The sequence below is a fragment of the Paenibacillus gorillae genome (assembly GCF_000513275.1).
GTDB lineage: Bacteria > Bacillota > Bacilli > Paenibacillales > Paenibacillaceae > Pristimantibacillus > Pristimantibacillus gorillae.
In genome coordinates this window covers 1-57,671 of the sequence record NZ_CBVJ010000118.1, presented here as the reverse complement: position 1 = coordinate 57,671, position 57,671 = coordinate 1, and the positions used below count along the sequence as shown (strand labels likewise).

Genomic DNA, 57,671 nt, shown 5'->3' with positions numbered 1-57,671 from the left:
TTTGGACTTTCTTTCACGATGTCAGGCAAAATATGTGTTAAAAAATAATCGACGCAGTGCAGCTTGATTTTCTTAATCTTTATAAGCGCCTCGCGGTACATGACGACAAATTCCTTCTCCGTGTTGCCTCTTTGCAATTCTGTAAGCGCCTCATATACTTGATCCAGTTTATCGGCTACTTCAAGAATTAACCCTTCGACAGAATCGTCTTTGCCCTCGCGAAGCTGTCTGCGGAAGATGGCCTTGAATTCCTCCGGAATGTTCTCTTCTATGAACATCGCAATCATGCCTTCCTCTACTTGCTGGAGCATGCCGCGTAATTCCATAGAATAATGTTTAACGGGCGTTTTAATATCGCCTATGAATATTTCGCCATAATCATGGCTGCTGGTAATCTCGTAGAGTTTTTTCCAGTCGATGACGACGCCATTGCTTTCCTCGATATCTGCCAATGTTTTGGCATATTGGACAACCTTCCAGGAGTGGGCGGATACGCTATGCTCTTCGAATTTGAATTTTCCCGGGCAGCGGATAATACGTTCAAGATCGTTCAAGGATTGAAAGTACGTGTGAATTCCCATAATATGCAATTCCTTTCTTCGTTGTTGTATGTGCTGCTGTACAGTTCGAGTATAGCTTTGATTTGTTAAGGGATGATAAAGTTGTTTATCTGTTGAAAATAATCTGTACGAATGGTAATATAGGGAAAATTAGTGCGCTAGGAGTGAATGGTGTAATGATTCTCGTTGTTCTTAATCAGTTGATCTAATAACTGAATATAAGGGGTCCAATGAAAGGCGGATGAAGCATTCATGATGCTTAATTTGCTATGTAGTATTGCCTCTTATGATAAAGAACAACAGTTTAATCATACACCGCGATCTCCGCTGCCATAATAAAGAAGCAGGCTGGCGTGAACAGGATAACGATGCCTTGTTCATGCTAAGGAGATAGGAGGCTGCAGATGAGCTATGTTCATCTGCAGCCTTTTTTGCGTTCTCTAGATTCATTATAAAATCAAACTTCAGGGGGAATGAGAGATGGAGACAAACCTGTGGTCAGAGCGGACTCAGATTTATAAGCTAACGGACGAATATTCGATTCAAAGAGCAGAGGTTGATGAATGGGGAATCTATTGTTCGATTTATTATAATGCGAGCTATAATGGATTTTTTCGAGAGGAACTATATAATAGGGCCCGGAACAACGCTTTCTGGATCTATAAAGGAGAGATGAAGATCGGCGGGGTCAGGATGGCTCCCAATCTGATTTACCATTTGTTTTTCATCCCGCCGTTTCGTCATGAATTCGAAGTGTTGAAACAACTAAAGATGATATTAATTCAATGGTCCGACCGGGCAAATCCGATTAAAACGTTTGAGGTGCTTCCAGACCAAGTTCCTTTATATGCAAAAGCAGGCTTTTGGCCGGATGAGTTCAGATGCCGATGGATGCAGCGCCCTACTGATTATTTTGAGATAAAGTGGGATTCTAATGTCATCATTCAAAGCCCTCAGATTGAGGATAATGATGCGAAAAGCGGCAAACGGTTTACGAATGAGGATGAGATTGCCCATTGTGATTTTCATAGCTTTCAAGGAGGTTTTGAAGCGGTAAGAAGGAATAAAGCTTCATTGGCGGACTTTGTTCCGAATGAGGACCCTAATCTGACTAATGAACGATTGCTGCAGGCATCCACTCTTGTCTATGATCGAGAGTCCGGGGATTAGTTGCTAATTGCCGTCTTTGCCTGCAGGACAATGTGGCAGCCGTATATAGCATTGGTGTTTTGCCGGCTTATAGAGGGAAGGGACTGGCGACGTTGATGTTGAAAAGAGCGTTAAGTATCCTTAAAGATCATTATCCCATCCTGCGGTTATATGTGATGGAGGGCAATGAGGCGGAATCCGTCTATTATAATTTGGGATTTGCTCCGGGTGTGCAAGAGATACAGAGCATGCGCATTCCGGCGCAGGGGTAGTCATTACGTATAAGGAGAGACTGGCGAAAGCAAAAGAGAAGGATGATTTTGATTTATATCCTTACGAAAGGAATCTACTCTCAGGAGATTCGGGATTATTTTTTGCTTTTTCTGGAATTGTGGACTAATATGAATTGAAGTTTGAGCGCATAGGAGCGGCATCGTGAAAAATATCAACTATACATTGCTAGGGCTGCGGGGGCTGCTAGCTCTCTCTGTCGTTATTTATCATATCTATGGTTCGGCAGCTATTGAAGGGTATATTCAAGGCTTCGCAGACACTTCCTTTCTGAGCATGATTAATTATGCAGGGCCGATTTCAGTCGATTTGTTTTTTGTCATCAGCGGCTATTTAATTACACAGAGCATTGCGGGTAAACGCTCCGTTAAGGAGTTTATATGGAATCGGATTCTTCGTATTTATCCTGTGTTTTTAACGATTCATATTATTATTTTCATATTCGGCCCTTTCATAGGCTACAAATGGATGGCTGGTATTGGGCCTGGCGATTATGTTCTGCATTTCATATCCAATGCGTTACTCTTGCCTGGGATGCTGGAATTGCCTATTGCACAGATCGTCGCCTGGTCACTGAGCTACGAGTTGTTTTTTTACATCATGGCAGTAATCGCTCGGGTTATTTATCGTAGTCAACAGGCTCATCGGATCCGAAAATATTTCTTCTTTCTTTTATTTGTTATCGCATGCATCGTCATCGTTTATTATCGCCCAGATACACTGTTCTTCGGTGTTGGCGTAGCACTACATTACAGCCAGAATAGAATCAAGAGTATTTGGAAGCCTTCATCAGTTTTGCAATTCAGTGGATTTATATGTTTGCTCGCCATTTATATGGTGTTTCAAGCGTTGAATCATGCAATCTTACCGGCTCTTTTGCTGAGCTTCTTGCTGTTTGTTACGATCATTATGGAGTACGGGTGGCTGTCGCGCTTTTTACGGACGAGGCCGATGCGATATTTGGGGACGATCAGCTTTAGTTTATATATGTGGCATACGATGGTGATGTTTCCTTTGAAAAGTATTGTTCCGAAAATAAGCAGCGTGATAGGAACATCATCATGGTCCTTTGTCATCTATGCGCTGCTATCTCTTATTCCTTCGATCATTGTCGCTCATATTTCTTATCAGTTAATTGAGGTCCGTTTTACGAAATATGTGAGGGTCAAACGGGGAGGGAAACCTGCAGCAGTAAAGCCTGTTTCTGAGGGTATGTGAGTTAGAATAAACCAAACACCCGATTACATAATTCGGGTGTTTTTGCTGTGTGTAATAACAGCCCTGACAAGGATTTTAGACCATTTTGTCGAATAATAGACGAATCGGAAAAAGGGAGGCGCAGTCGTGGATACAAGACAATGGATGGCGATATTGCTATGTTTCGCGACGGCGCTTATGCTGTTCGTGTCTTTTCTATCCTATCGGAAACGCCATCTTCAGGTAGCGCGAACGATGATCTATATGATGGTAGCGGCGTCCTGCTACGCAATCGGCTATGCGTTCGAAATTACAGGTGAGAGCCTGAACAGCGTAAAGCTGTCGCTGCAGCTTGAATATTTGGGTATTCCGTTCGTTTCGGCGTTTTGGCTGCTGCTCGTCATTCAGTTTACCGGCTTGGCCGTCCGTCACCGGAAGTGGCTTGCCATACTGCTCTTTATCATCCCCTCGTTAACATTCCTGCTTCATCTCACTAACGATTGGCATCATTGGATTTATGAAGAATACGTCTTGAATGTGAACGGTGCAGTACCTCTGTACAACACGGTCAAGGGACCTTGGTATGCTGTGCATGCAGTCTACAATTATACCATTATGCTCCTTGGCATTCTGTTGTTTGTACCGATGTATCTAAGGGCCATGCCGATTGTCAGGAAGCAGATTCTCGTCCTTATACTAGGGGCGGCAGTGCCAATGCTGTTCAATATCGGTTATATGTTCAGCAAAGTAATTGATTTCACGCCATTTGGCTTCGCGGTATCTGGCCTTGTGTATGCTTGGGGCATCTTCCGCATTCGCTTGCTGCGGTTAACCCCTCTTGCCTATGCCAAAATGTTCGATACGATTCGCGACGGTGTCATTCTTTTGGATTATGAAGGTCAAATCGTCAACCATAACCGTGCCGCAGAAGATATATTTCCCGAGCTGGGGTGGACCAAGAGCTTTCCAGTATCGGGAAAAGATATGCTGTCGGCTTGTCCGGAGCTGCTTGAACGAATCGCGGAAACCAAATATAAGGATGAACGCTTTGCTCTCCAGCGTGTGCTTGATGACCGGCTGCGGCATTATATTTGCAGCTTGACCTATATATACGATACCGGTACGTCTCCTATTGGGCAAATGCTGATGTTCAACGACATTACCGAGTTGAAAGAGAACGAAGAGCGGCTGCGAGAGAAATCACAGCGGCTGTCTCAATTGAATGCCTTTAAAGACAAGCTGTTTACTGTAATGGCCCATGATATTCGCGATCCGATCGCATTGCTTGTCAGCTTGACTGAGCTGCTAGGTGAAGAGCCGACAGATACGGATATCGCGAAGGCGGAGGTGTTCCAGGAGATCAGGCGGCAAGTTCGCGGCACTCATAATCTCGTGGATAATCTGTTGGACTGGTATCGCAGTCAGAATGGAGAGGTAGCTTTCCGTCCGCAATCCTGGAATTTGCAGCAAGTCGTCAGGCAAGCGTTGTCGCTGGCCGGAGCAAGAGCAGGTATGAAGAAGATAAGCATTACCGAGCGCATAGATGATAAGCTAGCCGTGAATGCGGACAAAGAGATGCTCGATCTTATTTTCCGAAACCTGTTGTCCAACGCGATCAAGTTCACTGAAATCGGAGGAAGCATCGAGGTAAATGCTGCTATGGAGGGAGAACTGGTAACTGTCTCTGTGAGCGATAACGGAATCGGGATTGATGAGAGAACAGCAGAGCTGCTGCGGCATGACGAGATGTTCTTCAAGGAGCCTGGATTTGCTAGCGGAGAAGAAGGGGGCGAGATGCGATTCGGACTCGTATTGACCCGGGAGTTTCTTCGTATGCACGGCGGCAGTCTGCGTTTTGAGGGCTTGTCTGGACAAGGCACGACTTTTATTTTTACCCTCCCTGGGGCTATTGGCAGCGGAGGAAATGAGAGAAAAGCGGGGTGAAAACCTATGAAAGTAATATTGATTGATGATGAGCCCGTCATGCATTTGATCATGCGGAAAATGCTAGTCAAATATGCCGAGATTCAAGTAGCGGGAACATTTGTTGATACAGAGTCTGCGACTTCGTTTTTGAATGACAACAACGATGTTGAACTGGCTTTTGTGGATATATCTATGCCCGGCGGCAGCGGGCTGGAGCTCGCAGGCAAGCTGGATAAGGCAGGCAGCAAAACACAAATCGTATTCGTAACTTCTCATAAGGACTACGCTTTGGAAGCCTTCGAGCTGTCTGTTCTTGACTATCTCGTTAAGCCGGTCACGCAAGAGAGGCTGGAGCGAACGATTCATCGGGTGCTGGAGAGCCGAAAATCGGTACAGCAGTTGGAGTCTTCAGATCATGCGTCGGCTAACGTTAAACGAACTAGCATTTCCGCGCTGGGCGACTTTTATATTCGCAGTGAAGAGGGACGTGTGAAATGGATTTCGAGTAAAAGCGCGGAATTGTTCGCATACTTGCTGTTGAACCGAGGCAGGCGGATTTCTCGTGCTCGGCTCGTAACCGATATTTTTGCGGGCATGACCAGTATTAACGCGGAGAAGTATCTCAATACGACCGTCTATCAGATGCGGAAGTCGCTGGAGCCCGTTGGCCTTCGGGAAGCGGTCCGTTCCGAGAATGACGGCTACGTGCTGGAGCTGGACGATGCAGTTGTCGATTATGAGGAGTTTGAACGTCAGGCAGGACAGCTGGGCAAAATCGGAGCCGCGAATGTCGAAGAGGCGCTGATCGTCGAACGGCTCTATACCGGGGATTTGTTCGGCAGCAAAGCCTATGTCTGGGCTATTCATGAGACAGACCGCCTCTCAGAACGATATGCATCCTTTGTCAAAAAATCTGGCCGAGACGCTTCTGGCTCTGCCGAATTCAACAGCTGCGTCAAAGCTTCTGTTGAAGCTTCATGAGCGAAATCCGCTTGACGAATCAGTTGTCGGGCTGCTGATGAAGAAGTACGGGAACGACGGCGACAAGAAGGGGCTCACGGCCCAGTATACCGAGTATGTGAAGCTGCTCAAAAGAGAGCTGGGCATTCGTCCATCTCATGAAATGCTTCTGCTCTATGATTCGCTTGTTAGCGGTATTTCTGATGGCGTCAGATAGCTGTAGTTGGAATCCCCAACCCCACTGTGATTCCGACTTCCCCACACATGAACCTCTCCGGTGCTAAGTAGAGGACAAAATGCAAATATACATTTTGATGAGCCTCAAACGGCCTCAAATAGCTGTCAACATGCAAAAGTCCATTTGAAATGCTTGAATTCGGCCTTAGCGAAGCTTTTTAGGCCAATCAGCCTACATTATTGCATTTTGATGCGTGAAATCAACGATAGTATGTTGTACAACATGTATTTTTACATTTTGATTCCCTACAGCCAGCGGTACAGCCCATCATAATTCCCCTTTTCAAACTTTGAATTCTTGGTTAATAGATAATTATACAGTGCAAGCGAGTAAAACCCGCATCAATTGTGCATTCTATAACCAGCGCCTTTTGCACAACGTAACGGTTGACTGACTAATCAGTCCTTGAAATTAATGGTACCCTCCGCCTTTACCGCCAACCTATAAAAGTATGTGCTGTCTGCCGCCCCGGATGTCAACAAACATTTTGTCAACAAGCATGATGACGCAACATGGTTTTCATTTCGTTGTATTGTAATCGCTTTCAACTTATCATAAAGCAAGAGCGACACGGTCAAGAGTAATTCCGGTCGCGGTCTATATATAGAGGGAGGTTCACATTAATGAGTCAAGTGAATCGTGAAAATACGGGCTCCCAAGGCGGAGCAAGAGTGGCCATTCAGACATTTGGACGGTTTCTGAGCGGCATGGTAATGCCGAATATCGGCGCATTTATTGCCTGGGGTTTAATAACCGCGTTGTTCATCCCGACAGGCTGGCTGCCGAATGAAAGCTTCGCATCGCTTGTTGGACCGATGATTACGTATTTGCTGCCGCTGCTTATCGGCTTTACGGGCGGCAACATGGTGCATGGCACGCGCGGCGGGGTCGTTGGCGCCGTGGCGACGATGGGCGTTGTAGTAGGCTCGGACATTCCGATGTTCTTGGGCGCGATGCTAATGGGGCCGCTTGGCGGCTGGTTAATTAAGAAGTTTGACAAGTCGATTGAAGGTAAAATCCGTTCCGGCTTCGAAATGCTTGTGAACAACTTCTCGGCGGGTATTATCGGCGGTGCGCTTGCATTGCTGGCTTTCAAAGGAATTGGACCTGTTATCGAAGCAGTCAGCAAGGTGCTGGCGAACGGCGTCGAGTTCCTCGTGAATCATAATCTGATTCCGCTGGCGAACATACTGATTGAGCCGGCCAAAGTATTGTTCCTGAACAATGCGATCAATCACGGCGTGCTGGGACCGATCGCGATGGATCAGGCGGTCAAAACCGGTCAATCGCTTATTTTCATGCTGGAGTCGAATCCGGGTCCTGGTCTCGGCATTCTGCTTGCGTACTGGCTGTTTGGACGCGGCATGGTGAAGCAGTCTGCGCCTGGCGCAGTCATCATTCACTTCCTGGGCGGTATTCATGAAATTTATTTCCCTTACATTCTGATGAAACCGGTCTTGCTGCTTGCAGCGATCGCCGGCGGTGTTGCAGGCACATTCACGTTCTCGCTTCTTGGAGCGGGTCTAGTCGCAACGCCTTCACCGGGCAGTATTATTGCCTATATCGCGATGACGCCTAAGGGCGGCTTGCTGCCAATGCTGGCAGGCGTTGCTGTCGCTACCGTCGTATCCTTCCTCGTTGCCGCTGCATTCTTGAAGGGCAGCAAGCAGACAGCTGAAGATGAACTAGGTGCAGCTACTTCGAAAATGCAGCAAATGAAGGCAGAAGCCAAGGGAACAGCAGCTTCCGCAGTTGAAGCTCCGCAAGTCGGTACTGAGAAAGCTGTAGAAGATGTGAAGAAAATCGTATTCTCCTGTGATGCCGGTATGGGTTCCAGTGCAATGGGCGCTTCGATTCTTCGCAAGAAATTGCAAAAAGCAAACGTCGGCGTTACCGTTACTAATACGGCGATCAGCGAAATTCCGACGGATGCCGATATTGTTATTACCCATAAAACATTAACGGCAAGGGCAAAACTAAAAGCACCTGAAGCCGAACACATTTCCATTGATGATTTCCTCAAGAGTGCTGAGTATGATCGCTTGGCTGAACGCTTGAGCAAAAATTAACGGAATGATCGTGGAGCGCTGACGTAATTTTCGTCGGCGTTTCCTCCATTTCCCAGGAAGGAGGAGAACGGTCTTGATTGTATCAAATCGGCAACGGCGGATTTTGGAAGTGCTGCTTCAGCGGAAGGAAGCTACCGCCAATGAAATTGCGGAGGAAGTACAAATAAGCGCACGAACCGTCCATCGTGATATTAGCGAGATGAAGGGGCTGCTGTCGGACTACGGGCTTTTTCTGGCAACGAAGTCTGGGAAGGGTATCGCAATCCAAGGCTCTGAAGATAATCTCGTCCAGTTCCATAAGGTACTCGCTCATTTCGAGACGGTTACGTACGCTCCGGAAGAACGCAAAACGTTAATTTTATGCCGGCTGCTTGAAGCCTTTGAGCCAATTAAGCTGTTCTCTCTCGCCTATGAGATGCGTGCCGCTATTCCTACCATTAGCCGTGATTTGGACGAAATCGATCCGCAATTGAGCAAGTATAAGCTTGAGCTTATTCGTAAAAGAGGATATGGGGTAGAAATTAAGGGGATGGAAGGCGCCAAGCGTGCTTTGATTGAATGGCTCGTTCGCGAGTATTTGGATGAATCCGATCTATTCGATCCTGGTCCTATCTCTTCGAATCCATGGACGGTGTCCAGGCGGCTGCTGCATATGGTGGGAAAAGATCATTTCCTCCCCATCGAGCGGATGCTGTGGGAGCTTGAAGAGAAGTGGCCGCGCCGTTTGACGGAGACCGCCTATATGCGTCTGCTGCTTAAGCTGTCTATTGCTGTCGCCCGCATGCGATGTGGTCACTGGCTGTCCAACCGAAAGTCTGGAAAGCAAGGGAACGAGGCGGCTGGGGATACCACGGATCTGCCTCCGCCACACTTGCAGCCATTCCTTGATGCATTCCCATGGGAATGGCCGGCGGCGGAGCTCGAAGCGATGCAAAGCCTGTTCGTCCATGCGATGGCAGAAGCCGTCAAACAGGAGGAGAACCTTCTTCATCAGAATGGAGCGGCGGCGGCAGATGCTGCTGATCGGCTGATACAAACGATTGGCAAAAAGCTGAATATGCCTTTCGATGAAGATCAATCGCTGCTTGAAGGCTTGGTCAATCATTTGGCTCCGGCCATGGATCGTCTGAGCCGGGGAGAGGCGATCCGCAATCCGCTGCTCGCGCAGATTCGTAAAGATTTTGCTGTATTATTTAATGCGATTAGGGGAGCTATAGATGAACTGCCATTTGCGAAGCTAGTGCCTGATGAGGAAATCGGCTATCTTGCGATGCATTTTGGCGCATCGATGGAACGGCTGAATCAGCTCAAGCGGGTTAGAGCCATTATTGTCTGCACCAGTGGAATTGGTTCTTCCAAGCTGCTGGCGGCACGAATTGCCAAGCAATTTCCCCGAATTGAACTAATCGGCAATTATTCCTGGTATGAGGCATCTAGAATTCCGCAAACGCAATATGATCTCATAGTCTCAACTGTTGATTTGCCTATCGATGCGGGACGCTACGTCAAGATTAGTCCCTTGCTGACGGGCGAGGAGACGGAAAAGCTGCGGGCCTTTATGGGCAGCCTGTCCATAGATGAGGCAGCTTGGAGTGAGGAAGGAAAACGCGAGGATGCAGGCGGCTGGGAACGGATGAAACAGATGAACGCTTATACGTCAGCGATTATTCAAGTGCTGGAGCCGTTTGCCGTTCATCAGCTCCTTGCTTCATCCGGACCGCTCAGCGATGTCGTATCTTCATTGCTTGCTCCATTAGCCTCTGAACTGGAGCCGAAGGGTACTGCGGCAGTAGCAAAGCTGCTGCTGGAGCGTGAGCAGGCGAGCAGTCAGGCAATAGCCGGAACACAGCTTGCGCTGTTCCATACTCGAAGCGACCATATCAGCAAACCTATTTTAAAGCTTTATCGTCTGGAAGAGCCGTTGTGGCTTGGTGAGGGCGGGGATAACGAAGTGCGCCGGATTTTGCTCATGCTGGCACCCCTTCAACTGAGCCGGCCTGTCCTCGAAATCTTAAGTGAAATCAGCGTATTGCTGCTGCAGCCGGAATTCGAAGCTTTGCTCGAAGACGCAGAGGCAGACGCAATTAAGCTGTACGTTTCCCAGCAGCTAGAAGCCTATATTCAGTCCAAATGGAGAGGGAGAGACCTTACATGAACATTTTAAATAGAGAGAAAGTTAAACTTAACGTAGCAGTAGCCGACAAATTGGAAGCCATCCGAATGGCTGGACAATTGCTTGTCGATGCCGGACATGTTGAACCAACCTATGTAGAAAAAATGCTGGAGCGCGAGAATCTGTCTTCTACTTATTTGGGAGCGGGTCTCGCTATGCCTCATGGTACGAATGATTCCAAGCCTTTCATCAAATCGACGGGCATGTCGATCCTTGTCATTCCGGGCGGTGTCGATTTCGGCGGCGAGACGGCTAATCTGGTCATTGGGCTTGCAGCAGTTGGCGATGAGCATATGGAAGTGCTCTCCAGCGTTGCTGTGCTGGTCTCGGAAGAAGAGGATATGGCGCGCATTCTGCAGGCGCAAACTGAAGATGAACTGATCGCGATTTTTGAAGAGGGGATGGACCTATGATAGCCGTCCACTTTGGAGCAGGGAATATCGGCCTCGGCTTTATCGGCTTGCTGCTGTCGGAGTCGGGGTACGCCGTTAAGTTCGTTGATGTGAATGAAGAGCGGGTAGCGCTTATTAACGAACGGGGGGAATATAAGGTAACGCTGGCGAATGAGGCCGGAGAAGATTTCATTGTAAAAGGTGTCTCTGCAATTAACGGCCGCGATGAGGAGCAGGTAGCGAAGGCAATTGCTGAAGCCGATATCGTGACTACAGCCGTTGGCTTAGGCGCGCTGCCTTATTTGGCGGGGAGCATAGCGAAGGGAATCGAGCTCCGTCTTGAAGCAGGAGCAAAAGCAATTCCTTTCATCGCCTGCGAGAATGCGATTGGCGGAAGCACGGCACTCAAAGGTCATGTGCTGGGTAAGCTGTCTCCTGAGTTAAGAGAGCGTGCAGAATCTGTTGCTACCTTCCCTGACGCGGCGGTTGACCGGATTGTCCCGCTGCAGCAGCATGAAGATTCGCTGCAGGTAACGGTTGAGCCGTTCTGCGAATGGGTGATCGACCGTTCGGCGCTTCCGGCAGACTTTCCGTCTTTGCAGCATGTGAAGTATGTTGATAAGCTAGGCCCATACATTGAGCGTAAGCTGTTTACGGTCAATACCGGACATTGCAGCGCCGCATACCTTGGTTATTTGCAAGGTTATGAGACGATCCAAGAGGCGATGAAGGATGAAGGTATTGTAGCTATGCTTGGTGAAGTGTTAGGGGAAACAGGCCAAGTGCTCGTTCGCGAGCATGGATTCGATGCAGCAGAACATGGCAAATATGTCGACGTTATTATGGATCGCTTCCGCAACCCTTACTTGACGGATGAAGTGGTGCGCGTTGGCCGTTCTCCGATCCGCAAGCTGTCGCCGAATGACCGGCTCGTTCGTCCGCTTCTGCTCGCCCACGAGCTTGGCATTGAGACACCGGGATTGATCAAGGCGATTGCAGCCGCTTTATCCTTCGATTTTGCAGAAGATGCAGAGGCCGTTGAAGTTCAGCGTGCTATTTCGGAGAATGGAATCGGACACACAATTGCTCACTATACAGGAATTGGGGAGGGGCATCCGCTTTATTCAGCCATCATCCGCCAATACGAAACGCTTCAACAAAGGCAGGAGGCATAAGCGATGACACAATTACAACCACAACTTCAAGGCATTGCGGCTTCGCCGGGTATCGCGATCGCAAGAGCCGTTACGATAGAGCTGGAAGAGTATATTCCGCAGAAAACAACGATTCAGCAGCCAGAGCAGGAAGTAGCACGTTTCCGTCAAGCGATAGAAGCCGCTAGAGAACAGATCGAGGGTATTCGCGAAGCGACAGAACGCAAGCTTGGCGCAGAGAAAGCCGAAATTTTCGAAGGCCATCTGCTGCTGCTTGAGGACCCGGAGCTGGTCGATGTCGTCGTAGAAAATATCGAGAATGACGCAGTTAATGCAGAGTTTGCCCTTTATGAAGTATCGCAGTCATTCATAGAAATGCTGAGCCAGTTGGATGACGAGATGCTGCGGGAGCGGGCAGTCGATATCCGTGACGTGCGGGGGCGTGTATTAGACCTGCTGCGCGGCGTAGGCGGCAGCGATCATACGCAGCTTCAAGAGGAATGCATTATCATCGCTCGCGATTTGACGCCTTCAGACACTGCCCAATTGAATCTGGAATCGGTGCGCGGCTTTGTAACGGAGATTGGAAGCCGAACATCCCACTCCGCTATCATGGCCCGGTCATTGGACGTTCCTGCAATTGTAGGAGCGGGTGCAGCCATCCAAGAGATTCAGTCCGGCGATCTGATCGTCATGGACGCTGTTGAAGGAAAGGTATGGATCAATCCGGATTCAGAATCACTGGAGCAGTTCCGTCTGAATAAAGCCCGTTACGATCAACGGAAAGCCGAGCTGGCTGTATGGGTCGATAAGCCTTCGGTGACCAAGGATGGGCACACGGTCGAGCTTGCTGCCAACATTGGCAAACTGGATGATGTGCAGAAAGCTTTGGATAACGGTGCTGAGGGAATTGGCCTGTTCCGTACCGAGTTTCTATACATGGGACGCCAGGAGTTGCCTTCTGAAGAAGAGCAATTCCAGAGCTATAAGTATGTACTGGAAAAAATGGCTGGCAAGCCGGTCGTTATCCGCACGCTGGATATCGGCGGGGATAAGGAGCTTCCTTATATGGATCTGCCGAAGGAAAGCAATCCGTTTCTCGGTCAGCGGGCGCTGCGCCTCTGTCTGGAGCGCGACGACCTGTTCCGTACGCAGCTTCGGGCTTTGCTTCGTGCCAGCCAATACGGCAATCTAAAGATCATGTTTCCGATGATTGCCGTTCGCGACGAGTTATTCGATGCGAAACGCATTTTGAACGAAGAGAAGCAGCATCTGATTGCAGCTGGAGTTGCGGTCAGTGAAAGCATCGAGATCGGAATGATGATCGAGATTCCTTCGGCGGCTGTCTCCGCTGATCTGTTCGCGCCTCATGTCGACTTTTTCAGCATTGGCACAAATGATTTGATTCAATATACGATGGCGGCAGACCGGATGAACGAGACGGTTTCGTATTTGTATCAGCCTAGCCATCCTTCCATTCTGCGTCTAATTCGCTTTGTTATCGATGCGGCACGACAAGAGGGGAAATGGGTCGGATTATGCGGCGAAATGGCCGGTGATCTGGCATCGGTTCCTCTGCTGCTTGGACTTGGCCTTCATGAATTCAGCATGAGCGCCGGTTCCCTGCTGCAAACTAGAGAGTTACTTGCAAGCCTGAATTATGCCGAGTGGCAGGAGCATGCTAGACACGCGCTGACGCTTGGAAGCCAGCAAGAGGTACAGGCTTACGTTCAAGCAATAATGAAAGGAGAGAATAAATAATGATCACAAAATCTTATACCATACTCAATCCGACGGGGCTTCATGTTCGTCCGATCAAAACAATTGTGCAGGCAGCAAGCGAATTTCCGTGCAAAATTACCGTTCTTAGCAACGGGAAGAAAGCGAACGGAAAAAGCTCGCTCAGCATGCTGACGCTGGGCATCAAGATGAACGATGAAGTAACGCTTGAAATTGACGGCGAGCGTGAGGAAGAAGCAATGCAGGCAATTGGTGCGCTGCTCGTCCAAATTTACGAATAAACAAATGAGGACGGCTGCCTTTCTGAGGCGGCCGTTTTTTTATGGGCAGAGATAAGCTATCTTGCTTGTTATATCTTGCCGCCATAAGTCGATTGCGCAATAAAACCCATGGTTGACGTAGCAACGCTCCTTAACCTAATTCCATAAATCGGTTATTATGGACGATAACTCCATGTTTTGTGGGAGAGGGGATGTATTTCGTATGCGCAGGGGAACGAGCAAGCTGTTTTTAATTGCTTTTTGCGGACTTATGCTGCTTTTCTTGGCGGCTGGCTGTACCGGGAAATCCAAGCAAGAAGCTGTTAGCGGAACTGTTACAATCATGTATATCTACCAAGACTCCTTTTACAGAGAGTATGGCGATTTGTTTGCATCCAAATATCCGGATGTGAGCGTCACGGTTGCAGAGACGAATAATCTATACCATGAGACAGACGACCGGGAACGGAAGCTGAGAGAATGGATCGATAAGGAGAAGCCCGACATACTCGAACTGACTCAGGATGATTATGAAAGGCTAGCGGGTGAAGGCGTGCTTCTCGATCTGGAGCCATTGATTCAGAAGGATAAATACCCGATGGAATCTTTTCTGCCCAGCATAACCGAGTTGTTGAAGGTGAAAGGGGGCGGCCGTATTTATGGCTTGCCGCCAAGCTTTATGGCGGCAGCGTTATTTTACAATCAGGATCTGTTTGATCAGCATGGTGTTGCCTATCCAACGGATCAGATGGGATGGATGGAGGTGCTGGCGCTGGCTGAAAGGTTTGGAGGCGGAGCAGCCCAGTCCCCAGAGTCGAAGGTGTACGGCTTATCTTTAATGCCATGGGAATCGTCGCCTGTCGGCTTAATGTACAAAATCGGCCGCGCTAACCAGTTAAGTGAAGTGAATGCGCAGACGATGCAGGTTCAGATTGACAGCGAAGGCTGGAAACAGGCAGCAACTCAAGCGCTAGCTGCGTTCCGGTCAGACAGTATCAAGCAGATTGAACTGAAGGAAATGACAGAGGATGTATGGAAAAAACAGGCGTTTCTTGAAGGGAAGTCCGCGATGACGCTGGCACCATTCTCCTTTATCTACGAAGTGGACGAGGCCTTCAAGAAGAAGGGCATGCAGTGGTCGCTGGTGACGGAGCCGGTCGATCCGAAAAATCCGGCTTATGCCGGCTCGCTGAATGTGGGCTCTATCTATGCCATTAATGCGAAATCGGCCAATGTTCAAGCCGCTTGGAAGTTAATCAGCTACATGAGCAGCGACGAAATGGCGAAAATCAAGTCACGAAGCTCCTTCAATCTGCTTTCTCGTAAAGGGTATATGACAGAGCTAAACGGACATTCACTTGATTCATTTTATAAGCTCGATTTCAACGTCAATAACAGAATTTCCTACGGCAAAATTCCGACCCGATTTTATAATGACTTCTATGCTGTGATGAGCAACAAGCTTCAAAAGGTTCAAGCCGCGGAGCTTACGCTTGATCAAGCATTTCGGGAAGCGCAGCAGGAGGGCCAGCATGCGCTGGATGCAGCGCTTGCCGCTTCAGGCGGCAGAGAAGAAAAGTAGGAGATAGCAAACAACCCCGGCCATATGATATGACCGGGGTTGTTTGCTGGTTTATCTTTTATATAGAGAGCTTTAGAACGTACTGAATGAAACACCGGAAGCTGTAATGAACGGAGAGCTGAATGTGACCTTGTAGGTGCCGTAAGGCTGACTCGTCGCAATCGGATAATTGCCGTAAATGGTCTGGCCTGCGCCAACGGAGAACGAAGTGCTTCCGACATATTGATCACCCGAGCTGGTGACGCGGTAAAGCGTCAGGTACATCGTTGTGCTGTAGGTCGCGTGCGTGTTTTTGAACGTGCCGCTTACCTGAATATTGCCATAGGCTGTTCCGGTGTAGCTGTCGGAGTAGCCAGGCGTGCTCGCCCATACGGTGGAGCTGGCCGTTTGGCCCGTGCTGTTGCGGGCGACAATTTTCACCTCGATGGAAGTGCTTGGGGTTGCCGATAGTGTATAGCTTGTACCGGACGTAGTCGTTACATATGTGTTGCTTTTATAAATATCATAGCTGACGGCATTGGATGCGCTCCAAGACAGGCTGATGGAAGAGTGCGTTGTTGTATAGGAGATGACTGGGGCAGAAGGGCAGCCAAGCGTTGTGGCTGATACGGAGGTGCTGCCGAACGAACCGCTGCCTGTGATATCGAACGTATAGCTGGTGCAGACGCTAAGACCGGTTACGCTGTAGCTTGTGCCGGAAGATGACGCTAGCAAGGCGCCATTTTTATAAATTTGAACGCTGCCTTCACCAGCCTGCTTCGTCCAGTTGAGTACCAGCGAATTTGAAGTGATGGCCGTTGCTTGGGCGTTTGTCGCGGCATGTGCGGCGAAAGCGGGAATAACCAAGAGAAATACCAAAACGAATACTGACATTCTTGTAACGAAACGAGCTTGCATGTGATCCACATCCTTCTTCATAGTTTTTAAATTGAAATACGATTTCTATTTCTACCAACCTTGCTAATACGTCCGGACGCCCCCTCCCTAAAAACTGTAAATTTATGGTACGCTAGTAGTCTATCACCGAGACTGGACAAGCAACAATCCATTTTCGCAAAGAAGATAATCATATACTGGAAAATTGTATAATGTCTGGGTAAAATACGATTTCGGCTTTCGTGAATCAACATGTCATATTAGTTGACGCGAAACTCTATTTTTAATAAAATACGTTCATAACCTTTAATAGACCTTACATAAAGCCTTTACTATCTATACAAAAGCTTTAGTATCATACGAATGCTTGGAAGGAGGAAATGAAATGAACATCATTGCGCTGAAGCATTTTTCATTTGACGATGAGAGCGTCATAGCGTCCTGGGCTAGTCATCAGGGCTTTACGTTGCGCGTGCTCGATCCTTCCGAAGGTAAGGAGCTCCCGCCTGCAGCTTCTTACGATATGCTTGTTATATTAGGCGGTCCGATGAGTGTCTATCAGGAGGATAAGTATCCGTGGCTGGCCGCGGAGAAGCGTTACATACGTGCCGGTATCGATGCCGGCAAATCTGTTCTTGGCATTTGTCTTGGCGCACAGCTGCTGTCCGAGGTGCTGGGCGGCACCGTAAGCCGCAATCCTCAGAAGGAGATTGGCTGGCATGAGGTTCGGCGAACGGAGGAGGAGCATGCTGCTTTTGAAGGGATCCCGCAATCCTTCGTCAGCTTTCAGTGGCATGGCGATACGTTTGCACTGCCGGACGGAGCAAAGCGTCTTGCTTATTCCGAGGCTTGCGGCGAGCAGGCATTTGCCTATGGCGAATCAGTTGTCGGGCTGCAATTTCATCTGGAGGCGACTCCGCCTTGCATCGCAACGATGCTCGATGTCTGGTCGCATGAGCTCGTAGATGAACCGTATATTCAGCCAGCCTCTATCATTACCGCGCAAACTGAACGCAGCATCGCATCACATGCCATGCTAACGGGCATCTTGGATCATATGGCAGCACAAGTTAAACAGGTAATTCGATAGTGGAACATGTACGCTTCACCCAGCGAGCGGCGTAACGTTATATGACGCCGTTCGCAGGAGAGCAACGTGGATCGTATGGCTGCGCTGTGCAGATACAACAGATGATTCGGTATGGGAATCCTCCCGAGTGCCAGATAAACTCGACCATGCTAGTCTAGCCCTTGTGCTAAATAAACTCCAACATGCTAGTCTAGCTCTTATGCTAAATAAACTCTATTTGTGAGTCTCCCTTAATGTGAACAGGAATCAAAATGCAAAAGTGCAGGTTGATCCGCCCCAAACGGCCCAAAAAAGCGTTCAAAATGTAAAAGTGCATTTGAAATCCCTTTATTCCACGATATAGGGGCATTTTCGGCCAAACAAACTGCATATTTGCATGTTGAGGCGGTAAATCGCCGAAAAAGCGGCTTCCAAACTGTATTTTTACATTTTGATTCGTTGCAGCCTGCTATTATCACTCCACATACCTCCAGGTACGCGGTACCAGCACAGCCGCGAAAGGATTGAAGATAGTGAAACGCGAGTAAGCTTAAGCGGGGATAGTTAGCACGTATGGGATGAGCGGAGCGTTTTGAGTTCAGGATGACTTTGTGCAGATTCTATCCATTGTTCAGCGGGAAAGCGATGAAAACAATGGAATCAAGCATGGCGGCATGAACCAAAACGCGCAGCGAGTCCTTGCCTGATACCGAACGAAAGCTTGAGAGCAGGAGCGAGCGCACCCAACAGGGTGCGTTCTTTTTTATAGATTCTTTCGAGCAGCTTTACTGCGTAACAATGTTATGTTACATTGAGTGAAGAGAGGGGCGTTACCATGGAAGAAGAACTCATCTCCAAGAAAGAGCTGCTTGATATGACAGGCATATCATACGGTCAGTTGTACCGTTGGAAACGCAAGGGGATCATACCTGAAGAGTGGTTTATTCGAAAGTCAGCATTTACCGGACAAGAGACGTTTTTTCCGAAGCAGCTTATGCTCGCCAGAATTGATAAAATCCTTCATATGAAAGACGGCTTATCACTGGATGATTTGGCGGAAATGTTCTCGCCGACCCCGTCCGGGCAGTCGATTCGTGTGCTTGATATATTAGAACGGAACATTGTTTCACGGCCTTCAATCGAATTAGCGGCACCTTATGTCGGCCAAACCGAGCTCTACAATTTTGAACAAACCTTATATCTGTACATTCTCGATCAGAGCCTGCTGTCAGGCGAGATGAGCCTGGAAGAGGGGCCGCATCTTCTGCGTACGCTCATGGAGCACTATGGGAAGTACGAGGGGAAAAATTGTGACTTACTGATGATTCGAAAAATGGGGCTGTCCGTATTTATGATGCTGTCAGCGGGCAGCGAGGTTTTTTTCGATGGCGGGACAAAAATGGTGTTTCGAGTTTCTGTAGCTAAGTGCATAGAGGAATTGAAGCTAAAAATTTCCATACTATAAAGGAGGCAGAGGAAATGGTAGAAGAACACGTTCGTCATTTGTCCATAGCAGGCATAGGCGCCTTAAAAGGCGGTGTTTTTCAAGAGGCTACAATTGAAGGTGTCGGAGATGTGGATGGCGACGTCGTCTGCACGAATTTCAAGCTGGAAGGAAAAGTGAAGGTAGATGGGAGCGTCAGCGCCCAGAAAGTGAAGCTGGAGGGAGTTGCTTTCATTGGAGGCAATCTTCGTTCGGATACCATTGTTGCCAAAGGCAAGCTGGAAGTGAAGGGTGATCTGATCGGGGAGGACCTAAGGCTAGACGCTAAGGTCATCGTAGACGGCAGATGTGAGACGGAAAGCCTTCATGCAACCGGCAAATTGCGAATGGGAGTGCTGAACGCAGGCAGTGCCCATATTGAGCTGAATGGCAATAGTCAGATTAATGAAATCGTTGGCGGACAGATTCATATACAGAAACAGCCTGCTGTCTCTTTGACGGATTGGCTGAAGACACCTGAGATTTCTCCTGCCGGCAAATTGACCACGCAGATCGTGGAAGGTGACGACATCTACTTGGAGTATACCGCTGCAGCGGTCGTCAGAGGAACGAATATCGTAATCGGGCCGGGCTGCAAGATTGGTCTGGTGGAATACAAAACGAAGTTTGAACAAGACAAGAACGCCAAGGTCGAACGGGCAGAACGATTATAAAGTAAAAAGGAGCTGGGGATGTATGATGGGATTAACCGGAATAGAGTCCCTGAAAGGGAACTTGATCATTACAGGCAATTCATCAGCCCCCGGAGGCCGCTACGAAAGGGTCAAAGTGGTTGGCGATGGTGTGGTGGATGGAGATGTCGATTGCGTCCGCTTAAAATGCATAGGCACTATCGCTTTGAACGGAAGCCTGAATTCAGAGCAGATTGCGTTGATCGGTACCGGTTCGTTCTCGGGAGACGTCAGTGCCGGGCAGATGAAGTTAACGGGGACAGCTGCAGTGGGCGGTGATGCTAGAATGAATAAGTTGCAGGGCTCAGGTTCTGTTGAAACGAAGGGGAGTTTGAGCGCTGAACAATTAAAGCTAGCGGGGCAACTGCTGGTCCTAGGAGACTGCGCAGCCGATAAATTCAAGCTTCAAGGGATGTTCGAGATCGGCGGACTGTTAAATGCGGGTGAGATTGATATCCGGTTATATCAAGATTCCAGGGTACAAGAAATCGGCGGGGAGCATATCTCCATTCGCAAAGCGAGTCTGCGCAATCCTCTTAACTACTTCTTTTTCCGTCCTCACCGGCAGGCATCTTTATCTGTGGCGGTTATTGAAGGGGACGACATTTATATTGAGCATACGAAAGCGGCAGTCGTTCGGGGTAACCGGATCACAGTCGGCCCGGGTTGCGAGATTGGGCTTGTGGAGTATAAAGAGAGTTTTGAGAAAAAGAAAGGCGCCCACGTGTCGGAGTATCGCAAATTATAACCGGCAATTGGAATATCGCAGATCAAATGACGAATAATGATAATGAGAGAAAACGAGCCGCAGCGGTGAAGCTGGAGGCTCGTTTTTAGGTTGTTTTAGCGGCGGTAATCAACTATTCTTAGTGATGTACTTGGGTTTAATTAGGATGTTGTTATTTTGTGAAAATAACCGCCAATCCCTAGTGCGTTACTTAAACTGACGCATGCCTCACGATTTTTGTTGACTAGCTGGTAATCCTTTGTTAATTTATTGGTAGATAGAAATTTGTTATTAAATATTGATAATAAGGAGTGACTGAAATGGATAGAATTATGGCAGCCCGGGGCGGCGAGCTTCGCTGCAAGGGCTGGAGGCAAGAGGCGCTGCTGCGCATGCTCGAAAACGTTCTCGAAAATGGTGAAAATCAACAGGAGCTTACCGTTTACGCCGCACTCGCGAAAGCGGCCCGCAATTGGGATTCTTATCATGCCATTGTCAGCACGCTTAAATCATTAGAAGAAGACGAGACGCTCGTCATCCAGTCGGGTAAACCGATTGGCATTATGCGGACGCATAAATATGCCCCGATCGTCGTAATGGCGAACTGCAACATCGTTGGCAGATGGGCGACGAGCGACAACTTTTATAAATATCAAGAGCAAGGCTTGATCGTCTGGGGCGGACTGACGGCTGCGGCTTGGCAGTACATTGGTTCGCAGGGCGTTATTCAAGGCACGTATGAGATTTTTCAATCGATCGCCCGCATGCATTTCGACGGCAGTCTGGCTGGTAAATTCATTCTGACCGCAGGTTTAGGCGGAATGGGCGGCGCGCAGCCGCTTGCGGGAACGATGGCTGAAGCCGTTATTCTATGCGTAGAAGTATCCGAGGCTCGTATCGACAAACGAATTGAGGTCGGCTATTTGCAGAAGAAAACGGCGAGTCTGGACGAGGCGCTCGCTTGGGTTGCAGAGGCGCAAGCCAAGAAGGAAAGCCTGTCTGTAGGGCTGCTCGGCAATGCCGCAGACGTATACCCTGAATTAGTGCGCAGAGGAATTCAGCCGGATGTCGTGACGGATCAAACCTCCGCTCACGATCTAATGTACGGATATATTCCGAACGGTTACAGTCTGGAGAAAGCGGCAGAGTTCCGTAAAACAGCGCCGGAGCAGCTCCGTGCCGATGCTGGAGCCTCCATCGCGATCGAAGTGGAAGCGATGCTGGAATTCCAGCGCCGCGGCGCTATCGTCTTCGACAACGGCAACAACATTCGCTCGCAGGCGGTGCAATACGGCGTAGAGAATGCGTTTGACATCGCTGTATTTACAGAAGCTTTTCTCCGTCCGCTGTTCGCTCGTGCTATTGGCCCGTTCCGCTGGGTCGCATTGAGCGGAGATGCAGAAGATATCCGCAAGATTGACCAATATATATTGAAAGAGTTCAGTGACAACGAGATCGCCGTCAATTGGATTCGGCTGGCGAATAAGTACGTTCCGGTGGAAGGTCTGCCGGCACGGATCGGCTGGTTCGGCCATGGCGACCGTACGAAGCTGGCGCTGGCGGTGAACGCCATGGTAGCGGCGGGCGAGCTGAGCGGCCCGATTGCTTTCTCCCGCGACCATCTGGATGCCGGAGCGATGGCGCATCCGAACATTATGACCGAGAATCTCCTGGACGGCAGTGACGCGATATCCGACTGGCCGCTGCTCAACGCGATGATCAACTGCTCCTCCATGGCTGATCTTGTTGCGATTCATTCCGGCGGCGGCGGTTACAGCGGCTATATGACGAGTGCCGGCGTGACGCTGGTTGCCGATGGCACCTCGGACGCTGAGCTGAGATTGAAGACGACGCTTGATAACGATACAGGGCTTGGCGTGCTGCGCTATGCAGATGCAGGCTATGAAGAGTCCCTTGATGAAGTAGATAAAAAAGGAATTAGACGGATTGACACGAATCGAAAGGGGAATGCGTAATGCGTGAATTAACGATAAAGGATGTACAGGCTGCGGTAAGAGGAGGAGCGGTATTCGCTTCCGGCGGCGGCGGCTGGGTTGATCATGGCCTCGAAATCGGCGGAGCTGCAGTAGGCATTGGCCGGCCAAAGCTGGTATCGGTTGATGAGCTTCCAGACGATGCAATTATCGTAACAGCGACAGCAATTGGCGCGCCTGCAGGCAACGAGTGGGAAATGTGGGGCGTCGATTATATTAAAGCGGTACAGCTGCTCATGGACAATTTTGACGGCAAAGTCGTCGGCATTATGACACCTCAGAACGGCATGTCCAGCACGATTAACGGCTGGCTGCCTGCAGCAGCGCTTGGCTTGGTCGTCGTAGACGCTACTGGCGATATCCGGGCGCATCCGACGGGCAAGATGGGCTCCATGGGGCTTGCTTCCCGCACCGACTACGAGACGATTCAAGTTGTCGTAGGCGGCAGAAGAGATACAGGCTCTTACTTGGAGCTTGTCGTTAAAGGCACTCCGGCGAAGACATCCAATATTTTGCGGACAGCATCTGATATGTCGGGCGGCTTCATCGCTTCTGCGCGTCATCCGATTCCGGCTTCCTATGTGAAGGAGCACGCGGCGATCGGAGGCATTACACTGGCGCTGGAACTGGGCTACGCCATGATTGAAGCGGAGGCGCATGGTGCTGAAGCTATTATGGATACCGTATGTAAAAAAATCGAACGGCCGCATCATCGGACGCGGCAAAGTGCTGAAGAAGGACGTTCATTACTCCGGCGCCTTCGATATCGGCACAATTACGATGGAAGACGGACAGGGCGGGCAGTTGACGCTGCATGTCATGAATGAATATATGGCAGTAGATGACGCCGAGGGCAATCGTTTGACGACTTATCCGGACGTTATTACGACCTTCGAAGCGGCTACGGGTCTTCCAATTAGCGTTGGCGGCGTGCAAGAGGGCATGGAGCTGGCTTTGTTTGCAATCGACAAGCAATTTGTGCCGCTGAGCTCCAGCGTGAAGGACCCGACTGTTTATCCAGAGGTAGAGAAAGCGCTTGGTATTTCGCTGGCGGAATATGGTCTGAAGGGCATCGAATAAGGGGCAGAGTGAGCTAGCCGGGTTTTTGACTTCAACGAAGAAGGTGTCTCGAATGAACGACATAGCAGAGGGGAAACAACAGGACAACAAGACGGATCGCGTCATCGTACTGGACGGACAGCATCTTTCGATTCGCGAGCTGGAGCAGATAGCCGTTGATCATTATCGTGTAGAGCTGGCGGATTTGGCTGTGAAGCGGGTGGAGGAAGCGCATCACTTAATCCATGAGCTTGCTGCCGGAGGCATGCCGATTTATGGCTTGAACCGCGGGGTCGGACTGAATAAAGACTGCGAGATTACGCCCGAGATGTATGAGACGTTTAATCGGAACTTAATCTATTCCCATTCCGCCGCTGTAGGGCCGTTTGCGTCCGTAGCGCAGGTCCGGGCAATTATGACGGCCAGACTGAACTCGCTGCTGGTGGGCTGCACTGGCATGCAGCCTGCAATCGTCTTCATGTACCGCGATATGCTGAATGCCGGCATCCATCCGCTAATTCCGCTCCGCGGATCGGTGGGAGCCGCTGATATCTCGGTGCTATCCCATATCGGGCAGGCCATACTCGGCGAAGGCGACGTTATTTACAAGGACGCGACGATAACGGCTGCCGACGCCTTTCAAGCGGCAGGCCTCGTTCCGATGGGCCGGCTTGGTCCTAAGGATGCGCTTGCGATCGTCAGCTCCAATGCGCTTTCTTCGGGAACGGCGGCGCTTGTTGCGGCTTCGGCGCTCCGGCTGCTGGACACAGCTGATGCGATATTCACGTTGTCGCTGGAAGCGCTGCAGGGCTGCACAAGTCCGTTCGAAGAAGGGCTGTTCCGGGTTAGGCCGTTCGAGGGCGCTGCAATAAGCGCAGCCAACGTTAGAAGGCGGCTGCGCGGCGGGGCTCTGGAGGCGATGGATCGCACCGACCGCATTCAGGATCCGCTGAGCTTCCGCAGCGCCTGCCATGTGCACGGGGCTGCGCGTGATGCGCTGGCGTTTGCGACCAGTCAACTGCTCATTCAATTGAATGGCTCCGATGATAATCCCTGCGTACTGATTGATGAGAGAAGAGTCGTTCCTTCCTCCAACTTCGATGTGACGTCATGGACGATAGCGTTCGAATCATTCGCGATTGCGCTTAGTCATGTGTCGAAAATTTCCTGCTACCGCTCGCTTAAGCTGGGCACGCCATCCTTCACTGGTCTTGGCCGGTTTCTAGCGCCAAGTCCGGGGACGATCGCATTCGGTACGCTGCAGAAGACGTATACGTCACTGGATGCGGAGATCCGTTTGCTCTCCAATCCGGTGTCGGCGGACTATTTCGCCATTGCAGGCGATATCGAGGATCATGCGAACAATACGCCGCTTGTCATTCGCAAGACGGCCGAAATTATCGATCATTTATACTATATTCTCGGAATTGAAGCCATGCATGCTGCGCAAGCGATTGATCTGCGCGGCTCCCAGGCGGATTTGAGCACAGCCTCAACCGTTCTGTACGAGCAAATTCGCAGCGTCGTGCCCCCATTGACGGTTGACCGTCCATTAACTCCGGATATTAGCGCCGTCTATGCGCTCGTTCGCCAAGGCTTAAATACGGAAGGAGAAGAACGCAATGAATCCATCCTTTGATCTCCTTATATACGGAAACATAGTGCTGCCGGAAGGTGTGTCTTATGACTCGGCAGTGGGCGTGAAGGACGGTGTGATTACCGCCATCGGCAAAATCGGCGATGCCGCCTTTGCCGAAGCCTCAGCAGCCAAAGTCGTTCATGCGGAGGGCAGCTTCGTGCTTCCCGGTGCTGTTGATGCCCATGTTCACTGTTACAGCTCCTTGGACGAAGGCTTTCAGAAGGCGAGCGAATCGGCAGCCGCAGGCGGCGTGACGACGATTATCGAAATGCCTTACGATGCAACAGGTATGATCTGCACGTTAGAGCAGTTCGAGGAGAAACGGCAGCTGCTGGAGCAGCAGTCTGTTGTCGATATGGCGATGCTGGTAACGATTCACAAGCAGGACGGCTATGAGCATATCCGCCAATTGGCGGAAGCGGGAGCCTGCGGCTTTAAAGTGTCGATGTTCAACACCGACTCCTTTCGCTTCCCGCGCATCGACGACGGGCAGCTTCTTGATTCGTTCGCCGTTATTGCGGAGACGGGCTGTCCGGTAGGCGTTCATGCGGAAAATGATGAAATCGTTCGGCGCTACATCGACAAGCACCGCTCAGAGGGCAGCGACCCTCGGTCGCATAACCGCAGCCGGCCCAAAGTAAGCGAATCGGTAGCTGCACTGACGGTGATGGAGCTGGCTTACGAGACGGGCGTGAAGCTGCATCTCTATCACTGTACGTACCCGCGTATTTTCCAGCTGGCAGAGTATTTCCGTTCGCTGGGTGCAAGGGTGACAGCGGAGACGTGCACGCATTATTTGACGCTTAGCGAGGATGATATGCCACGCTTGAAGGCGAAGGGCAAGATCAATCCGCCGCTTCGTACGAAGCAGGATGTTGACGGCCTATGGGAGCTTGCGAAAGCCGGCACAATCGATATGATTACGTCCGACCATGCGCCATGGCTGCTGGAGCGCAAATCAGATGCCGATATTTTCAATAATGCCTCCGGCGCTCCTGGCGTCGAAAACCTGCTGCCCGTCATTTATAGCGAGGGCGTAGCGAAGGGCAAGCTGTCGCTGACCGATCTGGTTCGGCTGCTATGTCAAAGGCCTGCCGACGTGTTTGGTCTCGGTCATCGCAAAGGCCGCTTGAAGGAAGGTTATGACGCAGACTTCGTCATTATTGACCCGACGGTTGCCTGGACGATGGATGAGCAGGAGCTTCATTCCAGCGCAGGCTGGAGTCCTTACAACGGAATGGAAATGCAAGGGAAGGTTACGCATACCTTCGTAAGAGGTACGACAGTTTATGAAGCTGGCGTTGTGACCGGCAAGCCTGGTGTCGGCCAATTCATTAAAGCCGAGCATCAGCGTTAATAACATTCGGAGGAGAGTGACCGGAATGGGCGAAAAATTGGTTCCCGATGTACCCAGACTTCAGGCAAGCATTGAGCAGTTGTCTGAGTTCCGGGATGCTTCCAAGCCGGGCTGGACCCGGCGGCCGTTTACCGAGTATTACGACAGAGGGCGAGAATGGCTGGCGGAGCAAATGCAGCAAGCGGGCTTGTCCACGTCGATTGATGCCGCCTCCAATCTGATTGGAAGCCTGCCCGGAAGCGATCCCGATTTGCCGCCGATTCTGATCGGCTCCCATACCGATACGGTTACGGGGGGCGGGCGCTTTGACGGAATTATCGGCGTACTGGCGGGAATCGAAATTGCGCGACGTCTGCAAGAAACGGGTATTCGTCTTCGCCATCCTCTTCAAGTAGTTGATTTTACGGCGGAGGAGCCAAGCGAATTCGGCCTCTCGACGATTGGCAGCCGCGGGATGGTCGGCAATTTGTCCACCGAGATGCTGGAGCTTCGCGACCATACCGGATTGAAGCTCGCGGATGCGATCAACCGGCAGGGAGGCGATGTTGCCGCGCTTGCGGAGCAAGCCAGAAAACCGGGTGATGTCGCACTCTATCTGGAGCTGCACATTGAGCAAGGCCCGGTATTGGAGCAGACGGGCCACCGTCTAGGTGCAGTGCAGGGCATCGTCGGCATCCAGCGCTGCCGCGTGACGCTGGAGGGCGCGCCAAACCATGCTGGCACGACGCCGATGAATATGCGCAATGATGCATTGGCCGGCTTTTGCGAAATCGGATTGGCCTTCGAACGCCACTGCCTAAGCCATGCGAAGGATGCGGTAGGCACCATCGGTAAAATCGCTAATGAACCAAACGCTTCGAATGTTGTGCCTGGACTTGTCCGGTTCGAGCTCGAAATCCGCTCGCTGGACCGGAGCATCGTGGAAGCTGTGTATGACGCTTTTGCTGCGGAAGCAGCCGTCATCGCTGCGAATCGCGGTCTCCAGCTGACGATTGAAATCTTGTCGCGCTCAGATGCGGTGCAAGTGGAAGCCGCCGTGCTGGAGCAGGTCATGCAAGCCTGCGCCGCTGTTGCTCCTTCCGTGTATCTTCCAAGCGGGGCGGGGCATGACGCCAATCAGCTTGCGCGGATTGCGCCGATCGGAATGATCTTCGTGCCGAGTAAGGACGGCAGAAGCCATTGCCCGGAGGAGTGGACGGACTATGCCGATGTGGCAGCAGGTACGGAGGCGCTTGGCTCGGCGTTGCTGGCCTTTGATGCACATGGCGAGCAGGTGGCCGAATGAGTGAGACGGCAACCCTAAGGATTAACCGTGAGAGGCTGTGGCATTTGCTGCAGCAGTTAGGCGAGATCGGAGCAGATGCCAGCAGCGGCGGTGTTACACGACTGTCACTAAGCGAAGCTGAACTGGAAGCCCGTCAGTTCATAGTCCACTTGATGAAGGATGCGGGACTAACCGTCAGACAAGATGAGGCGGGCAACTTGATTGGCCGTCTCGAAGGTGAAATCACGGGAGCTGTGGCGACCGGCTCGCATATTGATTCCGTCATTCAGGCAGGACGGTTCGACGGGCCGTTAGGCGTATTGAGCGGAATCGAAGCGCTTCGCACTGTGAAGGAGCAAGGCATTCGCCATTCCCGTCCGCTGGAGGTCATTTGTTTCACCGATGAGGAAGGCGTCCGCTTCGGAGCAGGCTACTTCGGCAGCCGGGCGATGGCTGGCAGCTGGGATGAGGCTTGGCTGGAGTTGACTGATTTTTCCGGCATCACGCTTAAAGAGGCTATGGAACGGGCAAACTTGAAACCGCATAAGGCGTCGCAAGCCGCACGCGGCAGAGATGAGATCAAAGCCTATGTCGAGCTTCATATCGAGCAGGGCCGCGTTCTGGAGGATCAAGAGATTCCCGTAGGCATCGCTACAGCAATCTATGGTCATCGCTGGCTGGAGGTGCGCTTGAGGGGAAGAGCCGATCATGCCGGCACAACGCCGATGAAGCTGCGACGCGATCCGATGGCCGCTGCAGCCGAAGCCATACTTGCGGCGGAGCGGATCGCATTGCAGGCTGACGGCGTTGCAACTGCGGGCACATTTCAAATAAGCCCGGGTGCAATCAATGTCATCCCCGGCGAAGTGATGTTCACGCTAGATGTCCGCCACGAACGGCTGGATTCGCTCGCAGAGATGGCAAGGGCGATGGAGTCCGCCGTCAATCGGGTGGCCGATGAGCGGGGGCTGGAAGCAGCTATCCGTATCATAGATGGCGCGGACCCCGTGCAATCCGCCGATTCGGTTATGGCCGCGATATCCGCCAGCTGTGGTACTCTGGATATACCCGAGCATCGGATGATATGCGGGGCGGGTCATGATGCCGTAGTCATGAGCGGCATAACGGATATGGGGCTGATCTTGATCCGCTCTAAGGACGGAATCAGCCATCATCCGCAAGAGTGGAGCAGTCTTGACGATTGCGAAGCCGGAGCGAACGTCCTGCTTCATACGCTAATCCGGCTTGCCAATGACATAACGCAATAATTCCGATTGACATGATAGGAAATATAGACTAATAATATTGGTAACTAATTATTGATAATTGATAATCAATAGGAAGGGAGGACGATTTCAGGTGAATGTTTTCCTCGGTGCCTACGATTATATAGTAGCGAACAGCGACCGTTTCTGGGAGGCGGTTCGGGTACATCTGTCTCTGAGTCTATACGCACTCCTTATCGCTGCCGTTATTTGTATACCGCTTGGCATTTTATGCGCCAAGAAGCAATGGCTGACCGGGCCGATCATGGGCTTGTTCAATTCGCTGCGTGTCATTCCCAGTCTGGCTGTGCTTGTCATTATATTGCCGATTATGGGAACCGGCTTTGCACCCGCTCTGATTGCGCTCACGCTGCTGGCTTGTCCGCCGATTCTCATTAACACTTATATGGGCTTCAGGGGCGTAGAGCCCGCCATTATAGAAGCCGCCTCTGGCCTCGGCATGGGGCCGCGTATGCTGCTGCGGAAGATCGAGCTGCCGCTTGCAGCGCCTCTGATGATTTCCGGCATGAAGACAGCCGCAGTGGAGGTCGTCGCCAGCGCCACCTTGGCGGCATTTATCGGGGGAGGCGGGCTTGGAACGTTCATCATTAACGGACTCGGGATGTACAAGTTCTCTCTGTTGCTTGTTGGGGCATTGCCTGTGGCATTGCTCGCCATTCTATCAGAAATCGGTTTCGCAGGAATCGAAAGAGCGGCAGTTAAATATCAGCGTTCATAAATTGAGGAGGGTCTTTCCATGAAAAAGAGATTAGCTGTATTAGCAACTTTACTTATTAGTATTATTCTGGTCGTCAGCGCTTGCTCATCCAATAGCGGCTCCGGCGGGAAGAAAGTTATCAAGGTAGGGTCCAAAAACTTTACCGAATCGCTGATTTTGGGCGAAATGTATGCTCTCGCGCTTGAGAATGCCGGTTATAAAGTTGATCGCAAGCTGAACCTCGGCGGCACGCTCGTTGCCCATGAAGCGCTTAAGAAAGGCGACATCGACTTTTACCCGGAATATACGGGCACTGGTCTGATCAACGTGCTGGAGCTGCCTCCGCAATCGGATGCCAAAGCCGTATATGACGAAGTAGCGAAAGGCTACAAAGAGAAGTTTAACCTCGTATGGCTGGAGCCAACGAACGCGAATGACTCGCAAGGTCTCGTAACGACGAAGAAAGTGGCTGAGAAATACAACCTCTATAAAATTTCCGATCTGGTCAAGCTGGCTCCTGAGCTGAACTTGGGCGCTGTGCCTGAATTTGAAGAGCGTGAGGACGGCTTGAAAGGCTTGAACGCGTTCTATGGCGAAATGAAATTCAAAAGCATCAAGCTGTTTGACTACGGCATCAAATACCGCGTAACGCTGGATGGCGAGGCGGATGTAACAGTTGGTTTTACGACAGACGGCGATTTGACGAATCCGGATCTCGTCCTGCTTGAAGACGACAAAAAATTCTGGCCTCCATACTTCGTAGCTCCAGTTATTCGCGGCGAGCTGAACGAGCAGGATCCGGAGGTAGCTAAAGTGCTGAACGCCGTTTCGGCTAAGCTCGACAACACAACGGTACAAAAGCTGAACGCCCAAGTTGATATCGACAAGAAAGAGTATGCCGAAGTGGCAAAAGCGTTCTTGCAAGAGCAAGGGTTGTTGAAATAAGCAATCGAAGCAAGATGCAAAGGGGTTTCTCCGAATGAGGGGGAGCCCCCTTCCTACAGGAGCTGATAATAATGAGCAAAGAGGCAATCAAGTTCGAGCAGGTGTCCAAAACGTTTTCCAAGGCAGCTAGGCCGTCCGTTCATGAGACGAGTCTCATCGTACCGCAAGGCTCTTTCGTCACGATCTTAGGCGCCTCCGGCTGCGGCAAGACGACCTTGTTGAAAATGGTTAACCGCATTATCGAACCGACGACCGGAACGATCTCCGTATTCGGCAAGGATATCCGGAGCACGCCTGTGACCGAATTGCGCCAAAGCATCGGCTATGTCATCCAGCAGGTGGGTCTGTTCCCGCACTTGACGATTGAGCAAAATATCGCGACCGTACCGAACATACTCGGCTGGGAGCGCCAGAAAACGGCAGAGAAAGTCGATTATTTGATGAAGCTCGTTCATTTGCCGGAAAACTACAAAAAGCTGTACCCGCGCCAATTGTCAGGCGGTCAGCAGCAGCGCGTCGGCATTGCCCGGGCGATGGCTGGCGACCCGGCGATTCTGCTCATGGATGAGCCGTTTGGCGCAATCGACGCCATTACGCGCACCAAGCTCCAAGATGACTTCAAGAGCATCCAGCAAGAGCTTGGCAAAACCGTGCTCTTCGTTACGCATGACGTCGAAGAGGCGATGAAGCTTGGCGATCGCATGATCGTCATGAATGAAGGCACGATTCAGCAATATGATACGCCCCTTGCCGTTATGTCCAATCCTAGCAATGAGTTCGTCTCGACATTGATTCAAGCGGATGATTTGTTCCAGCAGTTGAACCTGATGCGGGCTGGCGAGCATATGATCAGTCTGCCGCAGGAGCCGATTGGGACGCACATTCCGCGCGTACAGGCGGGAGACAGCTTGAAGACGGTGCTTCAAACACTGCTGCAGCATAATGTTCCTTATGTTGTCGTAGTGAACAGCGGCGGCGAGCCTGCGGGCCAACTGACGCTGGAGCAGTTGAAGCCGGGTAACGGCAAATGAACGGGATCATTGAGTACTTCACCCGCTATTATAGCGATCTGTTGACCGCCTTTCTGGAGCATATTTATTTAACGGCCGTATCTTTGCTGATTGCGGTTATCATCGCGCTTCCAATCGGCTATTGGCTGTCCAGACACCGGCGGATAGCCATACCCGTATTATCCGTATTAGGAATCATTTATGCCATTCCAAGCTTAGGCATGTTCGCCATGCTCATCCCGCTGGTGGGACTGGGCGCAAAGCCGGCGATCATCGCATTAGTCGTCTATAGCCAGCTCATCCTTGTAAGGAACGTCATTTCGGGCTTTCAATCTATCGATCCGGCGATTATCGAGGCGGGTAAAGGGATGGGGTTCGGACCCTGGAGGCTATTCATTAAGATCGAGCTGCCACTGGCACTGCCGGTCATTATTGGCGGCCTGCGGATCGCTTCGGTATCGGTAATCGGGATTACCACAATTGCGGCTTGGATCAATGCAGGCGGACTGGGCACGATTTTATTCCAAGGGCTGTATCAGAATTCGCTTCCGAAGATGGTCTGGGGAACGCTGCTCGTCTCACTGCTTGCATTGACGGCCAATACCATGCTGCTGGAAATTGAAAAAACGACGCTGCGCAAATCCCGCGGTGAACAACGAATATGATATAATAGTCAGAGTATGACTATTGCTTTAACTTGAGGTGCAGAGATGAATGGGACTCAAACATTGGGACGTGCTATCGACATTTTATTCGTACTTGCAGAATCGGGCTCTACACTGACGGTTAGCGAGATTGCGGAGAAGGTCGGCATTCCCGACAGTACAGCTTACCGTTTTATTCAAACGCTCATTAAGAATGGTTTTGTAGAGCGCAAAGGCAGAGGTCAAATCGGATTGGGACTTCGAATCTTTGACCTGGCAAGAAGCTTGTCCCAGCAGATCGAGAAGGAACTCCTGACGATTGCCCGGCCTATTATGGAAGACCTTACGGGTCTGACGAATGAAACGACGGTGCTGTTTGTCCGTTCAGGCTCCAAAGCCATTTGCATAGAAAACGTAACAAGCCGAAGATTGGTTAGGCTGACGATTGAGAACGGCCGCATTTTGCCGCTTAATTCCGGCGCCTCGGGAAAAATTTTGCTCGCTTACGAAAGCGATAAAATAATCGGGGAAATGACCAAAGTGTTTGAAGAGGATAAAAGCGCAGACAAGACCTCGCTGCTCAAAGAGCTGCAGCAGATCAGGGACAACGGTTATTCCATGACGCTTGGTGAGGTGGATGAAGATGTATTCGCGGTGGCGGCTCCGATCTTTGATCCCCAGCAGCGCATCGTCGCCAGTTTGTCGGCTGCCGGACCTGTCCATCGGTTAAGCGAGCAGGAAATGCCGAAGCTCATTCAGGATGTAAAGTCGGCGGCATCGCAAATTTCTTGTAAACTCGGCGGATTGGCTTAAAGGCTGGCTTTTCTCAGTCTAAAGCTGCTAAAAATCGGCCTTTTTTTACCGATTGTCATTCATTTACAGCGAATGCCAATTTTTATTCGTGCCGATCTGTGTTATACTAACTTTATCGAAATAGCGACCTAACGAATTCACATAGCGTAGAGGGTTATTCTATCAAGCAATAACCTTATACGCGATGTGAATTTTTATTTCTTGGGAAAGAAGTAAAGGTCATGCAAATCAGATGCATATCAGATAAAAGGTGGTTTTTTACAATGGAAACAGGTACAGTGAAATGGTTTAACGGAGAAAAAGGCTTTGGCTTTATCGAGGTTGAAGGCGGCAACGACGTATTCGTGCATTTCAGCGCAATCGTTGGCGACGGCTACAAATCGCTTGACGAAGGTCAACGCGTTGAATTCAACATCGTACAAGGCAACCGCGGACCGCAAGCTGAGAACGTTGTAAAGCTGTAGGATTAGCAGAGAATCATGCCCCGGACTGACGTTTGGGGCGATTTTTTATCACAGCTGCACCTATAACGAATTCAAGAAAGAGGGATGCGCGCATGTACAATTCTCGGAAAAAGAATGTAGAAGATCTCCCCACTGAATTAACTGCCATATGGTCTTGTTCGAGCGAGGATTGCAAAGGCTGGATGAGGGATAACTTTGTTTTCAATATGGTTCCCGTATGTCCCCAATGCCAATCTCCTATGGTTAAAAACGAAAAAATGCTTACTGCTGTAACAAACACCAGCCCGAGCTGGGTTAAAAACAAATAATACGCAACGATTCTTCACCATGTTAAACCCGACCGCAAGAGGTCGGGTTTTTGCTTTTTCAGGCACCTATTTTATAAATAGCAAGCGGTCATGCTATGATGTTTCTATATGCCGATAAATTGTCAGGGGAAGATTGGGGATCAAGATGGAGAAGACTAAAATTCTTATAATCGAGGATGAGGAAGCCATTGCCGATCTTCTTGCATACGGCTTAACCAAAGAAGGCTATCTGACGCAGACGGCTGCGAGCGGAGCGGACGGCCTGCGGGAGATGGAACGGTTCCGTCCCGATTTCCTGCTGCTCGACTGGATGCTTCCCGACCAAAGCGGCCTTGAGGTGTGCAAGAAAGTGACAGCCAGCTACAACATTCCTATTCTTATGATTACAGCGAAATCCGATATTACGGATAAAATACTCGGCTTGGAGTTTGGCGCCGACGATTATATTACGAAGCCGTTCGATCTGCGTGAGGTGATCGCCCGGATTCGAACGATTCTCCGCCGCATGGCGCAGGCGAACCGCAGCGGCAGCGAAGAGCCGGAGAATGAAGTCATTCGCTTCAAGAACATTGAGATTATTCGCAGCGAGCGGCTCGTTAGAAAGTCCGGGGATGCGGTCGACATGACGCCCAAGGAGTTCGATTTGCTCGTGAAGCTTTGCAGCAGCCGGGGCCGGATTTTCACGCGAGAAGAGCTGCTGGAATTGGTCTGGGGCTATGACTATGTCGGGGAGACGCGAACGGTGGACAATCATATACAGCGGCTGCGCAAAAAGCTGGATGCCAATGATTTCATTACGACGGTATTTGGCATCGGCTATAAATTCGAGAAGGATATTGATTAACGATGATGCGATTTCTTCAGCTGAGATCCATTCGCTCGAAATTCATCGTCGGCTTTTTTCTGATTTTCCTAGTCTCCTTCCTGCTGTTGAACCAGACGGTTACGAGCATCATTCAGACAAGCAATCAGAAGATTATTACGGATGATCTGCTCGGGCTGAAAAAAACGGGCAACAGCTACGTCCGTCAGGCGTTTATGATTAACCATTTTACAAATAACGAAGTGTACTTTGGACAAATCGCGGAGGAAATGATCGGCGATCTGCTGTATGCCACCTCCAGCGAAGTGAGCGCCTACTCCATAGACGGCAGCTTGCTGTATGCTTCCAACCCGTCCGTCTTCGCCGGTTCTTCGGACAATGATCTGAAGCAAGCGCTCCGCGGCTCGACCGCGTATACGATTTCTTACGACAGCGGTACAGCTGCCGTGCTCTATTCCTATCCGGTCATTATCGACGGGGTGAAGGTGGGCATTCTTCGCTACTCCAAGACGTTTGGCTCGCTATATGAGCAGTCGGGGAAAATTCTGAATGCGATTTTTTATATCGCACTGGCGATTTTTGGCGCTGCATTCTTGTTCTCTTATTTGCTCTCCCGCCACATATCAATTCCGTTGACGAAGCTGGCCAATGCCTCGAACGAAGTGACAAAGGGCAATCTGGATGTCCGATTGACGATGCGGCGCAACGATGAGATCGGGCGGCTTGCCAGCAACTTCAATGACATGATCGAGCAATTGCGGAGCCAGATCGGGAAGATCGAACGAGACCGCGACCGGCTGGAAAAGCTGCATTTGCAAAGCAAGCATTTCTATGACAATGTGACGCATGAGCTGAAGACGCCGCTGACCTCGATTTTGGGCTATGCGGAGCTGATTAGGGAAAACGGGGAAAGTGATCCTGCGTTTTTCCGCAAAGGGATGAAGCATATTGTGGGAGAGAGCCAGCGGCTTCATGAGATGGTCGTCTCGCTGCTGGAGGCTTCCAAGGAGCAGGACAGCTGGGATGACAAGGGAAGAATTGAAATCGGGCCTTTGCTAAAGGATGTTTGCGAGGCGATGGCGTTCAAGGCACAAAGATATAAGAAGACCATTGATTTTAACGCCGAGGCCGGGCTTTACGTCGGGGGACAACCGGACAAGCTCCGGCAGCTGTTCATCAATCTGGTCGATAATGCAATCAAGTACGGTCACGCCCATTCGGAAATTTCGGTCAAAGCCAGTGCCGGTCACGAATGGGTACGTATTGTGTTTGCCAACGAAAGCGATACGATCCCGCCTGAGCAGCTCGCCAAAATTTTCGAGCCCTTTTATTTGGGCGAAAGCCGGGTGAAAGAGCAGGGCAGCGTAGGGCTTGGCCTTAACATTGCGAAATCAATCGTGGACGATATCGGCGGAACTATTGGAATGAGAAGCGAGAATGGGGAAACGCTCATTACCGTGGAGCTACCTTATACGAAAGCGGAGAGATGGCATGAACATTAAGCATATACGCATAGGCTTATGTCTCGGCATTCTGCTGCTGGTCTTATCCGGCTGCATGAGCAGGCTTCGCTCTGAGACGATCATTATACCGGACAAAGCTGAAGAAGTGCCAGAGGATCGCGGGGGTGAAGCTTTCGAGGTCCGTACGTTATACAGGTTTCCCTATATGCATGAGAAAAGTGTGGGCGAGTTTCGCTGGAGCGGACCGGAGTCTTTGATCCGGGCATACTGGGGGGATAAGGGAAACCAGACGATCGAACGATATGTTCCGCCATATGAGAAGCCGCAAAAGCTTCTGAATTTGGATCTCTATACGACCGATTTGACGGGCTTGTCGCCGGATGGCCGGTATTACGCAGGATTTAGCTTTAAATCTGCATCGGCAGACATTTCTGTGGCATCGCTGTCTGGCGGGACGGTTCAAGTAATCGACACGTTGGATTTTTCGGCGAGGCAAATTCCAAGAACGTTGACATGGTCGGATAACAGCCGCTATTTTTCCTATTTTTCACAGTCAGAGCAGGGCGAGACTGAGATCAGTGTGTACGATACAGAGAATAAGACGAAGAAGAACTACACGATGCCTGACTTGAATAAAACGGCTTATTTTTATTCCATCAAGCTGTCCGACGATGGCAGCAGTGCCTTAATAGTGAAGGCTGAGAAAGGTAAGCTTACGAGCTTCGTGCTGGGCAGATGGAAGGGCAGCCAGTTCGTCAGCGAATATGAGCATACACTGAACGATAATCTTCAGGTGGACTGGCTGGATAAGGACCGGATCGCTTTTGTCGGCACCGACGGCACTTTGTTTACGTATGACCGGCGCAATGCTGGCGTATCCGTGCTGCTGGATCAAGTGGGCAGCTTTGAATTGTCGAAGGACCGGCAATACATTGCTTATACGACAGAGGAAGCGACGATTGATGTGGCGAAGCTGCAAGGCAATAATCTGCTGAATAAGAAATCCGTTTATCGCGGCTTTGTCGCTGCACAGATGGCTTGGAGTCCGGACAACGGGGCCCTCTTCATTCAAGGACGGAAGCCGTACGACGGCGTGAGCGCCGCGCAGCCTGCTGCTCCTAAGGTAGAGCTATACGATAATTTTAATACCCAGTTGATTATCGTCGCGTTCAAACAATAGATCATTCCTAGACATCTTCCGGCAGCGGAAGGTGTTTTTTTTTGAGTTTCGTGACAACTTGTTTACAACTCTAAGATTCTTTCATGACATCATTCCCCTAAAGTAAAGAAGTCGAATCCATAGGGATCAGACAGAAAGGGGATATAGGGATGAAAAAGATGATGTGTATACTAACCGGCCTGCTTCTTGTTTTTACACTTGCTGCTTGCAGCGGTGCGAACGGATCGGGCAACCATACAGAAGGCTCTTCCGGGAATGGAATCGGGGGCGGCGACGTCTCTGGCGGGACGAGTGATCCGGCGGGCAAACCGGGCAAAGGCGATCAAGAGGGAGAAACAGCAACGACAGATAAAGGGAAGAAGACGATTGTCTTCTCAACCTTCTGGCAAGACGATAAGTTTGAGGAAGCAAAGAAAAAGTATGAAGCGCTTCACCCGAATATTGAGATCAAGCTGCAGCACATCGATACGGACAACGAACATGTGGAAGCGGACCTGGAGAAATTCGCCACTACGACCAATACGGCGATGCTGGCCGGCAAAGGGCCGGATCTGTTGGAAATGGACAAGCTGCCGATTGAAGATTACGTGAAACGCGGGCTGCTAGCCGATTTCAATACGTTGATGGAGCAGGATAAGGGCTTCAATAAAGCCGATTATTTCACAAATATTCTAGACAATGCGGGGATCGGAGGCGGTCTTTACGGCATGCCATTATCCTTTTTCTTGATGGGTTTTGCCGGGGATGTGGACGCAATAGCGAAGGCTGGCGTACAGATCGATGACAAGTCATGGTCATGGGAAGATTTTGCTCAAATCTCGAAGAAGCTCGTCAAGGACGGCGACTACCCGAATGTGATTGCCAGCATGCCCGGCAGTATTTTGACCATGATGGTAACGGATAACTACGCGACCTACATCGATGTGAAGAAAGGCAAAGCGAGCTTCGAGACGGCTGCTTTCACGGATCTGATGAAGCAAGTGAAAACGATGGCCGACGACGGCGTGATCGGGCAAGAACGTCCTTACTTTTTCCCGACTCAAATTAATTCTCCTGGTGATTATTTGACTACCTTAAAGGGTTATCTCGCTAAAAATATGAGTTTGTATGCTAAACCGCATACGAAGGAAACATCTCCCGGAGGCTATTTCCGCTCGTATCGTACGATCGGGCTAAGTGAGAATTCGAAGGTGAAGCAGGAGGCGTGGGATTTCGTTAAATTTATGATGTCGGAGGAGATCGCAAGTTCCCCGTTGTCCGCTGGCTTCCCGATTAATAAGAAGGCTTATGCCAACCAGCTGGAGGAATTGAAGAAGATGGGCTCGGTCAAGGGACATGAGGATGGGCCGCTGCACGGGGCATCCGTTCCGGTAGACGATGCGAAAATTGAGCAGCTGACGGGTTATGTCAATGGAGCCATTCATCAGGTGGCGTATCAATCAAGCAAAGTCGAAGAGATCATCTATAACGAGTCACTGGCGTTCTTTAGCGGGCAAAAAACGGCCGAGGCTGTGGCGAAGCTCATTCAGAACAAAGTGACGACTTATATCAATGAGTAGGAACCGGCTGCAGCGCTGGGTCCGAAGGGAGGGTATGCTGGCGCTGCTCTTTCTGGCGCCAAGCTTGATCGGCTTTGCGGTCTTTTACATCATCCCGTTTCTTATGGGGGTCTATGAATCGTTCACGGACCGGACGCTGGGCGGCTCTTTTGTCGGCTTTGACAACTACAAGGATCTGCTGGCAAGCAGCTCCTTCCGCAAGGCGGCGGCGAATACGATGCTTTTTACCGGGATTAGCGTTCCGCTGCTGATTGCAGCGTCGCTATCGCTGGCATTGCTGTTGAACCGGCCGATGTTTTTCCGCAACGGGCTGCGAACGGCTTTTATCATGCCATTGGTCGTACCGGTCGCTTCCATCGTCATGATCTGGCAAATATTTGCCGACTGGAATGGCACGCTTAATCTTTGGCTGCATCACTGGGGCAAGGAGCGGATTGACTGGCTGCAGTCGGACTGGTCGATGGGAGTTCTGGTCGTCATGTATCTATGGAAGAACATCGGCTATAACATGATTTTGTTTCTGGCCGGCTTACAATCGATTCCGCAGGACTATTACGAGACGGCGCGGATCGAAGGTGCGGGACGGTTGCGCCAGCTGTTTCATATTACACTCGTTTATTTGACGCCTACGATGTTTTTCGTCGTCCTGATCTCCATTATTAATTCATTCAAAGTATTTCGGGAGACGTATTTGCTGGCTGGCGACTATCCGTATGACCGCATTTATATGCTTCAGCACTATATGAACAATATGTTTTTTTCACTCGATATTCAGAAGCTGACGGCAGCCGCTACACTGATGGTCGGCTGCATCGTCCTCTTTGTGACGGGGCTGCTGCGGGCGGAGCGCCGGTTTCGTGACAATATGGAGTGACGGGAAGGAGACTAGGATATGAAGAGGCCGGGATGGATATCCAAGCTGGTTCTGACGATTGGGCTTGGGGTGTTGGCCGCGATTATGCTGGTGCCCATCGTACTTACGTTTACGAACTCGCTGATGACGGAGCAGGAGATCGGATTGAATTACGGTCTTATCGGACAGATGACGGACGCTGCGGCAGGCGGTAAGGACGCTTTCGTGAATTTGAAGGTTTTGCCTGATTGGTTGTCGCTGGAGCAATATTTGCACGTTCTTGTGCTGGCCCCGAAGTTTCTGCGGATGTTCTGGAACTCCGTGGCGCTGGTGGTGCCGATTATTGCCGGACAGACAGCCGTCGCTGCTCTTGCCGCCTATGCTTTTGCGAAGCTTCGGTTTTTCGGAAGGGACAAGCTATTCCTGCTCTATTTGATGACGATGCTGATGCCGTTTCAAGTGACGCTCGTTCCGAACTACATGGTCGTTGATAAGCTTGGTTTGATGAACAGCGGGGCTGCGCTCATTCTTCCCGGTATTTTCGGGGCGTTTGGCGTGTTTATGCTGCGGCAGTTTATGGCCCATATTCCGTTTGCTTATACGGAAGCGGCGAAGATCGACGGCGCGGGGGCCTGGACGATTTTTGCGCGTATCATATTACCGCTCGCCAAGCCCGGGCTCGCCGCATTAACGGTTCTGCTATTCGTCGATTACTGGAATATGATCGAGCAGCCGCTTATTTTTCTACAGGATGCTTCTAAGCAGCCGCTTTCGCTTTACCTCGCTTATATCGATAAGGAAGCACGCGGCATCGGCTTCGCTGCCTCGGCGCTTTACATGACGCCGATGGTGCTGCTGTTCCTGTATGCGGAATCTTACTTTATCGAGGGCGTGCAGCTTTCGGGTATTAAAGGATAGTACAGGAGTGATGATTGTGGATTGGGATGAGACGGCAGCACGATTGCGAAAACGAAGGATTCGGCTGATTGCAGCCTTGTTTTTTGGGTTGCTTGTTGTGTTGACATTGACCGGCAACACGCTGCAGGCGCTCACGCTGCCCAAGGTTTATACGGCTCAGACAAAGAAGGGGGAGCTTACCCATGCTTTCAAAGGCTCGGGGACAGTCGTTCCGGCCGAGATCAGGGAGCTGGCAAATCCCGCAGGCTGGAAGGTTGCCAAGGTGCTTGTAAAGCAGGGGGAGCGTGTGAGCAAGGGGCAGGCACTTGTACAATACAACGACTCCGAAGCGAAGCAGCAGCTCGCTGAAGCTCAGTCTGCTTTGAAGAAGCTGCAGCTGTCGATGGAAGGACTGGAGCACAGCTATATTCAGGCGGTTACGGATGGCGATGAAGCCGCCAAGCTTAGCGCCAAGCTGGCGATAGAAACAGCCAAGCTGGATATCGCCGATCAGAAGCAGCGCATACAGCTTCAGCAAGCGGGAAGAGCGGAGAATCGGCAGCTGGTTGCGCCGTTTGACGGAATCGTAGCAGAAATTGGGGCGACGGAGGGCTTGGGGTCTTCGGGCGTTCCCGATATTAAATTGACGAATATGGCTAAGGGCTTTCGGGTCGAGATTCTGATTCCTTCGACAATCGCCGAATTATTGAGCGAGGGGGATAAGCTGGAGATGCAGCTTACCGGTGAAGAAGAACGAATAGTTGAAGGCGAAATTACCGCTATGAAGTCCAATTCGGCAGGCGGTAATGACGGAGAACCCGGTGGCGGGGGTGCTGGCGGGCTAGGAGAAGTGCAAGGGCAAGGAATGAATTCGACCACAATGGTTACGTTAGCTGTCGAGGGCAAGGGCATGAAAGGCGGTGAGCGTGTGGGGCTGTACCTTTCTAAAGTGAAGAGTGCAGCAGCTATTCTGGTCCCTAATGATGCTGTTCACAAGGACGTCGAAGGCGCCTACGTGTACACGGTCGAAGAACATCAGGGTCCGCTTGGTAATGCCTATTATGTAGTGCGGACGCCTATTGAAATTGCCGATGCCAACGAGACGACGACAGCCGTCAGCCAAGGGTTGTTCGATCAGCAAAATGTAATTGTCAGCAGCAGCGAGCCCGTTATCGACGGGGTGCGTGTACGATATTGATGATAACGGTTGGGCCGGCATGGACGGTTCGGCCGTTTTTTATGCGGGCGATTTTTGTAATTCAGGTTTGCTAGTTTTAGAGACAAATTGGTGACAAGTTGTAGACGTGGTTGTGATGTCCGGACGGTATAACTAAGAGGTAGTTATTACGGATTCTACTTCAGGGAGGATTATCATGAAACGTCGTTACAAAACAAGAAAACTAGCGAGTGTGGCGGTACTGCCGCTATTTTTAGTCGTTATAATAGGAACTGTTATTTTTCTGGTAGGCCAATATACGAGAGATTCCAAGATGATGACCAAGGCGTTCTCCAGCAGTGTAGAGGAGTCGGGAGGTGCCCGGCTTACCTCATCGAGCAATGGCTATAGAATTATGATTGATGCTGGACATGGAGGCAAAGACCCTGGCGCGCCGGGAGTGAGCGGCATTGAAGAGAAGCACAGCAACCTTGCCATCGCGCAAAAGGTGTATGACTTACTGCGCAACGATCCGATGTTTGATCCACGGCTGACCCGGCATGACGATTCTTTTGTGGAACTGGATGAACGAGCGGCGATGGCAAACGACTGGAAAGCGGATGTAATGGTCTCAATCCATGGGAATTCCTATGAGAGCGGGAGCATCTCGGGGACGGAAACCTACTACCGTTATGAGAACGGTATACCGCTTGCTATGGCTATTCATCAGAAGGTTGTTGAGGCGATGGGTTTTGAGGACAGAGGTGTCCGGGAGAATCATTTGAAGGTGCTGTCCCTTAGCGAGATGCCGGCTATTCTGGTAGAGACGGGCTATTTGACTAATGCGGCAGAGGAAGCGGTGCTGCTGAGCGAAGCGGGCCAAAATAAAGCAGCAAAGGCTATTGTGGACGGGCTGAAGCAATATTTTAAAGGAGTGGAATGATGGTGCTGGAGCGTGACAAGGAAGAAGCGTTTAATGACATCTATCATCAATATTATAGTCTCGTCTACTATACGGCCTACAAGGTGCTCCATGATTCCTACATGGCTCAGGATGTCGTGCAGGAAACGTTTATCAAAGTGTTCAGCCACTTTCATACCATTCGCCAACAAAAGAATAAAGGCGCCTGGATCAAAACAATATCAAGAAACAAAGCGATCGACTACTACCGGAGACGGGCGGTCCGCAACGAAATACTGGATGATCTAATCGAAAGCATAGGCGCTGTTGAGGACGAGACGGATGGTCTAGCCGAAAAAAGTGTGTGCTGCATGAGCTGCTTTATACGCTGGAGCCCCAGTACAGGCAATCGCTGCTGCTTGTTTATGAGCAAGGCTTTACTTACGAGCAGCTTGCGGCACATCAGAACACAACAGTCAGCGCCGTCAAATCCAAGCTGCATCGCGCCAAAAATGAAGCTGCGCTTAATGGTTGGCGAAGCGGGAATGACAGCGGTGGATCGTTACGCGTGAAGGGGAGCAGCTCAGTTAGCCGGGCTGAATGGCTGGAGGCTGGAGATAAATTCCCAGCTTCTGTGGCATAACGGTGTTCAGCCGCATTTTGACGAGCAGCCTGCCTTCCGTTTTCCAATACAGATAACTAGCCTTCCGACTCGTTGCTGGATACGCTGAAAATCTTCTTCCATCCTGTTTCTAGAGCTTCAAAATGTAAAAGTACATTTTGAAGCTGGTGAAATCGCTGTATATCGGGATCAAAATGCAAAAGTGCATTTTGATCAGCCGTTTTTGGACCAAAAGGGCCGATTTGGCCGAATCAAACTGCACATTTACATTTTGAAGGCGGTTTTGGGCTATTTTCGGGGAAACAAACTGTATTTTCGCATTTTGTTGCTCTGGATCTTATCACAACCGATCCGGAATAGCGTTATATGGTGTTAATAATCGAGTTCAACGGTTACTATACAGCGCAAAATGGCGTCACCGCCAGCATAGTTAGAACAATACAGCATTTATGTTGCCAACAGTAGTTTTGATGGGGGCGGTTAGCGGCCCGAGTTTGGCCGAACGGCTTGAAGGGCCATTCGGGATAGCCCGTACACCATCAAGTAAGCAACGCTTATCAAAAAAGTGGCGGATTGCAGCACGGAATGGATTTCCGTCATGAAGATTGTATCGTCCATGATCGTGCGGGTTGCCGCCGCTCCAATTACTGTAGAAGCCAGGAATAGCGCAATGGAAGCGAGAGCGCCAAGCACCATGCGGGCTATTGTGCTGCGATATCCGATCCAGCCTGCTACAAGGGAAGCTGCTGCTAATAGTACACCGATGATTATTGTCATCTTCGTTCACCTCATTAGCCAGCATGGGTAAAAGAAGAACACTCTAAACCATCTTAAATGATGTTCTTTGCGTCACGCATAGGCATTCACCCGACTAAGGTCTAGTGTTTCCCTCAACCCCGCGGCCGTTTTTCACCTCATTTATACACTTTATAATGAGAGTCAGGTGAATGATAAGGAAATAGGTGAATCCATAATGATGATGATGAGATCAAAGACGAGGCAAGCATTTTGCATGTCGGTGTTACTATGCACGATTGCCGCAGGATTTGTCAGCTATGGCCTCGTACCGGAGCGTGCAGCACTGGCGTTGGCAGGTCAATCAAGCGCTGAACATATAACATTGGCCCTAACTAGCCCAGCGCTCTCGGATCATTCGACTGCGTCATTGGTGAAGCAACAGGACAACGAGAAAATCGACCGTTTTATGGAGACGGCGATTGACAGACTTCATATACCGGGAGCGGCGATTGGGATCGTTAGCAAGGACGGGGAGATTTACACGAAGGGCTATGGCAAAGCGAATGCAAACGGGAAGGCAGTTACGCCTCAGACGCCGTTTATTCTCGGGTCGACGAGTAAGTCCTTCACGGGGCTTGCGGTTATGCAACTGGCCGATGAAGGTAAAATTGACCTGGATGCGCCTGTGCAAACGTACTTGCCGGATTTTACAGCAGCTAATGCCCAGCGCGCTGCGGTTGTAACCGTACGTCAGCTGTTAAACCAGACGAGCGGCATTCCGGCAATTGCCGGGTTGAAGCTGAACAGCTTAGACGTCTCGCTCAAGCAATATCCGGCGACATTGAAGGATATAAAGCTCAGAGGAGCAGCCGGTGCTAAATTCGAATATTCCAATGCCAACTACAATGTACTGGGAGCGCTCATTCAGGCCGTATCCGGGCAATCCTATGGCGAATATGTGCAGAAGCATATTTTCACACCGTTAAGTATGGAACATAGCTTCACCTCAAGAGCACTAGCTGAGCAAAATGGCTTGTCGCAGGGGCATCAGTCGGTTTTTGGATGGGTGAGGACGGCTAACCCGCCGGACCGGTCGGTTGATGTGCCGTCTGGCTACATCATGTCCAGCGCGGAGGATATGGCTCACTATTTAATTGGACAGATTAATAATGGCGTTTATAACGAGAAGCGGGTCGTATCGGAATCAAGCACGCTGCTCATGCATGGGCAGGATGGCGCTCCGATGGGAAAGGGCGCAACGTACGGAATGGGCTGGATTGCTGTCGACCATACCATTACGCATGATGGAGGCGTGGAAAACTTCAGCTCCAATATGCTGATTGAAGGTGACACCGGTATCGTACTGCTGCTGAATAAAAACGGGTCATCCGCAGGCGTCATCACGGAGGGAATCCGCAAAATTCTTAAAGGGGAAGAGCCGGCTTCCATCCCATCCGAAAGCGGTACTGACTGGCTGATCCGGGTCGTTTCATTGCTAGTGTTCTTGTTCGTTCTTCGCTCCATTTATGTTACAGTGCGCTGGAGACGAGACGTCCGGCCAGAGCGGCGTTCGATTATTTTACACTCGCTATCTATTGGCCTCCTGCATTTGGCACTGCCTCTATTCCTGCTCTTTGCAGCCCCTAATCTGCTTCAGGTGACATGGGAAATTGCGCTGGCCTTTATGCCCGGCATCAGTCATTTGCTTCTTATTGCTTCGATTATGCTTCTAGCCTTTGGCCTATCCAGGCTGATTCTGCTCATCAACTCGCTACGAAATACATCATCATTGACTACCCGGCCTCAATAGGCCGGTTTTTTGCTGTCTGCCCTCTGAATGCGATAAAGATCGCCTGCATACGTTAATATCGCCTCATAGTTATTGTCCAACATTCCGGTTATGCTAAACTGACCGGACGCATCCGTCCGAAAATGATTGTTATTGGAGGTTTATAATAATATGAAAAACCCGATTATTACTTCGATTTTTACAGCTGACCCTTCCGCCCACGTATGGGAGGATGGAAAGGTCTACATATATGCCTCTCATGACATGGATCCGGCTAGAGGCTGCGATCTGATGGACCGCTACCATGTATTCTCTTCTGAGGATATGGTCAATTGGGTAGATGAAGGTGAAATTTTGCGTTCTGACGACGTATCTTGGGGCCGGACGGAGGGCGGCTTCATGTGGGCGCCGGACGCTGCCTATCGGAACGGTACGTATTATTTCTACTACCCGCACCCTAGCGGTACCGCCTGGAATGATACTTGGAAGATCGGGGTTGCGACAAGCAAGAAGCCAGCAAGCGAATTTACCGATCAAGGCTATATTACAGGGCTTGGCGGCTTCGCGATGATTGATCCGTGCGTCTTCGTTGACGACGACAACCGCGCTTATATGTATTATGGCGGCGGCAGCAAATGCGCAGGCGGTGAGCTGAACGACGATATGATGTCGATGAAGCATGACGCCATTGAAATGGAAGGCCTGGAGGATTTCCACGAAGCGACTTGGGTATTCAAAAGAAACGGCATTTACTATTTGACGTATTCGGATAACCTGGACGGACTAAACCAGATGCGCTATGCGATCAGTGACAACCCGCTTGGTCCTTGGACGTATAAAGGCGTGTTCCTGGAGCCAACAGGCTGTTCGACTTCCCACGGCTCCGTCGCTGAGTTCAAGGGGCAATGGTATTTGTTCTATCATAATCAGGACATTTCTGACCAAGGCAACCTCAGAAGCGTGTGCATCGACTACTTGCATTTCAATGAAGACGGCACAATCCAGACTGTAGTGCAGACGAGAGAGGGCGGAATTAAGCCGGTTGGACCAAGCAAGGCGGCTAATCCGAACCAAATCGTCTATGCAGCGGATCAAGCTTCCGTACACGGGGGCGCTGCCCTTCTGTCTGACGATCAGGGCAATGCCGTGATCGGGTCTTTAAACAGAGAAGGCGCGTATTGCCAATTTGATGGATTGGACGGCTTAGGCGGCGGAAGAACCTCGATCGAAATTCGCTATGCAACGGAAGAGCGTCTGGCTAAGATCAATCTGAACGTTAACGGTGAAGACTTCTCCTTGCTGAATGCTTTGTCGACAGGAAGCCTGTCCGACTATACAGGGATTACTAACCTTACGGTTCCTTTCAAAGCAGGTGCCGTTAATAGCGTTAAGCTTACCGGTGGCAACGGCGAGCTGCGCATCGCCAGCATCGCTGTGAGCTCTTTCGAAGACTAGAAGCAAAGTAGAAAATGCTGCAACCCCGGCCGCAAGACGGCCGGGGTTTGTTGTATACTTAGCTTTAGAAGCAGAGTCTAGTTAGAAAGAGGAGATTCATAATGGCAGAACCCTTAAAGGATTTATATAATAAGGCCTTCCTAGAAGGCTTTGGCGATAAGGTTAGACAGGTATACCCTTCATTTGATTCACACGACTTTGTCAGCACAGTGATGGACGAGAGCTGGGACGGACTGGAGCTGAAAGGGCGGACACGACGGATTTCTACTGTACTGGGGCAATACTTGCCGGAGCAGTATGAGGATGCACTGAACGTGTTGTTCAAGCTGTACGGTACATGCACCGGCTTTCCATATTTGTTTTTCCCTGACTTCGTGGAGGTTTATGGTGGAGCGGACGAGCACTGGGAGCTGTCGATGAACGCCTTGGAGAAATTTACACAAAGCTCCTCTGCTGAATTTGCTATCAGATGGTTCCTTATTCACAATCCGGAGAAGGGGATGCAGCAGATGGCTATCTGGTCGGAGCATCCTAACGAGCATGTCAGACGTCTCGCAAGCGAAGGCTGCCGTCCCCGCCTGCCGTGGGGACAGGCACTCCCGCTCTTTAAGAAGGACCCGTCCCCGATCATGCCGATACTGGAGCGATTGAAGGCAGATCCGTCGCTTTATGTAAGGAAGAGCGTAGCGAATAATTTGAATGATATTGCCAAGGATCATCCTGCGCTCGTGCTTGAGACCGCTCGCCGCTGGCAGGGCAATGATCCCCACACAGATTGGATTATTCGGCATGGCTGCCGGACGCTGGTCCGGAAGGCTATCCCGGAAGCGCTGGCGTTGTTTGGTTATTCAGAGTCTGCGGAGGGTTCTTCTCTTACCGAAAAAGCGACGATCATCGCCGATCCTTCAGAGATTCGCATCGGCGAAAGCAGCGAGCTAGCCTATGTGCTTGGGATCCGCGAAGGAGATCCGGTTCGTATTCGCATCGAATACGGCATCGATTTCGTTAAATCCAAGGGCAAGACGTCCCGAAAGCTATTTCTGTGGTCGGACAAAACGGTGCCCGGAGGCTCCCGGCTAACGGGCACACGGACGCATAAATGGGCGGATTTGACGACGAGACGCCATTATCCTGGCCTGCATCGAATCACGCTACTGGTCAACGGAAGGGAAACGGCGTATACGGAAATCGATTTATTGGACGGGGGTCCGTCCCTGACCGAATAATAGTCTGCCAATTAACCGCATCGAGAGGCCATCTCCTTGCGGTTTTTTTCCTGGAATCAGCATTTAAAATTGCTTCTACTTATTAAATATAGTGCAAAAGACGCGAGGCAGAAGGAATCGAACGGAATATGTAGAAATTGACATACACTATGTATTACTGCTAGCCGGTTAAAGGGAGTTATATCCTAAAGACGGGGTGGGATCTTAACTTGTTTTGGATGTATGCGTCGGGACTTCTTGCCTGTTTGACGGTTATGTATTTCTTGTTCCGATCCGCGCGATCCGCGCGGCGGAGATTGTACTCTTTTATAGACAATAACTTTGACGCCATCCTATTGCTGGACATTTCCGGTATCATTACACGGGTGAATCCTGCATTTGAACGAATGTTGGGGTACAGCAAGCAGGAAGTGGAAGGGAAGTCGGCGTTCACCTGCCCGTTTCTCCCGAAGGAAGAGTTAAACCAGCTGCTAACTTTGCATGATATGGTCATGCGCGGCGAATCGTTGTCGGCCATCGAGTGTGTCCGCGCGACGAAGTCTGGCGTATTGCTGAATATCATGCTGTCTGTAACCCCTTTCTACAATGATCGAAACCAGATCGACAGCTGGATTATTGTCGTAGCTGACCGAACTGCCCAGAAGCAGGATCAGGAGCGGCTTGTCGCCAACCAGGAAGAACTGGACATTTTCATTCAGAACAACTCGGACGGCATTGCATTTTTTGATGAAAGCGGTTGTCTGCTCAAAATGAATAAATCTGTCGAGGCGATATTTGGCTATAGCTTTGAGGAGCTGCAGGGCGCGTCTTATTACAATATTCCGATTGTGACTGAGGAGATGAAAATAAAGCTGGTCGGGCAATTTATGCGAGACAGTGTAGTCCGCAATTTCGAAATGGAAGGGATGACCCGGGATGGAAGGAAGCTGCCGATTCTGGTGTCCGTAACCCCTCTAACGAAAACGATAACGACATACGGCGTTGTGATCAAAGATATTAGTCAGCTGAGATCAGCGCAATCCTCTTTAAATCGCTCGGAAGCTTTGTCGATGATTGGCCAATTGGCCGCAGGCGTTGCACACGAGATTCGCAATCCGCTCACGTCGCTCAAAGGGTTCACCAAATTGATCGAACTGAAAGCGAACATCGAGAGCAAGCATTATTTTGAGATTATGAACGATGAATTTAACCGGATTGAGCTCATTCTGAATGAAATGCTCGGCGTGGCTAAGCCGCATAATGATCGCATTATCCAAACCGAAGTCAGCGCCATTATTGAATACGCTATCGCGTTGCTGCAGACGCAGGCCGTCATGAAGAGCATCGAGATTGTAACAGAAATGATCGACAACCCTGTTATTGAATGCGATGACAATCAGATTAAGCAGGTATTTATTAATGTGGTGAAAAATGCGATTGAAGCGATGGATCACGGCGGCCAAATTACCGTCCGGGCTGTTCAGCCTAACGCGGATGGAATTCAGGTCGAGGTGATTGACCAAGGGGAGGGAATGACGCCTGCCCAGCTCGCGAAGCTGACAGAGCCGTTCTATTCCACTAAGGAGAAGGGGACGGGGCTTGGTCTCATGATGTGTCTCAACATTATGGAGCATCATAAAGGTTTCCTGAAGTTCGAAAGCGAGCTGGGAAAGGGTACACGAGTCATTCTCGGTCTGCCCTTGCGCCAATAGCTCGGACAAAAGAAAGTGAGAAGCAGGATGCATGCCGCCGGGGCTGGTCTTGCTTCTTTTTTATTATGACGCGTCTGATGTGAATCATCTCTTTGTTGCAAGGTCTCGTGGGTTTTACGAATTGACGGCTAATTTGAGAATGGTTATCATAATAAAAGAAGCAGATCCATAGGATCTAACAGAAACGGCAATAGGACGGGGGAGCTCTTGTGGACACGGAATTCGATTTTACAGTCGTCAAAAGGTATTATCATATCTCTCCGGAAGGTGCGGACAATCCGGTATATGAGCTTCCGGCGTCCCGCTTTATGAGCTCGGATGACTTGTTGACGGCACTTCACACAAGCGGACAAACGGTTCAAGCGATATCGAATGCGCTACCCGGATCTTTCATCGGCACCTCGCTATGCAAGCTTGGCTTAATCCAATTGTTGTTCGCTGCCCAATATGACCGGCTGATCGATTTGTCGGCGGACAATCTTATCTACCAAATTGAGAGGCATGGCGATCATACGCATCTGGGCTATAAAATCAAGGAGCTGCGCTCTGTTGCAATTCCTTCGCCACCGGAGCAGCGTGAAGCGTTCTGGATTGCTCACTGGCAATCCTTCTTTGCGCAATTTATTACGCCATCGGTCGAAGCGATAGCTGCTGGAGCAGGCTTGAAGGCAGAGGCGATCTGGCAGCAATTCGGCGGTCAACTTACGCTATTGAAAGACTTCCTGAGTGAACATGAACCGCGAGCAGACGTGCTGCGCAAGTTTGCGGAGGATAGCCGCACATTGGCCGAACGGATTGAGCCGGAATGGTTCAAGCGCAGGCGCAATCCATTTGTGCATCAGCCCCGGTATATCGAGAACCCGCTGAATACGGAGGAGAAATGGCAGATTCAATCCTCCTGCTGCATGTACGACCGGCGGGAGAATGGCGTAAAATGCTATACTTGCCCTCGCATGACGGCAGCGGAAAGAGATGAACGGGCATGCGCGATGCTGGAAAGCGCGGGCGTTGGGGCTTAGCCAATCGGCAGGCGTTGAAAAAGGAAAGAGGTATCTCCGATAATCGGGATACCTCTTTTTTTTATAGCGAATACGCTGATCGGCGAATCGTGTTTGCAGCATCTACCAGTTGTCCCATCATGGAGACGGGATCTTCGCGCAGCCAATCCTCCGTCAGCCTGTAGCACATGTTGTTTCTAACGGCAGGAAGCTCCTGCCACATGGGTGTCTGCTGGAGCTCCTGGAAAAGGGCTTCCGATTCCGGATCGCGCGAGACGACGACAAACATGTGATCGCCAGCGTACAAGGGCAGCTCGGCCACACGGATACGCTCTTTGAACGGATGCCCTTCACGGGCTTGCGCAGCGGCAATGGCTGGAGGTGCTTGGCAGGCCAAATCCCGGTACAAGACGCCGACGTCATAATAGACTTCAACTTGCTGGGGCAGTCCGCGCAGCCAGAAGAAGGATACCGTCTCCTTCTCGTGACCGGAATGGGAGATCAGATCCTTGGATTGCTCTGCGATGTCACGGTAACGGTCCATCCATTGCTCGGCTTCATCAGAACGGCCAATCCACTGTGCAATGTAGCGAAAGCGCTCGAAGAACGGGAGTGACCAAGATACATCCAGTGTAGGCGCGATTTTGGAATAGTCGGAGTAGTGATAGCCGTCGAAGGTCACAATGACATCGGGCTTCAACTCATTTAGTTTCTCCAAGTGAGGAGTTACGACGGTGCTGCCAACGACCTCGATTCCCTCAACATGCGTCTGGTAATAGCGGCTGGTGAGCAATTGGCTGGGTGCCCCTATAGGTTTAATACCGAGGGCAAGCATCTCACCCAAAAACTGCAGCGAAGCGACTCGCGGCGGCTGCTTACGCATGTGCACATAAAGCCGGGGAGATACGCCTGTATGCTGCTTGAAGCTGCGGCTGAAATGGAACGGGTCGCGGAAGCCTATGGCATTAGCGATTTCATGAATCGTATCCTTAGAATCCAGAAGCAGCAGCTTCGCCTTGCTCATTCGTTGCTCTATGAGGTAGTCGATGGGACTCTTGTTCGTCAGCGTTCGGAAAATACGGGAAAAATGGCGCGGTGACAAGCCCGCATTCTCCGCAAGCTGCCCCAGCGTAAAATCATCATTCAACGAATCTCGCATCTGTTGGATGGCTTGCTCTACAGCTTGAATCGCCTGCAGCTCTTTGTTCTCGTCTGCCGCTTTCATTAATTTGAAGATAAGCTCTTGGAACCACAGATGATTCTCGTACTCCTCTTGCTCGTTGAGTCTTTTGCGATGATCATACAGCGTTTGCGCCAATTGAAGAATACGGGAGGAAGGACGCGGCTGAATGGCTCCTTCAGGCAGGCTGTCAGGAGTAGGACTGTTCGGACCGCCAACGTCTGTACGGGTCGGCAATATGTCGAATTCAATGATGTGGACAGAGGTCTGGTCATCCGAACGGTTGGCAATACGCATAGCAGCTCCCGGCTTAATAATGAAGCATCTTCCTTTAGCCAGCGTATATTCCTTCTCATCAATCCAGAGCAAGCCCCCGCCTTCGGCAGCTATGACGAGCACATAGCGGTCCGGTTTCTTTTCCACTTGTGCGGCCATGCCTTCACATGTGAAGCATAGTGAGTCTCTCCATATATACATCCATGAGATCATCGGCAGTCACCTCCTGTTAAAAACAGAAAAGAGTTCCCCGACGGCTGTCGAAGAACTATTCTCTGCAAAGATTGTTGTTCAGGTGTACGTTATTTTTTACTCGGACAACAAGCGTACAGCGTCTTTAAGCTGAGCTTGGAACGATAATACGTCATAAGAGAACCAGAGGTTGGAATCAACGGTGTAGATTTTCTTGTTCTTGTAGGCAGGGAGGTTCTGCCAGAGCGAGCTTTCATCGATCTGCTTCAGAAAATCCTTGTCATTGTCGAAACGGACAACGAACAGGCGGTCGGCAGATGCGTACTCAGGCAGCTTTTCCATCGAAAGGTTGATACCTAGCTCATTGTCTCCTTTATTCCACTCCGTTTGGACGAAATCGGTCATCGGGAACTGCAGCGTGTTGAACAACGTATAGCCAACGTTGCCGTCGCCATATACACGCAGCTGGCCTTTTTCGAAGCCGCCGATTACGACTGCGCCAAACGTTTCGCCTGTTTCCACTTTAGATGCCAGTGCTGCTCTTGCTTCTTCTGCCTCTTTATTGAAGTTTTGCAGCCATGCTTCTGCTTTGTCGCTTTGGCCGAGTGCGTCAGCTACATTTTTGAAGTGGGCAACGGCATCCAGGCCTTCCCATGTCAGCACGATAGTTGGAGCGATTTTGTTCAAGCTTTCAACCAGATCCTTGCTCCATTCTGCCGTAATGATGAGGTCTGGTTCAAGCTCCAATATTTTCTCCAGATTCGGATCATTCGTTGGACCGATATCAGGAATGCCGGCAATTTGATCTTTCATATAAGTGAAGCCGTTAAGCAGGTGAGATGCAACGCCTGTTGGCTTCGTTTCCAAAGCCATCATTTCCGGCAAATATTGCAGTGCAATGACTTTCTTCGGATGCGTCGGGATTGTAACTTCGCGTCCCAAGCCGTCTTTATATACTCTTGTAGCCGATTCTTCTGCTGCTGGCGGCGAGGTTTCCGTCGTTGCCTCTACTGTTGGTGACGGGCTAGCCGAGTTTGAGTTCGAGTTCGAGCCGCTGTTTCCGCAAGCCGCCAGAACCGATACCATCAGCACCAGAATGACTAGCACATATTGTTTGTTCCAAGTCTTAAGCATGTTGTGTTTCCCCTTCTCCACTTTAAAATGATAATCATTATCACCCATTATAGTCAATAACAATTTGGATTGCTATGTCGAATATGGACGTTTTTTTTCATTGGAAATGTCCATTTTTGAACGGTTCGGCTGAGGCTGGATAACCCTGGTTGATAGGAGAATAAGGGCGTAAGAAGGGAGGCAAAGCCATATTTTGCTCTGAAAACCGGACAGATCAGTAAGATTGTATTATAGAAGGGGAGAACAGTAGTAGAGTTGTATGCGTTTTCTCTCTATAATACTTGTTATCTAAAAACGGAAATGGGGCTGCAGCATGACGATCAAGGCAGTTTGGAATGGCAATGAGAATGAAAATATTTGCGCATTTACATTTGATGACGGGCCTTCCCGTCTTCCGATTGAAGCTTGGCTGGACGTATTGGACGAGGAAGGCGCAGTAGGCACGTTCTTCTTCACCGGCGAGTGGATGGACCGCCATCCGGATCGAGCCCGATTGATAATCTCCCGCGGGCATGTGCTTGCGCCTCATACGTATCATCACCGCAGAATGGCACAGGTGCCGAAGCCTGTATTTTTGGAGCAGCTGAAGATGACGGAGCTGGCTTTTCAAGATGCAACCGGACTTCCATGCCCCACCTTTATGCGGTTTCCGTATTGTTCTTTCCGGGAAGAAAATCTCGACTGGCTTGCCGAGCGTAATTATATAGATATTGAAGGCATTGATTCCGGTGACTGGGCAGGCGTTCCGGCGGAAAATATTTTCGCCAAGGTTGAGCCTAAGCTCGAAAAAGGCGCGATTGTGGTCATGCACAGCAATGACATTGCAATCGGTTCTCCTGAAGGCTTGCGGTCATTAATCCGATTGGCCAAACAGAAAGGGCTTGAGGGCGTCGGAGTTCCTGCTATACTGGAATCAATTGGAGTGAAAGCGAACTACAGAAGCTGGAACATCTCGATTGAAGTTCCAGCGGAGCTCGACCATCCGACAGAACACTGGTCCTATCTGGAAAGCGGGGAGCAGCTTGCTGAGCTTGCCGACCAGACGCTGGAGTGGAGCCTTACGCAATATGAGCAGCATGCGAATAATCGTGAAGAATGGCTGGCCTACTTGCAGCAGCCGCTTCAAGCGCATGGCGCAACAGAGGACCGCGAGCTGTTTGGCCTGCGCAGTTTTCAAGAGACGCATTGGAGCTATGTCCGTATGGGCGTGAGAGGCGATACGCTCGTGCTGCTGGATTACGCGGCGAAGGAAGCGCAAGCGGATACGCTAGTCTATATTTTCCGCTGGGCGGCAGAGACGGCTGCGAGACTTGGCTTGAAGCGCATCGAAGCACGTCGCGATCTGCGCCGGGCAGCTGAAATGTGCAGGCAGCTTGGCTGGCCGGCTGAAATCGTGGAGGATGAGGCTGCAGAATAATAGAGCAGTCTAAAAATATAATAGAACAACAGAGTCATAGAGCAATAGAATGACATAGTGTTAAGAAGTGTCTTACGTCAACAGAGGCATGTGCCTGAGGAGAAGAGCCGGTGAGAATTTTAGCAGTTTATTATTTTATTTGGTATTGCGCGGTTTCCGTACTCATTCCTTATACAAGCCTATATTTTAGTGAACAGGGATATACGTCAACGAAGGTTGGTCTGATTTTATCGTTATGGGCAATGGTAAGCGTAGTAGCACAGCCGGTAATGGGGATTATCAATGACCGGATCGGCAATCCCCGCACCATTATGATCCTGTGTGCGGTCGTCTCGCCTTTGCTGGGCATGGGCTTTCAATGGACGAATGGCATTGCGGCTGTGCTTGTTCTGTCTGTTTTCTTTGCCTGGTTCCAATCGTCAGGCGGGCCTATTGGCGATGCCATCGCCGTAGAAATCGCCAGCCAGCGCGGCTTTTCATTCGGCAGCGTCCGGTTATGGGGAGCGCTTAGCTACGCCATCGGCACATTCGTGACAGGCATTTTGTACGAAAAATACGGCTATCACAACATTTTCAACTACTATTTGGTATTTAGCTTGTTGATCTGCGTCGTTATCGTATTCCTGCCCTCGGCCAAACTGAAGCGCAGCCGTGCGCCATTGTTCGGTCAGATCGGGGAGGTTATGCGGAATAGGCCTTATATTGTGTTTGTTGTGACCAGCATGCTGATGATGATGTCCGCGAACATGAATATGACTTTTCTCCCGTTGTACTTCAAGGAAATGAACTTCGATAAAACCTGGATCGGCAGCGCGTTCGCTATTGCGGCGCTGATCGAGGTACCGATGTTCTGGGTGGCGGTCAAGCTTAGCAAACGGATGGGGCGGTACCAGCTGCTCTGTCTGGCTTCTGTCATATATGGCTTGCAATACTTTATGATGTTCGCCTTTGAGAGCGTCTCGATGACGCTTGCTCTTCAACTGATGAACGGGGTGGCATTTGCTTTCATTGCTGGAACATCCGTTGAGGTTGTACAGAGCCTCTCCTCGGAGGGTACGAAAGCGACGCAGCAAACGTTGTATACAGCCATATCATGGGGACTTGGCGGCATTATCGGTAGCGCGCTTGGCGGCGTGATCGTCGATGGCTTGGGCGCCCATTACTTGTATTTAATTCTTTGCGGGTTATGTACAATCTCTGCGGTGCTGTTTTTTGCATTTAGACGCCATCAACGGCAAGCCGGTCCCGCTGCGGCTTAGTATAGTGGCGCATATAGTTGAGTGTGATTACACAGGATGCTTCAGTGTGAGAGACAGAGCAGTTGCCGGACCCAGTGGGCCTTGCAGGTGCTCTGTTTTTTATTGACGTTTGCTGTCGAGTTGTTACTTTTTTTGCCGCCTGGTGAAGGGGGATGGTAAAATGAATGAATCACCTTACAAGGCTGTCGTAACGGCAGCTGCGGCAGGTAGCGAGGAGGAGTACCGATGTCCATCGTTCCAAGTTTGTTGGCCTATAACGAGCAGTTTGTGGAAGAGAAACGATATGAGGATTATTTGACGGATAAATACCCGGATAAGAAGGTTGCTATCCTTTCATGCATGGATACCAGGCTTGTCGAGCTTCTCCCTAAAGCGCTCGGATTCAAAAATGGCGATGCCAAGTTCATTAAAAACGCCGGCGGTATTTTGACCCAGCCGTTCGGCAGCGCGATGCGCAGCATCTTGGTAGCGGTGTACGAGCTTGGGGCCAGAGAGATCATCGTTATTGGACATCGCAATTGCGGAATGAACTCTATCGACTCCGATCGGATGGTGGGCAAGTTCATCGAGAACGGTATCGATCCCCTGGTGATCGAGACCTTGGAAAACTCCGGCATCCGGATGGATCGCTTTTTGCGCGGCTTCGAACGCCCCGAAGACGGTGTTATGCACAGCGTACGTATGATCCGCCGTCACCCGCTGTTCCCGCAATCGGTCCCAGTGCACGGCTTTGTTATCGATCCTGAGACGGGAGCTATCGAAGTCATTGTTGAGGATTTTAGAGAGGAGTAGTAGGGGCTGAGCACAGCTCTACTGATTGACAACCCGGAAGGCGCCGTGCTGG

53 protein-coding genes and 1 pseudogene (1 of these 54 running past the window's edge) are annotated in these 57,671 nt (G+C 50.4%); 49 read left to right on the top strand and 5 right to left on the bottom strand.

Features of this window, described 5'->3' with window-relative positions; genetic code table 11:
- A protein-coding gene (locus tag TY10_RS22605) for a YfbR-like 5'-deoxynucleotidase (RefSeq protein WP_042168609.1) crosses the window boundary here: on the bottom strand, positions 1–581 show its 5' portion. The gene continues 49 nt to the left of window position 1, outside the view; the window shows 581 of its 630 coding nt (coding positions 1–581); it begins with the start codon at positions 579–581; its stop codon lies off the left edge, out of view.
- Positions 582–1,040: 459 nt separating this feature from the next.
- Here TY10_RS22605 and TY10_RS22600 point away from each other — a divergent pair, with 459 nt between their 5' ends.
- The 13 genes from TY10_RS22600 (at position 1,041) to TY10_RS22550 (ending at position 15,691) form a co-directional block, all read left to right on the top strand.
- A complete protein-coding gene (locus tag TY10_RS22600) occupies positions 1,041–1,730 on the top strand; it encodes a GNAT family N-acetyltransferase (RefSeq protein WP_238327916.1) in 690 nt (229 codons plus the stop codon).
- A 32-nt stretch (positions 1,731–1,762) separates the two neighbouring features.
- Positions 1,763–1,981 (top strand): GNAT family N-acetyltransferase, encoded by a 219-nt coding sequence (locus tag TY10_RS31835; RefSeq protein WP_238327914.1) that lies wholly within the window; start codon positions 1,763–1,765, stop codon positions 1,979–1,981.
- Positions 1,982–2,144: 163 nt separating this feature from the next.
- Positions 2,145–3,218 (top strand): acyltransferase family protein, encoded by a 1,074-nt coding sequence (locus TY10_RS22595; protein ID WP_042168607.1) that lies wholly within the window; start codon positions 2,145–2,147, stop codon positions 3,216–3,218.
- A 126-nt stretch (positions 3,219–3,344) separates the two neighbouring features.
- Positions 3,345–5,141 (top strand): sensor histidine kinase, encoded by a 1,797-nt coding sequence (locus tag TY10_RS22590; protein ID WP_042168604.1) that lies wholly within the window; start codon positions 3,345–3,347, stop codon positions 5,139–5,141.
- Between the two features lie 6 nt (positions 5,142–5,147).
- Positions 5,148–6,104 carry a response regulator gene (locus tag TY10_RS22585; RefSeq protein WP_052350718.1) on the top strand — a complete coding sequence of 319 codons (957 nt, stop codon included), beginning with the start codon at positions 5,148–5,150 and terminating at the stop codon, positions 6,102–6,104.
- The gene (locus tag TY10_RS30030; RefSeq protein ID WP_052350717.1) at positions 6,091–6,300 is read left to right on the top strand and encodes a bacterial transcriptional activator domain-containing protein; all 210 of its coding nucleotides are present in this window, start codon (positions 6,091–6,093) and stop codon (positions 6,298–6,300) included. The genes TY10_RS22585 and TY10_RS30030 overlap by 14 nt, the downstream gene beginning before the upstream one ends.
- Before the next feature lie 644 nt (positions 6,301–6,944).
- Positions 6,945–8,390, top strand: coding sequence for a PTS mannitol transporter subunit IIBC (locus TY10_RS22580; RefSeq protein WP_042168602.1), 1,446 nt, complete (start codon positions 6,945–6,947; stop codon positions 8,388–8,390).
- A 73-nt stretch (positions 8,391–8,463) separates the two neighbouring features.
- Positions 8,464–10,545, top strand: coding sequence for a BglG family transcription antiterminator (locus TY10_RS22575; RefSeq protein ID WP_042168598.1), 2,082 nt, complete (start codon positions 8,464–8,466; stop codon positions 10,543–10,545).
- Positions 10,542–10,976 carry a PTS mannitol transporter subunit IIA gene (locus TY10_RS22570; protein WP_042168595.1) on the top strand — a complete coding sequence of 145 codons (435 nt, stop codon included), beginning with the start codon at positions 10,542–10,544 and terminating at the stop codon, positions 10,974–10,976. Before TY10_RS22575 ends, TY10_RS22570 begins: the two co-directional genes overlap by 4 nt.
- Complete coding sequence (locus TY10_RS22565; protein WP_042168592.1) at positions 10,973–12,130, top strand: mannitol-1-phosphate 5-dehydrogenase; 1,158 nt, start codon at positions 10,973–10,975, stop codon at positions 12,128–12,130. Before TY10_RS22570 ends, TY10_RS22565 begins: the two co-directional genes overlap by 4 nt.
- Before the next feature lie 3 nt (positions 12,131–12,133).
- Positions 12,134–13,870 carry a phosphoenolpyruvate--protein phosphotransferase gene (ptsP, locus tag TY10_RS22560; RefSeq protein ID WP_042168591.1) on the top strand — a complete coding sequence of 579 codons (1,737 nt, stop codon included), beginning with the start codon at positions 12,134–12,136 and terminating at the stop codon, positions 13,868–13,870.
- Entirely contained in the window at positions 13,870–14,130 is a 261-nt protein-coding gene (locus tag TY10_RS22555; RefSeq protein ID WP_042168589.1) for an HPr family phosphocarrier protein, read from the top strand. Before ptsP ends, TY10_RS22555 begins: the two co-directional genes overlap by 1 nt.
- A 202-nt stretch (positions 14,131–14,332) precedes the next feature.
- Positions 14,333–15,691 carry an ABC transporter substrate-binding protein gene (locus TY10_RS22550; RefSeq protein WP_042168586.1) on the top strand — a complete coding sequence of 453 codons (1,359 nt, stop codon included), beginning with the start codon at positions 14,333–14,335 and terminating at the stop codon, positions 15,689–15,691.
- Between the two features lie 72 nt (positions 15,692–15,763).
- Here the strand turns inward: TY10_RS22550 and TY10_RS22545 are convergent, their stop codons facing one another.
- Positions 15,764–16,588 carry a hypothetical protein gene (locus TY10_RS22545; RefSeq protein ID WP_042168583.1) on the bottom strand — a complete coding sequence of 275 codons (825 nt, stop codon included), beginning with the start codon at positions 16,586–16,588 and terminating at the stop codon, positions 15,764–15,766.
- A 364-nt stretch (positions 16,589–16,952) separates the two neighbouring features.
- Between TY10_RS22545 and TY10_RS22540 the strand changes: the two genes are divergently transcribed.
- The 28 genes and pseudogenes from TY10_RS22540 to TY10_RS32620 all read left to right on the top strand — a co-directional run bounded on the left by TY10_RS22540 (position 16,953) and on the right by TY10_RS32620 (position 43,493).
- Positions 16,953–17,657, top strand: coding sequence for a type 1 glutamine amidotransferase (locus TY10_RS22540; protein WP_042168580.1), 705 nt, complete (start codon positions 16,953–16,955; stop codon positions 17,655–17,657).
- 814 nt (positions 17,658–18,471) lie between these two features.
- The gene (locus TY10_RS22535; protein ID WP_042168577.1) at positions 18,472–19,101 is read left to right on the top strand and encodes a YhbD family protein; all 630 of its coding nucleotides are present in this window, start codon (positions 18,472–18,474) and stop codon (positions 19,099–19,101) included.
- 14 nt (positions 19,102–19,115) lie between these two features.
- Positions 19,116–19,793, top strand: coding sequence for a hypothetical protein (locus TY10_RS22530; protein ID WP_042168574.1), 678 nt, complete (start codon positions 19,116–19,118; stop codon positions 19,791–19,793).
- Positions 19,794–19,815: 22 nt separating this feature from the next.
- Positions 19,816–20,559: a hypothetical protein gene (locus tag TY10_RS22525; protein ID WP_052350716.1), complete on the top strand. Its 744-nt coding sequence runs from the start codon at positions 19,816–19,818 to the stop codon at positions 20,557–20,559.
- A gap of 299 nt (positions 20,560–20,858) precedes the next feature.
- Positions 20,859–22,514 carry a urocanate hydratase gene (locus TY10_RS22520; RefSeq protein ID WP_042168571.1) on the top strand — a complete coding sequence of 552 codons (1,656 nt, stop codon included), beginning with the start codon at positions 20,859–20,861 and terminating at the stop codon, positions 22,512–22,514.
- Complete coding sequence (locus TY10_RS22515; RefSeq protein WP_238327912.1) at positions 22,514–23,359, top strand: S-methyl thiohydantoin desulfurase domain-containing protein; 846 nt, start codon at positions 22,514–22,516, stop codon at positions 23,357–23,359. Before TY10_RS22520 ends, TY10_RS22515 begins: the two co-directional genes overlap by 1 nt.
- Positions 23,259–23,612: an S-methyl thiohydantoin desulfurase domain-containing protein gene (locus TY10_RS31830; RefSeq protein ID WP_238327910.1), complete on the top strand. Its 354-nt coding sequence runs from the start codon at positions 23,259–23,261 to the stop codon at positions 23,610–23,612. Before TY10_RS22515 ends, TY10_RS31830 begins: the two co-directional genes overlap by 101 nt.
- A 52-nt stretch (positions 23,613–23,664) precedes the next feature.
- The gene (locus TY10_RS22510; RefSeq protein WP_042168568.1) at positions 23,665–25,230 is read left to right on the top strand and encodes an HAL/PAL/TAL family ammonia-lyase; all 1,566 of its coding nucleotides are present in this window, start codon (positions 23,665–23,667) and stop codon (positions 25,228–25,230) included.
- Positions 25,214–26,587: a dihydroorotase gene (locus tag TY10_RS22505; protein WP_042168565.1), complete on the top strand. Its 1,374-nt coding sequence runs from the start codon at positions 25,214–25,216 to the stop codon at positions 26,585–26,587. Before TY10_RS22510 ends, TY10_RS22505 begins: the two co-directional genes overlap by 17 nt.
- A gap of 25 nt (positions 26,588–26,612) precedes the next feature.
- Complete coding sequence (locus tag TY10_RS22500) at positions 26,613–27,872, top strand: M20 family metallo-hydrolase (RefSeq protein ID WP_042168562.1); 1,260 nt, start codon at positions 26,613–26,615, stop codon at positions 27,870–27,872.
- Positions 27,869–29,119, top strand: a complete 1,251-nt coding sequence (locus TY10_RS22495) for a Zn-dependent hydrolase (protein ID WP_042168560.1) — start codon at positions 27,869–27,871, stop codon at positions 29,117–29,119. The genes TY10_RS22500 and TY10_RS22495 overlap by 4 nt, the downstream gene beginning before the upstream one ends.
- A gap of 91 nt (positions 29,120–29,210) precedes the next feature.
- Positions 29,211–29,855 carry an ABC transporter permease gene (locus TY10_RS22490; RefSeq protein WP_042168558.1) on the top strand — a complete coding sequence of 215 codons (645 nt, stop codon included), beginning with the start codon at positions 29,211–29,213 and terminating at the stop codon, positions 29,853–29,855.
- Between the two features lie 18 nt (positions 29,856–29,873).
- Positions 29,874–30,779 (top strand): ABC transporter substrate-binding protein, encoded by a 906-nt coding sequence (locus TY10_RS22485; RefSeq protein ID WP_042168555.1) that lies wholly within the window; start codon positions 29,874–29,876, stop codon positions 30,777–30,779.
- Between the two features lie 71 nt (positions 30,780–30,850).
- Positions 30,851–31,810 carry an ABC transporter ATP-binding protein gene (locus TY10_RS22480; RefSeq protein ID WP_042168551.1) on the top strand — a complete coding sequence of 320 codons (960 nt, stop codon included), beginning with the start codon at positions 30,851–30,853 and terminating at the stop codon, positions 31,808–31,810.
- Positions 31,807–32,454, top strand: a complete 648-nt coding sequence (locus TY10_RS22475; protein WP_238327909.1) for an ABC transporter permease — start codon at positions 31,807–31,809, stop codon at positions 32,452–32,454. The genes TY10_RS22480 and TY10_RS22475 overlap by 4 nt, the downstream gene beginning before the upstream one ends.
- Before the next feature lie 45 nt (positions 32,455–32,499).
- Entirely contained in the window at positions 32,500–33,246 is a 747-nt protein-coding gene (locus tag TY10_RS22470) for an IclR family transcriptional regulator (RefSeq protein ID WP_042168549.1), read from the top strand.
- Positions 33,247–33,509: 263 nt separating this feature from the next.
- Positions 33,510–33,710, top strand: coding sequence for a cold-shock protein CspD (gene cspD / locus TY10_RS22465; RefSeq protein ID WP_042168546.1), 201 nt, complete (start codon positions 33,510–33,512; stop codon positions 33,708–33,710).
- Positions 33,711–33,802: 92 nt separating this feature from the next.
- A complete protein-coding gene (locus TY10_RS22460) occupies positions 33,803–34,018 on the top strand; it encodes a cold-shock protein (protein ID WP_042168543.1) in 216 nt (71 codons plus the stop codon).
- Between the two features lie 145 nt (positions 34,019–34,163).
- Positions 34,164–34,862: a response regulator transcription factor gene (locus TY10_RS22455; protein ID WP_042168540.1), complete on the top strand. Its 699-nt coding sequence runs from the start codon at positions 34,164–34,166 to the stop codon at positions 34,860–34,862.
- Positions 34,863–34,864: 2 nt separating this feature from the next.
- Positions 34,865–36,343, top strand: coding sequence for a sensor histidine kinase (locus tag TY10_RS22450; protein ID WP_238327908.1), 1,479 nt, complete (start codon positions 34,865–34,867; stop codon positions 36,341–36,343).
- Positions 36,333–37,484, top strand: coding sequence for a hypothetical protein (locus tag TY10_RS22445; RefSeq protein WP_042168537.1), 1,152 nt, complete (start codon positions 36,333–36,335; stop codon positions 37,482–37,484). The genes TY10_RS22450 and TY10_RS22445 overlap by 11 nt, the downstream gene beginning before the upstream one ends.
- 149 nt (positions 37,485–37,633) lie before the next feature.
- Positions 37,634–39,043, top strand: coding sequence for an ABC transporter substrate-binding protein (locus tag TY10_RS22440; RefSeq protein WP_042168535.1), 1,410 nt, complete (start codon positions 37,634–37,636; stop codon positions 39,041–39,043).
- Positions 39,036–39,917, top strand: a complete 882-nt coding sequence (locus TY10_RS22435; protein WP_081735435.1) for a carbohydrate ABC transporter permease — start codon at positions 39,036–39,038, stop codon at positions 39,915–39,917. Before TY10_RS22440 ends, TY10_RS22435 begins: the two co-directional genes overlap by 8 nt.
- An 18-nt stretch (positions 39,918–39,935) precedes the next feature.
- Complete coding sequence (locus TY10_RS22430) at positions 39,936–40,814, top strand: carbohydrate ABC transporter permease (protein ID WP_042168533.1); 879 nt, start codon at positions 39,936–39,938, stop codon at positions 40,812–40,814.
- 16 nt (positions 40,815–40,830) lie between these two features.
- Positions 40,831–41,991, top strand: a complete 1,161-nt coding sequence (locus TY10_RS22425) for an efflux RND transporter periplasmic adaptor subunit (protein WP_052350715.1) — start codon at positions 40,831–40,833, stop codon at positions 41,989–41,991.
- A gap of 175 nt (positions 41,992–42,166) precedes the next feature.
- On the top strand, positions 42,167–42,892 hold the full coding sequence (locus TY10_RS22420) for an N-acetylmuramoyl-L-alanine amidase family protein (RefSeq protein WP_042168527.1): 726 nt from the start codon (positions 42,167–42,169) through the stop codon (positions 42,890–42,892).
- Positions 42,889–43,176 (top strand): annotated as a pseudogene (locus TY10_RS32625) (RNA polymerase sigma factor); the annotation flags it as partial. The gene TY10_RS22420 and the pseudogene TY10_RS32625, both read left to right, overlap by 4 nt.
- Positions 43,177–43,214: 38 nt before the next feature.
- On the top strand, positions 43,215–43,493 hold the full coding sequence (locus tag TY10_RS32620; protein ID WP_081735432.1) for an RNA polymerase sigma factor: 279 nt from the start codon (positions 43,215–43,217) through the stop codon (positions 43,491–43,493).
- A 459-nt stretch (positions 43,494–43,952) separates the two neighbouring features.
- On the opposite strand, the gene TY10_RS22410 is transcribed toward TY10_RS32620, so the two are convergent.
- On the bottom strand, positions 43,953–44,249 hold the full coding sequence (locus TY10_RS22410) for a hypothetical protein (RefSeq protein WP_042168524.1): 297 nt from the start codon (positions 44,247–44,249) through the stop codon (positions 43,953–43,955).
- Between the two features lie 235 nt (positions 44,250–44,484).
- On the opposite strand from TY10_RS22410, the gene TY10_RS22405 reads away from it, so the two are divergent.
- The 5 genes from TY10_RS22405 (at position 44,485) to TY10_RS22385 (ending at position 51,390) form a co-directional block, all read left to right on the top strand.
- Positions 44,485–46,020: a serine hydrolase domain-containing protein gene (locus TY10_RS22405; RefSeq protein ID WP_052350714.1), complete on the top strand. Its 1,536-nt coding sequence runs from the start codon at positions 44,485–44,487 to the stop codon at positions 46,018–46,020.
- Between the two features lie 150 nt (positions 46,021–46,170).
- A complete protein-coding gene (locus TY10_RS22400) occupies positions 46,171–47,454 on the top strand; it encodes a family 43 glycosylhydrolase (RefSeq protein WP_063510460.1) in 1,284 nt (427 codons plus the stop codon).
- 101 nt (positions 47,455–47,555) lie between these two features.
- Entirely contained in the window at positions 47,556–48,680 is a 1,125-nt protein-coding gene (locus tag TY10_RS22395) for a DNA alkylation repair protein (protein ID WP_042168522.1), read from the top strand.
- A 218-nt stretch (positions 48,681–48,898) separates the two neighbouring features.
- On the top strand, positions 48,899–50,371 hold the full coding sequence (locus TY10_RS22390) for a PAS domain S-box protein (RefSeq protein WP_238327925.1): 1,473 nt from the start codon (positions 48,899–48,901) through the stop codon (positions 50,369–50,371).
- A 209-nt stretch (positions 50,372–50,580) separates the two neighbouring features.
- Positions 50,581–51,390: a (2Fe-2S)-binding protein gene (locus TY10_RS22385; protein ID WP_042168518.1), complete on the top strand. Its 810-nt coding sequence runs from the start codon at positions 50,581–50,583 to the stop codon at positions 51,388–51,390.
- 61 nt (positions 51,391–51,451) lie between these two features.
- Here TY10_RS22385 and TY10_RS22380 read toward each other — a convergent pair whose 3' ends face one another.
- The gene (locus TY10_RS22380; protein ID WP_042168516.1) at positions 51,452–53,038 is read right to left on the bottom strand and encodes a helix-turn-helix domain-containing protein; all 1,587 of its coding nucleotides are present in this window, start codon (positions 53,036–53,038) and stop codon (positions 51,452–51,454) included.
- Between the two features lie 96 nt (positions 53,039–53,134).
- On the bottom strand, positions 53,135–54,151 hold the full coding sequence (locus tag TY10_RS22375; RefSeq protein WP_052350713.1) for an ABC transporter substrate-binding protein: 1,017 nt from the start codon (positions 54,149–54,151) through the stop codon (positions 53,135–53,137).
- Between the two features lie 313 nt (positions 54,152–54,464).
- Between TY10_RS22375 and TY10_RS22370 the strand changes: the two genes are divergently transcribed.
- The 3 genes from TY10_RS22370 (at position 54,465) to TY10_RS22360 (ending at position 57,619) form a co-directional block, all read left to right on the top strand.
- A complete protein-coding gene (locus TY10_RS22370; protein WP_042168513.1) occupies positions 54,465–55,568 on the top strand; it encodes a polysaccharide deacetylase family protein in 1,104 nt (367 codons plus the stop codon).
- Between the two features lie 110 nt (positions 55,569–55,678).
- Positions 55,679–56,827, top strand: coding sequence for an MFS transporter (locus TY10_RS22365; RefSeq protein WP_042168510.1), 1,149 nt, complete (start codon positions 55,679–55,681; stop codon positions 56,825–56,827).
- Between the two features lie 225 nt (positions 56,828–57,052).
- Positions 57,053–57,619, top strand: a complete 567-nt coding sequence (locus TY10_RS22360) for a beta-class carbonic anhydrase (RefSeq protein ID WP_042168508.1) — start codon at positions 57,053–57,055, stop codon at positions 57,617–57,619.
- Positions 57,620–57,671 lie beyond the last annotated feature (52 nt).

Bases quoted from the DNA above. Each gene is read 5' to 3' on its own strand.
- TY10_RS22505 (WP_042168565.1), top strand. From the start codon at position 25,214: ATGAATCCATCCTTTGATCTCCTTATATACGGAAACATAGTGCTGCCG.
- TY10_RS22435 (WP_081735435.1), top strand. From the start codon at position 39,036: ATGAGTAGGAACCGGCTGCAGCGCTGGGTCCGAAGGGAGGGTATGCTG.
- TY10_RS22380 (WP_042168516.1), bottom strand. From the start codon at position 53,038: ATGATCTCATGGATGTATATATGGAGAGACTCACTATGCTTCACATGT.
- TY10_RS22390 (WP_238327925.1), top strand. From the start codon at position 48,899: ATGTATGCGTCGGGACTTCTTGCCTGTTTGACGGTTATGTATTTCTTG.
- TY10_RS22480 (WP_042168551.1), top strand. From the start codon at position 30,851: ATGAGCAAAGAGGCAATCAAGTTCGAGCAGGTGTCCAAAACGTTTTCC.
- TY10_RS22510 (WP_042168568.1), top strand. From the start codon at position 23,665: ATGAACGACATAGCAGAGGGGAAACAACAGGACAACAAGACGGATCGC.
- TY10_RS22400 (WP_063510460.1), top strand. From the start codon at position 46,171: ATGAAAAACCCGATTATTACTTCGATTTTTACAGCTGACCCTTCCGCC.
- TY10_RS22585 (WP_052350718.1), top strand. From the start codon at position 5,148: ATGAAAGTAATATTGATTGATGATGAGCCCGTCATGCATTTGATCATG.
- TY10_RS22360 (WP_042168508.1), top strand. From the start codon at position 57,053: ATGTCCATCGTTCCAAGTTTGTTGGCCTATAACGAGCAGTTTGTGGAA.
- TY10_RS22395 (WP_042168522.1), top strand. From the start codon at position 47,556: ATGGCAGAACCCTTAAAGGATTTATATAATAAGGCCTTCCTAGAAGGC.
- TY10_RS22470 (WP_042168549.1), top strand. From the start codon at position 32,500: ATGAATGGGACTCAAACATTGGGACGTGCTATCGACATTTTATTCGTA.
- TY10_RS22460 (WP_042168543.1), top strand. From the start codon at position 33,803: ATGTACAATTCTCGGAAAAAGAATGTAGAAGATCTCCCCACTGAATTA.
- TY10_RS22515 (WP_238327912.1), top strand. From the start codon at position 22,514: ATGCGTGAATTAACGATAAAGGATGTACAGGCTGCGGTAAGAGGAGGA.
- TY10_RS22520 (WP_042168571.1), top strand. From the start codon at position 20,859: ATGGATAGAATTATGGCAGCCCGGGGCGGCGAGCTTCGCTGCAAGGGC.
- TY10_RS22455 (WP_042168540.1), top strand. From the start codon at position 34,164: ATGGAGAAGACTAAAATTCTTATAATCGAGGATGAGGAAGCCATTGCC.
- TY10_RS22370 (WP_042168513.1), top strand. From the start codon at position 54,465: ATGACGATCAAGGCAGTTTGGAATGGCAATGAGAATGAAAATATTTGC.
- TY10_RS22530 (WP_042168574.1), top strand. From the start codon at position 19,116: ATGGTAGAAGAACACGTTCGTCATTTGTCCATAGCAGGCATAGGCGCC.
- TY10_RS22580 (WP_042168602.1), top strand. From the start codon at position 6,945: ATGAGTCAAGTGAATCGTGAAAATACGGGCTCCCAAGGCGGAGCAAGA.
- TY10_RS22450 (WP_238327908.1), top strand. From the start codon at position 34,865: ATGATGCGATTTCTTCAGCTGAGATCCATTCGCTCGAAATTCATCGTC.
- TY10_RS22600 (WP_238327916.1), top strand. From the start codon at position 1,041: ATGGAGACAAACCTGTGGTCAGAGCGGACTCAGATTTATAAGCTAACG.
- TY10_RS22555 (WP_042168589.1), top strand. From the start codon at position 13,870: ATGATCACAAAATCTTATACCATACTCAATCCGACGGGGCTTCATGTT.
- TY10_RS22405 (WP_052350714.1), top strand. From the start codon at position 44,485: ATGTCGGTGTTACTATGCACGATTGCCGCAGGATTTGTCAGCTATGGC.
- TY10_RS22545 (WP_042168583.1), bottom strand. From the start codon at position 16,588: ATGCAAGCTCGTTTCGTTACAAGAATGTCAGTATTCGTTTTGGTATTT.
- TY10_RS22430 (WP_042168533.1), top strand. From the start codon at position 39,936: ATGAAGAGGCCGGGATGGATATCCAAGCTGGTTCTGACGATTGGGCTT.
- ptsP (WP_042168591.1), top strand. From the start codon at position 12,134: ATGACACAATTACAACCACAACTTCAAGGCATTGCGGCTTCGCCGGGT.
- TY10_RS22485 (WP_042168555.1), top strand. From the start codon at position 29,874: ATGAAAAAGAGATTAGCTGTATTAGCAACTTTACTTATTAGTATTATT.
- TY10_RS22440 (WP_042168535.1), top strand. From the start codon at position 37,634: ATGAAAAAGATGATGTGTATACTAACCGGCCTGCTTCTTGTTTTTACA.
- TY10_RS22525 (WP_052350716.1), top strand. From the start codon at position 19,816: ATGATGGGATTAACCGGAATAGAGTCCCTGAAAGGGAACTTGATCATT.
- TY10_RS22570 (WP_042168595.1), top strand. From the start codon at position 10,542: ATGAACATTTTAAATAGAGAGAAAGTTAAACTTAACGTAGCAGTAGCC.
- TY10_RS22375 (WP_052350713.1), bottom strand. From the start codon at position 54,151: ATGCTTAAGACTTGGAACAAACAATATGTGCTAGTCATTCTGGTGCTG.
- TY10_RS22500 (WP_042168562.1), top strand. From the start codon at position 26,613: ATGGGCGAAAAATTGGTTCCCGATGTACCCAGACTTCAGGCAAGCATT.
- TY10_RS22495 (WP_042168560.1), top strand. From the start codon at position 27,869: ATGAGTGAGACGGCAACCCTAAGGATTAACCGTGAGAGGCTGTGGCAT.
- TY10_RS22540 (WP_042168580.1), top strand. From the start codon at position 16,953: ATGAACATCATTGCGCTGAAGCATTTTTCATTTGACGATGAGAGCGTC.
- TY10_RS22420 (WP_042168527.1), top strand. From the start codon at position 42,167: ATGAAACGTCGTTACAAAACAAGAAAACTAGCGAGTGTGGCGGTACTG.
- TY10_RS22535 (WP_042168577.1), top strand. From the start codon at position 18,472: ATGGAAGAAGAACTCATCTCCAAGAAAGAGCTGCTTGATATGACAGGC.
- TY10_RS22550 (WP_042168586.1), top strand. From the start codon at position 14,333: ATGCGCAGGGGAACGAGCAAGCTGTTTTTAATTGCTTTTTGCGGACTT.
- TY10_RS22445 (WP_042168537.1), top strand. From the start codon at position 36,333: ATGAACATTAAGCATATACGCATAGGCTTATGTCTCGGCATTCTGCTG.
- TY10_RS22565 (WP_042168592.1), top strand. From the start codon at position 10,973: ATGATAGCCGTCCACTTTGGAGCAGGGAATATCGGCCTCGGCTTTATC.
- TY10_RS22475 (WP_238327909.1), top strand. From the start codon at position 31,807: ATGAACGGGATCATTGAGTACTTCACCCGCTATTATAGCGATCTGTTG.
- TY10_RS22410 (WP_042168524.1), bottom strand. From the start codon at position 44,249: ATGACAATAATCATCGGTGTACTATTAGCAGCAGCTTCCCTTGTAGCA.
- cspD (WP_042168546.1), top strand. From the start codon at position 33,510: ATGGAAACAGGTACAGTGAAATGGTTTAACGGAGAAAAAGGCTTTGGC.